This window comes from Ornithinicoccus hortensis (assembly GCF_006716185.1).
Taxonomy (GTDB): domain Bacteria; phylum Actinomycetota; class Actinomycetes; order Actinomycetales; family Dermatophilaceae; genus Ornithinicoccus; species Ornithinicoccus hortensis.
On the sequence record NZ_VFOP01000001.1, the window covers coordinates 2,110,551 to 2,165,624 of the forward strand.

56 protein-coding genes and 3 pseudogenes (2 of these 59 running past the window's edge) are annotated in these 55,074 nt (G+C 72.1%); 35 read left to right on the plus strand and 24 right to left on the minus strand.

Going from position 1 to position 55,074, the window contains the following annotated elements:
- A protein-coding gene (locus tag FB467_RS19315; protein ID WP_170230659.1) for a helix-turn-helix transcriptional regulator crosses the window boundary here: on the plus strand, nt 1-1,103 show its 3' end. Its footprint begins 1,900 nt before the window's first position; the window shows 1,103 of its 3,003 coding nt (coding positions 1,901-3,003); its start codon lies beyond the left edge, outside the window; it ends in the stop codon at nt 1,101-1,103.
- Nucleotides 1,104-1,119: 16 nt separating this feature from the next.
- Here FB467_RS19315 and FB467_RS09820 read toward each other — a convergent pair whose 3' ends face one another.
- The 6 genes from FB467_RS09820 to ppk2 form a co-directional block, all read right to left on the minus strand.
- A complete protein-coding gene (locus FB467_RS09820; protein WP_141784934.1) occupies nt 1,120-1,923 on the minus strand; it encodes an ABC transporter permease in 804 nt (267 codons plus the stop codon).
- Entirely contained in the window at nt 1,920-2,888 is a 969-nt protein-coding gene (locus tag FB467_RS09825) for an ABC transporter ATP-binding protein (RefSeq protein WP_141784935.1), read from the minus strand. Before FB467_RS09825 ends, FB467_RS09820 begins: the two co-directional genes overlap by 4 nt.
- Nucleotides 2,889-2,898: 10 nt before the next feature.
- Nucleotides 2,899-3,648, minus strand: coding sequence for a hypothetical protein (locus FB467_RS09830; protein ID WP_141784936.1), 750 nt, complete (start codon nt 3,646-3,648; stop codon nt 2,899-2,901).
- Complete coding sequence (locus FB467_RS09835; RefSeq protein ID WP_141784937.1) at nt 3,645-4,541, minus strand: ATP-binding cassette domain-containing protein; 897 nt, start codon at nt 4,539-4,541, stop codon at nt 3,645-3,647. The genes FB467_RS09830 and FB467_RS09835 overlap by 4 nt, the downstream gene beginning before the upstream one ends.
- Nucleotides 4,538-4,906 (minus strand): GntR family transcriptional regulator, encoded by a 369-nt coding sequence (locus FB467_RS09840; protein WP_141784938.1) that lies wholly within the window; start codon nt 4,904-4,906, stop codon nt 4,538-4,540. The genes FB467_RS09835 and FB467_RS09840 overlap by 4 nt, the downstream gene beginning before the upstream one ends.
- A 98-nt stretch (nt 4,907-5,004) precedes the next feature.
- Nucleotides 5,005-5,895: a polyphosphate kinase 2 gene (ppk2, locus tag FB467_RS09845; protein WP_141784939.1), complete on the minus strand. Its 891-nt coding sequence runs from the start codon at nt 5,893-5,895 to the stop codon at nt 5,005-5,007.
- Between the two features lie 101 nt (nt 5,896-5,996).
- On the opposite strand from ppk2, the gene hemW reads away from it, so the two are divergent.
- A complete protein-coding gene (gene hemW / locus FB467_RS09850; protein ID WP_141784940.1) occupies nt 5,997-7,232 on the plus strand; it encodes a radical SAM family heme chaperone HemW in 1,236 nt (411 codons plus the stop codon).
- Nucleotides 7,233-7,986: 754 nt separating this feature from the next.
- Here hemW and FB467_RS09855 read toward each other — a convergent pair.
- The gene (locus FB467_RS09855) at nt 7,987-8,421 is read right to left on the minus strand and encodes a DUF4870 domain-containing protein (RefSeq protein WP_228393234.1); all 435 of its coding nucleotides are present in this window, start codon (nt 8,419-8,421) and stop codon (nt 7,987-7,989) included.
- On the minus strand, nt 8,418-9,305 hold the full coding sequence (locus tag FB467_RS09860; protein WP_141784941.1) for a DUF3097 domain-containing protein: 888 nt from the start codon (nt 9,303-9,305) through the stop codon (nt 8,418-8,420). Before FB467_RS09860 ends, FB467_RS09855 begins: the two co-directional genes overlap by 4 nt.
- A 132-nt stretch (nt 9,306-9,437) precedes the next feature.
- On the opposite strand from FB467_RS09860, the gene hrcA reads away from it, so the two are divergent.
- The 15 genes and pseudogenes from hrcA (at nt 9,438) to ptsP (ending at nt 24,832) form a co-directional block, all read left to right on the plus strand.
- A complete protein-coding gene (gene hrcA / locus FB467_RS09865; RefSeq protein ID WP_141784942.1) occupies nt 9,438-10,463 on the plus strand; it encodes a heat-inducible transcriptional repressor HrcA in 1,026 nt (341 codons plus the stop codon).
- A 22-nt stretch (nt 10,464-10,485) separates the two neighbouring features.
- Nucleotides 10,486-11,607: a molecular chaperone DnaJ gene (gene dnaJ / locus FB467_RS09870; RefSeq protein ID WP_141784943.1), complete on the plus strand. Its 1,122-nt coding sequence runs from the start codon at nt 10,486-10,488 to the stop codon at nt 11,605-11,607.
- Nucleotides 11,604-12,347, plus strand: a complete 744-nt coding sequence (locus FB467_RS09875; RefSeq protein ID WP_141784944.1) for a 16S rRNA (uracil(1498)-N(3))-methyltransferase — start codon at nt 11,604-11,606, stop codon at nt 12,345-12,347. Before dnaJ ends, FB467_RS09875 begins: the two co-directional genes overlap by 4 nt.
- Entirely contained in the window at nt 12,344-13,723 is a 1,380-nt protein-coding gene (locus tag FB467_RS09880) for an MFS transporter (RefSeq protein WP_228393236.1), read from the plus strand. Before FB467_RS09875 ends, FB467_RS09880 begins: the two co-directional genes overlap by 4 nt.
- A 115-nt stretch (nt 13,724-13,838) precedes the next feature.
- Complete coding sequence (locus tag FB467_RS19010; protein ID WP_342354711.1) at nt 13,839-14,195, plus strand: histidine triad nucleotide-binding protein; 357 nt, start codon at nt 13,839-13,841, stop codon at nt 14,193-14,195.
- An 85-nt stretch (nt 14,196-14,280) separates the two neighbouring features.
- Nucleotides 14,281-15,060: pseudogene (locus FB467_RS18750) on the plus strand (PhoH family protein); the annotation flags it as partial.
- A 342-nt stretch (nt 15,061-15,402) separates the two neighbouring features.
- Nucleotides 15,403-15,828: pseudogene (locus FB467_RS19455) on the plus strand (LAGLIDADG family homing endonuclease); the annotation flags it as partial.
- A 261-nt stretch (nt 15,829-16,089) separates the two neighbouring features.
- Nucleotides 16,090-16,416: pseudogene (locus FB467_RS18755) on the plus strand (PhoH family protein); the annotation flags it as partial.
- Entirely contained in the window at nt 16,413-16,916 is a 504-nt protein-coding gene (gene ybeY / locus FB467_RS09895; protein WP_141784947.1) for an rRNA maturation RNase YbeY, read from the plus strand. The pseudogene FB467_RS18755 and the gene ybeY, both read left to right, overlap by 4 nt.
- Before the next feature lie 16 nt (nt 16,917-16,932).
- Complete coding sequence (locus FB467_RS09900; protein ID WP_141784948.1) at nt 16,933-18,330, plus strand: hemolysin family protein; 1,398 nt, start codon at nt 16,933-16,935, stop codon at nt 18,328-18,330.
- Nucleotides 18,327-19,280: a GTPase Era gene (era, locus tag FB467_RS09905; protein ID WP_141784949.1), complete on the plus strand. Its 954-nt coding sequence runs from the start codon at nt 18,327-18,329 to the stop codon at nt 19,278-19,280. Before FB467_RS09900 ends, era begins: the two co-directional genes overlap by 4 nt.
- A 54-nt stretch (nt 19,281-19,334) precedes the next feature.
- Entirely contained in the window at nt 19,335-20,552 is a 1,218-nt protein-coding gene (locus tag FB467_RS09910; RefSeq protein WP_141784950.1) for a cysteine desulfurase-like protein, read from the plus strand.
- A 51-nt stretch (nt 20,553-20,603) separates the two neighbouring features.
- On the plus strand, nt 20,604-21,608 hold the full coding sequence (dhaK, locus tag FB467_RS09915) for a dihydroxyacetone kinase subunit DhaK (RefSeq protein ID WP_141784951.1): 1,005 nt from the start codon (nt 20,604-20,606) through the stop codon (nt 21,606-21,608).
- Nucleotides 21,605-22,237 (plus strand): dihydroxyacetone kinase subunit DhaL, encoded by a 633-nt coding sequence (dhaL, locus tag FB467_RS09920; protein WP_425325832.1) that lies wholly within the window; start codon nt 21,605-21,607, stop codon nt 22,235-22,237. The genes dhaK and dhaL overlap by 4 nt, the downstream gene beginning before the upstream one ends.
- Before the next feature lie 81 nt (nt 22,238-22,318).
- Nucleotides 22,319-24,832: a phosphoenolpyruvate--protein phosphotransferase gene (gene ptsP / locus FB467_RS09925; RefSeq protein WP_141784952.1), complete on the plus strand. Its 2,514-nt coding sequence runs from the start codon at nt 22,319-22,321 to the stop codon at nt 24,830-24,832.
- A 6-nt stretch (nt 24,833-24,838) separates the two neighbouring features.
- Here ptsP and FB467_RS09930 read toward each other — a convergent pair whose 3' ends face one another.
- The gene (locus FB467_RS09930; RefSeq protein WP_141784953.1) at nt 24,839-25,486 is read right to left on the minus strand and encodes an alpha-ketoglutarate-dependent dioxygenase AlkB; all 648 of its coding nucleotides are present in this window, start codon (nt 25,484-25,486) and stop codon (nt 24,839-24,841) included.
- A gap of 63 nt (nt 25,487-25,549) precedes the next feature.
- Here FB467_RS09930 and FB467_RS09935 point away from each other — a divergent pair, with 63 nt between their 5' ends.
- The 4 genes from FB467_RS09935 to FB467_RS09950 all read left to right on the plus strand — a co-directional run bounded on the left by FB467_RS09935 (nt 25,550) and on the right by FB467_RS09950 (nt 28,513).
- Nucleotides 25,550-26,008, plus strand: coding sequence for a GNAT family N-acetyltransferase (locus tag FB467_RS09935; protein ID WP_141784954.1), 459 nt, complete (start codon nt 25,550-25,552; stop codon nt 26,006-26,008).
- Nucleotides 26,009-26,052: 44 nt separating this feature from the next.
- A complete protein-coding gene (locus FB467_RS09940) occupies nt 26,053-26,853 on the plus strand; it encodes a methyltransferase domain-containing protein (protein ID WP_141784955.1) in 801 nt (266 codons plus the stop codon).
- Between the two features lie 78 nt (nt 26,854-26,931).
- Complete coding sequence (gene recO / locus FB467_RS09945) at nt 26,932-27,660, plus strand: DNA repair protein RecO (RefSeq protein ID WP_141784956.1); 729 nt, start codon at nt 26,932-26,934, stop codon at nt 27,658-27,660.
- A 13-nt stretch (nt 27,661-27,673) separates the two neighbouring features.
- Nucleotides 27,674-28,513 (plus strand): isoprenyl transferase, encoded by an 840-nt coding sequence (locus tag FB467_RS09950; protein WP_141784957.1) that lies wholly within the window; start codon nt 27,674-27,676, stop codon nt 28,511-28,513.
- A 24-nt stretch (nt 28,514-28,537) separates the two neighbouring features.
- On the opposite strand, the gene fdhA is transcribed toward FB467_RS09950, so the two are convergent.
- A complete protein-coding gene (gene fdhA / locus FB467_RS09955) occupies nt 28,538-29,752 on the minus strand; it encodes a formaldehyde dehydrogenase, glutathione-independent (protein ID WP_141784958.1) in 1,215 nt (404 codons plus the stop codon).
- A 179-nt stretch (nt 29,753-29,931) separates the two neighbouring features.
- Between fdhA and FB467_RS09960 the strand changes: the two genes are divergently transcribed.
- Nucleotides 29,932-30,756, plus strand: a complete 825-nt coding sequence (locus tag FB467_RS09960; protein ID WP_194288323.1) for a siderophore-interacting protein — start codon at nt 29,932-29,934, stop codon at nt 30,754-30,756.
- A 48-nt stretch (nt 30,757-30,804) separates the two neighbouring features.
- Here FB467_RS09960 and FB467_RS09965 read toward each other — a convergent pair whose 3' ends face one another.
- From FB467_RS09965 to FB467_RS09985, 5 genes are all read right to left on the minus strand, one after another.
- Nucleotides 30,805-31,200 (minus strand): Fur family transcriptional regulator, encoded by a 396-nt coding sequence (locus FB467_RS09965; RefSeq protein WP_141784959.1) that lies wholly within the window; start codon nt 31,198-31,200, stop codon nt 30,805-30,807.
- Complete coding sequence (locus tag FB467_RS09970; RefSeq protein ID WP_141784960.1) at nt 31,197-32,228, minus strand: metal ABC transporter permease; 1,032 nt, start codon at nt 32,226-32,228, stop codon at nt 31,197-31,199. The genes FB467_RS09965 and FB467_RS09970 overlap by 4 nt, the downstream gene beginning before the upstream one ends.
- Complete coding sequence (locus FB467_RS09975; protein ID WP_141784961.1) at nt 32,228-33,085, minus strand: metal ABC transporter ATP-binding protein; 858 nt, start codon at nt 33,083-33,085, stop codon at nt 32,228-32,230. Before FB467_RS09975 ends, FB467_RS09970 begins: the two co-directional genes overlap by 1 nt.
- Entirely contained in the window at nt 33,082-34,080 is a 999-nt protein-coding gene (locus tag FB467_RS09980; RefSeq protein ID WP_141784962.1) for a metal ABC transporter substrate-binding protein, read from the minus strand. Before FB467_RS09980 ends, FB467_RS09975 begins: the two co-directional genes overlap by 4 nt.
- 63 nt (nt 34,081-34,143) lie before the next feature.
- Nucleotides 34,144-34,467 carry a DUF6703 family protein gene (locus FB467_RS09985; RefSeq protein WP_141784963.1) on the minus strand — a complete coding sequence of 108 codons (324 nt, stop codon included), beginning with the start codon at nt 34,465-34,467 and terminating at the stop codon, nt 34,144-34,146.
- 39 nt (nt 34,468-34,506) lie between these two features.
- Between FB467_RS09985 and FB467_RS09990 the strand changes: the two genes are divergently transcribed.
- Together FB467_RS09990 and map are read left to right on the plus strand one after the other, a co-directional pair.
- The gene (locus FB467_RS09990; protein ID WP_141784964.1) at nt 34,507-35,910 is read left to right on the plus strand and encodes a glycine--tRNA ligase; all 1,404 of its coding nucleotides are present in this window, start codon (nt 34,507-34,509) and stop codon (nt 35,908-35,910) included.
- 25 nt (nt 35,911-35,935) lie between these two features.
- Nucleotides 35,936-36,715 carry a type I methionyl aminopeptidase gene (gene map, locus FB467_RS09995; RefSeq protein WP_141784965.1) on the plus strand — a complete coding sequence of 260 codons (780 nt, stop codon included), beginning with the start codon at nt 35,936-35,938 and terminating at the stop codon, nt 36,713-36,715.
- 129 nt (nt 36,716-36,844) lie between these two features.
- On the opposite strand, the gene FB467_RS10000 is transcribed toward map, so the two are convergent.
- The 4 genes from FB467_RS10000 to FB467_RS10015 form a co-directional block, all read right to left on the minus strand.
- Complete coding sequence (locus FB467_RS10000) at nt 36,845-37,816, minus strand: AEC family transporter (RefSeq protein ID WP_141784966.1); 972 nt, start codon at nt 37,814-37,816, stop codon at nt 36,845-36,847.
- A 138-nt stretch (nt 37,817-37,954) separates the two neighbouring features.
- The gene (locus FB467_RS10005) at nt 37,955-39,520 is read right to left on the minus strand and encodes a GMC family oxidoreductase (RefSeq protein WP_141784967.1); all 1,566 of its coding nucleotides are present in this window, start codon (nt 39,518-39,520) and stop codon (nt 37,955-37,957) included.
- A gap of 1 nt (nt 39,521) precedes the next feature.
- Nucleotides 39,522-40,049 (minus strand): hypothetical protein, encoded by a 528-nt coding sequence (locus tag FB467_RS10010; protein WP_228393238.1) that lies wholly within the window; start codon nt 40,047-40,049, stop codon nt 39,522-39,524.
- A 145-nt stretch (nt 40,050-40,194) separates the two neighbouring features.
- The gene (locus FB467_RS10015) at nt 40,195-40,974 is read right to left on the minus strand and encodes an IclR family transcriptional regulator (RefSeq protein WP_141784968.1); all 780 of its coding nucleotides are present in this window, start codon (nt 40,972-40,974) and stop codon (nt 40,195-40,197) included.
- A gap of 121 nt (nt 40,975-41,095) precedes the next feature.
- Between FB467_RS10015 and FB467_RS10020 the strand changes: the two genes are divergently transcribed.
- The 8 genes from FB467_RS10020 to FB467_RS10055 all read left to right on the plus strand — a co-directional run bounded on the left by FB467_RS10020 (nt 41,096) and on the right by FB467_RS10055 (nt 48,033).
- Nucleotides 41,096-41,416: a putative quinol monooxygenase gene (locus tag FB467_RS10020; protein ID WP_141784969.1), complete on the plus strand. Its 321-nt coding sequence runs from the start codon at nt 41,096-41,098 to the stop codon at nt 41,414-41,416.
- A gap of 33 nt (nt 41,417-41,449) precedes the next feature.
- Nucleotides 41,450-42,673: an alpha-hydroxy acid oxidase gene (locus FB467_RS10025; protein WP_141784970.1), complete on the plus strand. Its 1,224-nt coding sequence runs from the start codon at nt 41,450-41,452 to the stop codon at nt 42,671-42,673.
- A gap of 120 nt (nt 42,674-42,793) precedes the next feature.
- Nucleotides 42,794-43,339, plus strand: a complete 546-nt coding sequence (locus tag FB467_RS10030; RefSeq protein ID WP_141784971.1) for a SigE family RNA polymerase sigma factor — start codon at nt 42,794-42,796, stop codon at nt 43,337-43,339.
- On the plus strand, nt 43,336-44,958 hold the full coding sequence (locus FB467_RS10035; RefSeq protein WP_141784972.1) for a hypothetical protein: 1,623 nt from the start codon (nt 43,336-43,338) through the stop codon (nt 44,956-44,958). Before FB467_RS10030 ends, FB467_RS10035 begins: the two co-directional genes overlap by 4 nt.
- A gap of 18 nt (nt 44,959-44,976) precedes the next feature.
- Nucleotides 44,977-45,474 carry a DUF1648 domain-containing protein gene (locus FB467_RS10040; RefSeq protein ID WP_141784973.1) on the plus strand — a complete coding sequence of 166 codons (498 nt, stop codon included), beginning with the start codon at nt 44,977-44,979 and terminating at the stop codon, nt 45,472-45,474.
- Between the two features lie 81 nt (nt 45,475-45,555).
- Nucleotides 45,556-46,689: an LLM class flavin-dependent oxidoreductase gene (locus tag FB467_RS10045; protein WP_141784974.1), complete on the plus strand. Its 1,134-nt coding sequence runs from the start codon at nt 45,556-45,558 to the stop codon at nt 46,687-46,689.
- Nucleotides 46,686-47,354 (plus strand): FMN reductase, encoded by a 669-nt coding sequence (locus FB467_RS10050; RefSeq protein WP_141784975.1) that lies wholly within the window; start codon nt 46,686-46,688, stop codon nt 47,352-47,354. Before FB467_RS10045 ends, FB467_RS10050 begins: the two co-directional genes overlap by 4 nt.
- A 157-nt stretch (nt 47,355-47,511) precedes the next feature.
- On the plus strand, nt 47,512-48,033 hold the full coding sequence (locus tag FB467_RS10055; protein WP_244932739.1) for a GNAT family acetyltransferase: 522 nt from the start codon (nt 47,512-47,514) through the stop codon (nt 48,031-48,033).
- Here FB467_RS10055 and FB467_RS10060 read toward each other — a convergent pair.
- Genes FB467_RS10060 through FB467_RS10070 form a run of 3 tightly spaced genes read right to left on the minus strand, consistent with a single transcriptional unit; the run spans nt 47,923 to nt 51,166 of the window.
- Nucleotides 47,923-49,581, minus strand: a complete 1,659-nt coding sequence (locus FB467_RS10060) for an ABC transporter permease (protein WP_228393240.1) — start codon at nt 49,579-49,581, stop codon at nt 47,923-47,925. The two genes, FB467_RS10055 and FB467_RS10060, sit on opposite strands and share 111 nt — an antisense overlap.
- Nucleotides 49,578-50,498: an ABC transporter ATP-binding protein gene (locus FB467_RS10065; protein WP_141784977.1), complete on the minus strand. Its 921-nt coding sequence runs from the start codon at nt 50,496-50,498 to the stop codon at nt 49,578-49,580. Before FB467_RS10065 ends, FB467_RS10060 begins: the two co-directional genes overlap by 4 nt.
- Nucleotides 50,495-51,166, minus strand: coding sequence for a TetR/AcrR family transcriptional regulator (locus tag FB467_RS10070; RefSeq protein WP_141784978.1), 672 nt, complete (start codon nt 51,164-51,166; stop codon nt 50,495-50,497). Before FB467_RS10070 ends, FB467_RS10065 begins: the two co-directional genes overlap by 4 nt.
- A 203-nt stretch (nt 51,167-51,369) precedes the next feature.
- Here FB467_RS10070 and dusB point away from each other — a divergent pair, with 203 nt between their 5' ends.
- Nucleotides 51,370-52,596, plus strand: a complete 1,227-nt coding sequence (gene dusB / locus FB467_RS10075; protein WP_141784979.1) for a tRNA dihydrouridine synthase DusB — start codon at nt 51,370-51,372, stop codon at nt 52,594-52,596.
- A gap of 36 nt (nt 52,597-52,632) precedes the next feature.
- Here dusB and FB467_RS10080 read toward each other — a convergent pair whose 3' ends face one another.
- A complete protein-coding gene (locus FB467_RS10080; RefSeq protein WP_211350590.1) occupies nt 52,633-53,496 on the minus strand; it encodes a sulfurtransferase in 864 nt (287 codons plus the stop codon).
- A gap of 100 nt (nt 53,497-53,596) precedes the next feature.
- Between FB467_RS10080 and FB467_RS10085 the strand changes: the two genes are divergently transcribed.
- Together FB467_RS10085 and FB467_RS10090 are read left to right on the plus strand one after the other, a co-directional pair.
- The gene (locus tag FB467_RS10085) at nt 53,597-53,866 is read left to right on the plus strand and encodes a DUF2277 domain-containing protein (protein WP_141784980.1); all 270 of its coding nucleotides are present in this window, start codon (nt 53,597-53,599) and stop codon (nt 53,864-53,866) included.
- Entirely contained in the window at nt 53,866-54,441 is a 576-nt protein-coding gene (locus tag FB467_RS10090) for a hypothetical protein (RefSeq protein WP_194288325.1), read from the plus strand. The genes FB467_RS10085 and FB467_RS10090 overlap by 1 nt, the downstream gene beginning before the upstream one ends.
- 14 nt (nt 54,442-54,455) lie before the next feature.
- Here FB467_RS10090 and FB467_RS10095 read toward each other — a convergent pair whose 3' ends face one another.
- Nucleotides 54,456-55,074: the 3' portion of an alpha/beta-hydrolase family protein gene (locus FB467_RS10095; protein ID WP_141784981.1), read on the minus strand. It continues 1,340 nt past the right edge of the window; the window shows 619 of its 1,959 coding nt (coding positions 1,341-1,959); its start codon lies off the right edge, out of view — the gene reads right to left on this strand; it ends in the stop codon at nt 54,456-54,458.

A 55,074-nucleotide genomic window follows, 5' to 3' on the forward strand; every position in this document is an offset into this window, starting at 1 on the left:
TCACCCAGGCACGTGGCTACTACCGGCAGTCGATGGACCTCTCGGAGCGCCGGAGCCGCCCCTGGGCGCCCTACGGGGCCGACGCGCGCATCCTCAGCGGCGTCGCGGCCTACATGGTCGGGGACTGGGACGAGGTGGACCTGGTCACGGACACGTCGCACGAGGTCCCGCCCCCGCTGATGGCGTCCCTGCTCGCGTCGATCCGGTTGCAGGTCGCCGCCGGGCGGGGCGACCCGTCCGGTCTGGCCACCCTCGAGGCCACCCGGACAGAGTGGCTCGCGGACGGCTGGCTGGCGATCAACGTCGGGGGCGCGGCGATCGATCTCTATGGCGACGCCGATCGGCTGGAGGAGGCGGAGCGGGCCTACCAGGACGTCGTCTCGACCGTCACGGCCGCCTGGCAGGTCCCGGCGTTCCAGGCGCAGGTCCGCCTGTCGACCCTGTTGCTGGGACAGCTCGCGTCGGCGGCCTCCCGGCTCGGGGCGGGGGGGCGCGCAGACCTGCTCCGCCGCGGCGACGAGCTGCTGACCGTGGGCGAGAAGACCGCCCAGCGCCGGTCGGTGGTGGGCCGGGACGTTGGGCCGGAGGGTCGGGCCTGGGGGCAGCGAATGGGCGCCGAACACTTGCGCCTGCGCTGGTTGGCGGGGCAGGACGTACCGCAGCAGGACCTGCGCCGTGCCTGGGAGGAGACGGTGCAGGCCTTCGAGGTGCTCGAGCATCCCTTCGAGGTGGCCCGCTCGCAGTCCCGGCTGGCCGCGGTGCTGCGGGCTCAGGGCGAGCAGGCCGCCGCCCACGAGCTGACCGCGGCGGCGCGGGAGACCGCGGAGCGACTCGGGGCGCTGCCGCTGCTTGCCGAGCTGGCGACGGTCGACCGCGGGGCCACCCCGTCCTCGGACGACCAGGCGGGCCCCGTGCTCACCCCTCGGGAGCGGGAGGTGCTCGCCCTGGTGGCCGAGGGTCGCACCAACGGTCAGATCGCCCGGCAGCTGTTCATCAGCACCAAGACGGTGAGCGTGCACGTGTCCAACATCCTGGCCAAGCTCGGCGCCTCGGGGCGCACCGAGGCGGCGGCGCTCGCCCGTCGCCAGGGGCTGCTGGACTGACCGGTCCCCGGCCGGCTCACTCCCAGCGGAACGTGCGGGCGGCGACCAGGAACAGCAGCACCGACCAGACCACCATCACGACCAGCTGGGTCAGCGGGAAGTCCCCGTCACCGAACCAGGCGACGTTCATCGCCTGGGAGCCGGCGCCGAGCGGGGTGTAGGTGGCGACCCTGGCGACCGCATCCGGCATGGCCGGACCGGGCGTCCACAGCCCGGCCATGAACAGCATCGGGAAGTAGACCAACATGCCGATCCCCGAGGCCGTGGTGCCCTTGTTGGCCACCCCGCCGATCAGCAACCCGATGCCGAACATCGCGGTGACGGCCAGCAGGAAGGTGACCACGGCCAGCACGGGCCGTTCCGGCATCGGGCTGCCGAAGACGAGCCGTCCGGCCAGCAGCGCCAGCAGGGCACCGACGGTGACCGCGACCAGCTGGACCACCAGCTGGGCCAGGAGTACTCCCTGCGGTCGCATCGGGGTGGTCGACAGGCGGCGCAGCACCCCCGTCTCGCGGTAGCTGGCCAGGTAGGCGGGCAGGGCGGTGAGACCGGCCGTGGCGGCCGCCACACACAGCATGACGGGCAGGAACAGGTCGACGACCGTGAACTGTCCCCACAGCGGGCCGGCATCGGTGATCGGCTCGCGCATCCCGGGGATCGCCAGGCCCATCCCGATGAGCAGGACGGAGGGAAAGATGAGGACGAAGAACAGGCTGCCGAAGTCGCGGAGGAACAGTCGTCCCTCCGTGCGGGTCAGCGCGCCCAGGCCGCGCATCCCGGTGCGGGTGCTGCCGGCATACGGCTTGGTGGTGGCGGTCATGGTGCGGTCTCCTCGGTCTCTCGGGTGACCAGCTCGACGAAGGCGTCCTCCAGCGAGCGGGTGCGGGTGCGGACCTCGTCCGGGATGATGCCGCACCCGGAGAGCGCGGCGATGGCGTCGGGCAGCACCGTGTCAGTGCCGCTGATCTCCAGCTCGCGACCGACGTCGCGGACCGAGGTCACCGACGGCAGGCCGGTGAGCAGGCCCTCGGGTGGAGCCACGGGCAGAACCACCCGGAAGGTGCGGCTCCCGCGGGACCCGCCGGACAGGTCGCCCGGTGTCCCCTCCGCCACGACCCGGCCCCGGTCGATGACCACCAGACGGTCACAGAGGCGCTCAGCCTCGTCCATGAAGTGGGTGACCAGGACGATCGTCACACCGCTGTCGCGGACCTTCTCCACCAGGTCCCACGCCTCCCGGCGGGCCTGCGGGTCCAGCCCGGTCGTGAGCTCGTCGAGGATCGCGACCTGGGGCCGGCCCACGAGCGCCAACGCGATGGACAACCGCTGCTGCTGTCCGCCGGACAGGTTCTGGTATGGCGTGTCCCGCCTCTCGCCCAGGCCGAGCAAGGAGATCAGGGCCTCGGGGTCCTCCGGATCGGGATAGAAGGATGCATACAACTCGAGGGCCTCGCGGACCCGCAGTTTGGCCGGGAGCTTGGACTCCTGCAGCTGCACACCCAGGACCTCCCGGACCGGTGTCGGGTCGTGTTGCGGGTCCAGGCCCAGCAGCTCGATGCTGCCGCTGTCGGCCTGCCGCAGCCCGGCCAGGCACTCCACCGTCGTGGTCTTGCCGGCCCCGTTGGGGCCGAGGATCCCGAAGATCTCGCCGCGGTCCACGGTGAAGGACACGCCGTCCACGGCCACCTTCGTGCCGTAGGACTTGCGCAGGTCGCTCACGCGGACCACGGGTCCGGCGTGTGCCGCGTCGTGCCCGGTGGTGGTTGGGGTGGACGAGGTGGTCATGTCAGGCCTTTCAGGTGTCGATCGGGATGCGGCGGACCAGGAGCGCGAACACCGCGGCGGCGGCGATGAGCACGGCACCGGTGAAGAGCTCGCTGGCCGGCCACGAGGCGGCGAAACTGACGTCCCACGGTGACCACTGGGAGTCGTCCACGAGGCCGATCAGCGAGGTCACCGCGATCGGGAGCAGGGTGAGGGGGAGGGTGAGCGTGCCCCACCACCCACCGGCGCGGTAGTAGGCGACGCCGACCAGGAGTCCGCTGAGCATCCCGGAAACGAACAGCAACGTCAGCCCGATCCCGTAGGTGAGCGCGCCGCCGTCGAGTACCTCGACGCCCTTGGCGTTGGTCGACCCGTGGAACCAGCCCAGTCGGTGGTAGATCTCGCGCTCGATGAGCAGGCCGACCATCGTGAACGCCGCGTTGAGGACGCCGATCAGGACGTTGCCCAGGAGCGCGGCCTTGATGAAGGAACTCCGCGTCATGCCGCTGCCCACGTGGAGCGGCAGGTAGGTGACGGTCACCATGATCGCGATGCTGAACGGGAACCAGAGGAGTCCGTGGTGGGAGATGGCGAATCCGGACACCACGACGTGCACCGACTGGCCCACGATCGCCAGGACGGCTACCACGAGCACCGTGATCAGGCCCCAGGCCCAAAGCATCAGGAAGACGCCGGTCTCCAGCTGCCAGCGGGCGACACGTAGCCATTGCGCGGGACGGCGGGTGGTTCTGGTCGACTGGTCGAGAGTGCCGGTCGTCATGTCGACTCCTTCGCGGTGTCGTGGGCATGGTTGCTCAGGTGGATGAAGAGGTCCTGGAGAGGCACGGGACCGACCTGCAGGCCTTCTGCCCGGGCCCGGGTGAGCATGGCCTCGTCGAGGGAGCCGAAGACGGTCGCCTGCCGGGTCGGTCCCAGGTCGCGGGTCCCGATCACCGGCTGGGTGCTGGTGAACCGGTCGACGACCTCGGCAGGCCCAGTGAGGGTCGCCCCCTGAGCATGGAGGTCGTCGGACTCCTCGCTGAGCAGCAGTGCCCCGGCGTGCAGGATGGTCACGGTCTCCACCAGGTGCTCGATCTCGCTGATCAGATGGCTGGACAGCACGATCGTCCGCGGCCGCTCGGCGAACTCTGCGAGCAGCTCGTCGTAGAACATCTGGCGGGCCTGGGCATCCATCCCGAGGTGGACCTCGTCGAACATCGTCACCGGAGCCCGGGCGGCGAGCCCGATGATGGCGCCGAAGGCCGAAGCCTGGCCACGCGAGAGCGCCTGCGGCTTCTTGCGCAGGTCGAGGCCGAACTGCTCGATCAGTCGTTCGGCATACTCGCGGTCGAACCGGGGGCGGGCGAGTTCACACCAGTCCAGGTTCGTGCGCAACTTCTCGTCGGCGAGAACGTCGCCGCTCTCGCGGATAAGACAGACCTGTTCCATCAGCCGTTCGTCCTCGAACGGGTCGGCCCCGTCGATCAAGATCCGGCCGGCCGACGGCGCCCGCAGCGAGGCCAGTGCCGACAGCAGCGTGGTCTTGCCGGCGCCGTTGCGCCCCAGCAGGCCATGGATCCGGTTCGGTTCGAGCTCGAGCGTGATCCCGCTGAGCGCCGGGTCGGCTCCGTAGCTAACGCCGAGGTCCTCGGCGCGGACGGTGAGGCCAGTCATCGGTGGGCTCCCTTCGGAGTGCGCGTGAGGTAGGAGGTGAGTTCCGCAGTGGTGATCCCCAGGACGTCGGCCTCGTGCAGCACCGGATCAAGGCGTTCGGTAAAGAACACCTCGCGACGCCGCGTGCGCAGCATCTCGGGTGCTCCGTCGGAGACGAACATCCCCAGGCCCCGCTGCTTGTGCAGGATCCCCTCGTCGACGAGCTGGGCGAAGGCCTTGGCCGCCGTCGCGGGGTTGATCCGGTAGGTGGTGGCGTACTGGGTGGTCGACATGACCTGGTCCCCCTCGCGGAGCGCGCCGGAGAGGATCTCGCCGCGGATGGCCTCCGCGATCTGCTGGTAGATCGGCTCTCGACCGTCGAACACCCGGCGCCTCCCTTCATTGGTTCATTACTCGACTAATGAACCATAGCACTGAGGGCGGGGTCAACCGGTTTTACACCGGGAGGAGGTGGGGCAGGTCCCTAGTCGCCGGTCGTGTACCGGCCGCGCCGGACCAGATTGGGGTCCGGCGGCAACACGATGGTGGTGTCCTTGTCCGGGTAGTCGAAGCGGCCCAGGAAGTAGCGCATGGCGTTGAGCCGGGCCCGCTTCTTGTCGTTGCTCTTGATCGTGGTCCAGGGCGCCTCGTCGGTGTCGGTGAGGCGGAACATCTCCTCCTTGGCCTCGGTGTAGTCCTCCCACCGGTCCAGCGACTCCAGGTCCATCGGGGACAGCTTCCAGCGGCGCACCGGGTCGAGCTGCCGGATGGCGAACCGGGTCCGCTGCTCGGACCGGGTGACCGAGAACCAGAACTTGGTCAGGTGCACGCCGTCCTCCACGAGCATCCGCTCGAAGGTCGGTGCCTGACGGACGAAGCGGTCGTACTGGTCGTCGGTGCAGAACCCCATCACCCGCTCGACGCCGGCCCGGTTGTACCAGGAGCGGTCGAAGAGCACGATCTCGCCGGCCGTTGGCAGGTGGGTGACATAGCGCTGGAAATACCACTGGCCCTCCTCGACCCGGGACGGCTTGGTCAGGGCCACGACACGCGCACCACGGGGGTTCAGGTGCTCGATGAACCGCTTGATGGCGCCGCCCTTCCCGGCGGCGTCGCGGCCCTCGAAGATGATGACGATCCGCTGACCTGTGTCCTTGGCCCAGTACTGCAGCTTGAGCAGCTCGACCTGCAACAGCCACTTCTCCACGTCGTAGTAGGCGCGGGACAGCCGGTTGTCGTAGGGGTAGTCCTCACGCCAGGTATCCACCGCCCGGCCGTCAGGGGTGATCAGGTCCGGGTCCGAGCCCTGGTCGTCACGGACGGTGTAACCCTCGACCCTGAGCCGGTCGATGTACTCGCGGAGTTCCTGCTGCACGGAGGCAATCTAAGCAGCACGGGTGAACGCCAGGCGACGGGAATGTGGCGCGACAGGGCCGCGGCCACCCTGAGGGTGGGCAGTGGGGGACAATGGGCCGTATGCCGTCCGCGCTTCCCCTGGGTGAACCCGCGCCCGCGGACGGGGCCCTCCCCGGGTGGGCGCTGAGCGGGCTCGGGGAACGGCCGTTCGGGGTCTATCTGCACGTCCCGTTCTGCCGGGTGCGGTGCGGCTACTGCGACTTCAACACCTACACGGTGCCCGAGCTCGGGGGCCACGGGGCGACCCTGGATAGCTATGCCGACGCCGCCCTCGCCGAGATCGAGCTGGCCACCCGGGCCCTCGGCTCAGGTCCGGACCCGGTCCCGGCCGTGCAGACCGTCTTCGTCGGCGGCGGCACGCCGACCATGCTGCCGCCGGGCGACCTGGTCCGGATGCTCCGGGGGATCGACCGGGCCTGGGGGCTGGCCCCGGATGCCGAGATCACCACCGAGGCCAACCCCGACACGATCACGCCGGAGGTGGCGCAGCAGCTCGCCGCCGGGGGCTTCACCCGGGTCAGCCTCGGGATGCAGTCGGCCGTGCCGCACGTGCTCCGCACGCTCGACCGCACCCACGACCCGGCCAACGTGGCGACGGCCGTGGCCGCGGTCCGGGCGGCCGGGATGCAGGTGAGCCTGGACCTCATCTACGGCACGCCCGGGGAGTCCCTGGCGGACTGGGAGGCGAGCCTGCGGGCGGTGACCGACCTCGCGCCGGACCACGTGTCGGCATACGCCCTCGTGGTGGAACAGGGCACCAAGCTGGCCGCGCAGGTGCGCCGGGGTGAGGTCCCGGCCCCGGACGATGACGACGAGGCCGACAAGTACGAGCTGGCCGACGAGGTGCTCTCGGGCGCCGGGTACGGCTGGTACGAGATCAGCAACTGGGCCACCGGGCCGGATGCGCGCTGCCGTCACAACGTCGGCTACTGGGCGGGTGGCAACTGGTGGGGGATCGGCCCGGGCGCGCACAGCCACATCGGCGGCGTGCGCTTCTGGAACGTCAAGCACCCGGCTCCGTATGCGGACCGGCTGGCTTCCGGTGCCTCGCCCGCCGCGGGCCGGGAGCGGCTGAGCCCGGCGCAGCGGCACGACGAGCGCGTGCTGCTCGAGTCGCGCCTGGTCGAGGGCCTGGACCTGGCCGTCCTCCCCGCGCAGGGGCGAGCCGAGGTCGCGGGGCTGATCGCCGGTGGCCTGCTCGACGGCGCCGCTGCCCTGCGTGGTCGTGGCGTCCTGACGCTCCGTGGCCGGTTGCTCGCGGACACCGTCGTCCACCGGCTCCTGGCCGGCTCCTGACCGGCTCCGCCCCCGACCCGCCCCCCGGTCCGCACCGCCCCCGGTCCGCACTGAGCCTCCGCCCGGACGTGAGCGGCATTCGTCCCTGCATGCGGCGAATCTCCCGAGAGGCGGCAAATGCTCCTGCGTGCGGCAAATGTCGCGACTTTTGCCGCTGCTCGTGCAGGAAGGCGCTTGCGGGGACGAAAGGCGCTCGCGTCGGGGGCTGCCAGGACCTCGAGGTGGGGGACGCGGCGCCGACCGACCGCGCGTTCGGTCACAGGTTGGTGCAGACCGACCGCGCGTTCGGTCACACGGTGGCGTCGACCGACCACGCGTTCGGTCGCGCGGAGCGTGCGGGGGCGGGCGCGCGGAGCAACCTCCCCGAAGCAACCTCCCCGAGGTCCGCGGTTTGGGCCGTGCCCGGCGTGGTTCCCACGGATCGGACCCGTGAGCGGTTAGAACGGTGGTGGCCCCCTGCCCGGTATGAGCGGGCAGGGCCCCGCTCTGAGGTCCCGGCGCAGTCCGGGACAGACGAAGGCCCCGCGAAGTATGGGTTCGCGGGGCCTTCTGGGTGATCGCCGGTGATGCCGCGATCGACCGGCGAGTGGTCGGGTGGCTCGCCCTACCGCATCACCGGTAGGTGTCGCCAGGACAGGTCCTGGTTGGCGAATCCGCGACCGAGGCTCGTGGTCGGCGTCCCGTCTCCGGGATGCGTAGCAGCATGTCTAGCCGGTTCCGGTCCGGCGCGCAAGGGGTGGACCGGGCGGCTCGGTCAGTGCAGGACCGGCAGCTGGAACGGGTAGTGGTAGGTCTCGCCGCGGGCCGCCCGGAGCGCGCCCTTGATGTGCACGAAGGCCGCGACCAGGAAGATCACGATCCAGAACGGGATCACCACGATGAAGCCGAGCGTCAGCGTGACGATGCCGACGACCCACCCCAGCAGGTAGAGGATCCAGAACGAGAGGTTGAAGTTGAACGCGCCGGCCGCGGACGCGCGGACGGCCGGGCTCTGGTCCTTCTGGATCAGCCAGATGACGAGGGGTCCGAGGAAGCTCAGGCTGCCCGCACTGATCAGGAACGCGATCGGTGCGGACAGGTGCGCCATGATCATCCAGGTGCGCTCACCCGAGCTGATGCCCTGTCGCTGGTATGCCTGATACGCCTGGTGGGGCGGCTGCGGCGGGTTGTTGGCTGGGTCCTGGGTCATGGGTGTCTCACTCCCTGTGGGACGGTGACGAAGTCGATCAGTTCCTCGACGCTGGCCAGGAGCGTGGGCTCCAGGTCACTGTAGGAACGCACGGAGCCCAGGATCTGTTTCCACCCCCGCGCCACATCGGCCTGGGTGGTGTGCGGCCAGCCGAGCTCGGCGAGGACCCCGTGCTTCCAGGACCTGCCACGGTCGATGACCGGCCAGGCCTCCAGCCCGAGCCGGGCGGGCCGCACCGACTGCCACACGTCGACGTAGGGGTGACCCAGGATCTTCACGTGGCGCGACTGCGGCAGCGCCCGTGCGGCCTGCACGATCCGGTCCTCCTTGGTGCCGGCCACCAGGTGGTCGACCAGGACGCCCATCCGCCGGTCCGCGCTGGGGGCGAAGTCGCGGATCACCGCGGTCAGGTCGTCGACTCCCTCGAGTAGTTCGACCACGACCCCCTCGACCCGCAGGTCGTCGCCCCAGATCTTCTCGACCAGCTCGGCGTCGTGCCGGCCCTCGACGAAGATGCGGGAGCCGCTCGCGACGCGGGCCGGGGCGTGCTCCACCGCGCGGGAGCCGCTGGCGGTGCGTGAGGCCTCCTTGCGGGCGGCGGCCAACGCAGCCCGTTCGGCCTGCTTCGGCGGGGTCAGCACCACCGGCCGGCCCTCGAGGAGGAAGCCCGGCCCGAGCGGGAAGCCCTTGCGGCGACCCCGGCGGTCCTCCAGGTGCACGACGTGCATCCCGCCGGCCTTCTCGACCCGGCAGATCGCGCCGCACCAGCCGGTCTCGACGTCCTCGACGACCATGCCGAGCTCGGCCTCGACGGACTGGGCCCGACCACGGGCGGGGGCCCGCCAGTCGCCGGAGAGGACATCGGTGCCGTATCGGTCGTTCACCCCGTCAGGCTACGTGCGGGGCCGCCCGCGCCCGGCCAGCGAAACGCGGCGAGCGACGGAGTGAGGTCCCGGTCGGCGTAGACTGGCACTCGCGATTCACGAGTGCCAGGATGCGGTGGAGGTGACCGAGGGATGAACGACGACCGGCGGCTGGCCGTCCTCCGCGCGATCGTCCAGGACTATGTGCGCACCTCCGAGCCGGTGGGGTCCAAGAGCCTGCTCGACCGGCACCAGCTGGGGGTGTCCGCCGCGACGGTGCGCAACGACATGGCCGTCCTGGAGGAGGAGGGCCTGATCACGGCCCCCCACACCAGCGCCGGGCGGATCCCGACCGACGCCGGCTACCGGATGTTCGTGGACCGGCTGCACTCCATCAAGCCGTTGAGCCGTGCCGAGAAGACCGCCATCCACCGCTTCCTGGAGGGCGCGGTCGACCTGGACGACATCGTCGGGCGCACCGTCCGCCTGCTCTCCGGGCTGACCCGGCAGGCCGCGGTGATGCAGTACCCCTCGCTGACCCGCTCGACGGTCCGGCACGTGGAGCTCGTCCTCGTGGGGACCAACCGGCTGATGGTGGTGCTGATCGTGAACACCGGCCGGGTCGAGCAGCGCATTGTCGAACTGGACCGGGAACTCGTCGGCGCCGAGGGCGAGCAGCTCGTCCACGACCTGCGCAACCTGATCAACCGGCACGCGTGCGGGCACGCCCTGGCCGAGGCCACCCCGCTGCTCGAGGAGGCCTTCGAGGGCGTCGACCTGCCGGACCGCCCGGTGGGCCGGGCCGTGGTCGAGGCGCTCGCCGACGTCCTCATGGAGCGCAACGAGGAGCGGGTGGTGCTGGCTGGCACGGCCAACCTGGCCCGGGTCGGCACCGATTTCCCGCTGTCCATCGGCCCCGTCCTGGAAGCCTTGGAAGAACATGTGGTGCTCCTGAAGTTGATGGGGAGTATGGCGACCCTCGACGCGGAGGACGCCGTGACCGTGAGCATCGGTGCCGAGAACCCCTACGAGGGGTTGCAGAGCACCTCGGTGGTCACCACGACCTACGGGCCCGCCGGCGGGCTGGGCGTCGTGGGGCCGACCCGCATGGACTACCCGTCCGCGATGGCGTCGGTGCGTGCGGTCGCGCACTACGTGTCGCAGATCCTGGACACCTGACCAGCTACGAGTAAGGACTTTGGTGAACGACTACTACGCCGACCTCGGCGTGTCCCGTGAGGCCACGGCGGCCGAGATCAAGACCGCCTACCGCCGCAAGGCCCGTCAACTGCACCCCGACGTGAACCCCGGCCCCGAGGCCGAGGAGCAGTTCAAGAAGGTCAGCCAGGCCTTCGACGTGCTCGGGGACGACGCCAAACGCGCCGCGTACGACCGGGGCCAGGACCCCTACGGCGGGCAGGGTGGCGGCTTCGGCCAGGGGTTCAGCTTCAGCGACATCATGGACGCCTTCTTCGGCGGTGCCGCCGCGGGCTCCCGGGCCCCGCGCTCCCGCACGCAGCGTGGCCAGGACGCCCTGGTGCGGCTGGACATCGACCTGCGCACGGCGGTCTTCGGCGGGGAGGAGACCCTGACCGTGGACACGGCCGTGCGGTGCGAGACCTGTTCCGGCGCCGGTGCCCAGCCCGGCACCGGCACCCGCACCTGTGGCGTCTGCGCCGGGCGCGGGGAGGTCCAGCAGGTCCAGCGCTCCTTCCTCGGCCAGGTCATGACGTCCCGGCCGTGCACCTCCTGCCAGGGCTTCGGCGAGATCATCGAGCACCCGTGCTCCAACTGCTCCGGCGAGGGCCGGGTGCGCACCCGTCGGGACCTGTCGCTGCGGGTGCCGGCCGGGGTCGATTCCGGCACCCGGATCCACCTCTCGGGCGAGGGCGAGGCGGGTCGCTCCGGCGGACCCTCCGGCGACCTGTATGTCGAGGTGGCGGTCGCCCCGCACGAGACCTTCCGGCGTCGCGGGGACGACCTGCACTGCTCGGTGCAGGTCCCGATGACCGCGGCCGCGCTGGGTGCGACGCTCACGGTCGACACCTTCGACGGTCCGACCGAGGTGGACCTCAAGGCCGGCACCCAGCCGCGGGACACCGTGACCCTGTCCCAGCAGGGGGTCACCCACCTGCGGGGCACCGGCCGGGGCGACCTCATCGTGCACCTGGACGTGCGGGTGCCCACCAAGCTCGACGGGACCCAGCGCGACCTGTTGGCCCAGCTGGCCGAGGCGCGGGGGGAGACCCGGCCGGACGGCCGGCTGTCCCCGGCGCAGTCCGGCTTCCTCGGCAAGCTCAAGGAAGCGTTCAACGGTCGGTGAGCGCGCCGCTGTTCTTCACCGGGCAGGGGCGGTTGTCCACGGTCGCCGTGGATGACCGGTTCGTGCTGGACGGCCCGGAGGGGCGGCACGCCGCCGACGTGAGCCGGCTCGGCCCCGGCGAGACCGTGCTGCTGGCCGACGGGAGCGGCCTGCTGGCACGCAGCGAGGTGGTGGAGCGCCGCAAGGGAGAGCTGGAGCTGCGGGTCCAGGAGGTGGTCTCCGTCGCGGAGCCGGACCCCCGGTTCACCCTCGTGCAGGCGTTGGCCAAGGGGGACCGGGACCTGTTGGCGATCGAGGTGGGCACCGAACTCGGGGTCGACGACGTCGTCCCGTGGCAGGCCGACCGCAGCATCGTGCGGTGGCGGGGCGAGCGGGCCGCCAAGGCGCACCGCAAGTGGGAACAGACCGTGCTCGCCGCGACCAAGCAGGCACGGCGGGCGCGGGTGCCCGGCGTCGCGCCCCTGGCCGACCGGCAGGCGGTCATCCAGCGGATCGCGGCGGCCGACCTGGCCCTGGTGCTCCACGAGGAGGCCACCGAGCCGCTGGCCGGGGTCGACCTGCCCGGCGCGGGTGAGGTGCTGCTCGTGGTCGGCCCCGAGGGCGGGATCAGCCCCGAGGAGACGCAGGCCTTCGTGGACGCCGGGGCGCGCACCGTGCGGCTCGGGTCCACCGTGCTGCGCACCTCCACGGCCGGGTCGGCCGCGATCGCCCTGCTCAGCGCCCGGGCCCGCTGGCGGTGACCGCGGAGTCGCAGGCGACCGTGGGGCCGGGGACCGGCTCCGGGCTGTGGGACCCGGAGATCCGGAGCGTCAGCGGGGGCGCCACCGCGCTCATCGCACTCTTCGCCACCGAGTACATCGCCGTGGGCACGGCCATGCCCACCGTGGCACGGGCGCTCGACGGTCTCGGGCTGTATGCCCTGGCCTTCGGGGCGACCATCGCCACCGGGGTGATCGGGATGATCCTCGGGGGCTGGTGGTCCGACCGCGCCGGTCCGGGGCAGGTGGTCGCGGCCGGCTGCGCCGTCTTCGCCGGGGGACTGCTGGTCGCCGGCCTCGCCCCGACGATGGAGGTCTTCGTCGCCGGGCGGGCCGTCCAGGGGCTCGGCAGCGGGCTGGCGTCGGTCGCGGTGTATGTGCTGATCGCGCAACGGGTGCCCGACGTGCTCCGGCCCAAGGTGTTCTCCCTCCTCGCGGCGGCCTGGGTGCTGCCCGGTCTCATCGGACCGGTCGCGACCGGTCTGGTGGTGGAGTTCCTCACCTGGCGCTGGGTCTTCCTCGGGGTGGTCCCGCTGGTGCTGGCGGCGCTGCTGGTGCTGCGACCCGCGCTGCTGGGCACGTCGCGCAGCCACGACGCCTCCTACCTGGGCCCGGCGACGATCGGTTGGGCGGTGCTCGCCGCGTTGTCGGTGGGGGTGCTGAACCTGGCCGGCGAGTCGATCCAGCCCCGCGAGGTGCTGGTCGGCGCACCGGTCGTGCTGCTCCTGGTGCTGGCCGCCTGGCGGCTGCTGCCGCCCGGCACGCTGGGCCTGGGCCGTGGCCTGCCCTCGGTGATCGCCGCCCGTGGCGCGATCGGTGCCTCGTTCATGGCGGCCGAGGCCTACCTCCCGCTGCTGCTGCAGGACCGGCACGACTACGCGCCGGCCGCGGCCGGGGCCGTGCTCGCCGTCGGGTCGGTGACCTGGGCCCTGGGCTCCTGGGTGCAGGGTCGGCTGGCCGACCAGGTCGACCGCTACCGGCTGCTGGTGCGGGGCTGCCTGCCGATCGCGGCGGGGCTGGTCGTGCTGGTCGTCTCCGTCGCCGCGGACTGGCCCGGGTGGACCGTGCTCGTGGTCTGGGCGGTGGTCTCCCTCGGGGTGGGGCTGTCCTACCCGACCACCTCGTTGCTGACGCTGCGCCTCTCACCGCCCGCCGAGGTAGGACGCAACAGCTCGTCCCTGCAGGTCAGTGAGGCGCTGGCCAGCGCCGTCGCGCTCGCCGTCGCCGGGGCCGCCTTCACCGCGCTGTATGCCGGCTCGCACCTGCACGCCTTCCTGTCCGTCACCTGCGTCGGCCTCGTCGCCGGCTTCCTCGCGGTGCTCACCTCCTCCCGCGCCCGCCCCCACCCCCACCCCTGACCGAACGCGCCACCGGGCGGCCTCCGACCCCCACCAGACGCATGGGCTGGCGGCGTTCCACCGCCACCAGACGCATGACCGGGCGGCGGGGAGCCATGGGCTAGTGTCGGTGACCGTGACTGACTGCCTCTTCTGCCGCATCGTCGCGGGGGAGATCCCCGCCGACAAGGTCCACGAGACCGACACCGTCGTCGCCTTCCGCGACATCACGCCCCGGGCCAAGGTGCACTCCCTCGTGATCCCCAAGGAGCACCACGAGTCGCTGGCCGAGCTGGCGACGGCAGCTCCCGGACTGGTCGCCGACGTCTTCGCCGCGGCGGGCGAGGTCGCCGCGAAGGAGGGCGTCGCGCAGACCGGGTACCGCCTGGTCAGCAACGTCGGGGAGGACGGTGGCCAGGAGGTCGCGCACGTCCACGTCCACGTGCTGGGCGCCCAGTCGATGGGCCCGGTCGGGGTGCGGGAGCAGGACTGAGCGCGCACCCCGCACCTGCCGCGCGCCGGCCCGGTCCACAACGGAGGCGACCCGGACGGTCCCGGCCGGTAGACTCGGGCGCACGATGACAGACCCTGCCAATCCGCCCGAGAGCGGACCTGCCACCGAGCCGCCCGCGCCGGCGGACGACACACCCGAGACGGAGGCCGACCCGGCGCATCCGGCCGGGGGCGACGCCAGCCACACGATCGTCATCCCCGCCGAGGTCAACATGGTTGCCCTCCTCGGCACGCGCGATGAGTTGCTGCGGACCGTCGAGCGGGCCTTCCCGCGGGTGGACCTGCACGTGCGGGGGAACGAGTTCCGGCTGATCGGCCCGCCCGACGAACTCGCCCTGGTGGAGCGGCTGGTGGACGAGCTGCTGGTGGTCGTGGCCGCCGGTCAGCCGCTCAACCGCGACGCCGTGGAGCGGTCCATCCAGATGTTGCGCTCCCGGTCCGAGGAGCGGCCCGCCGACGTCCTGACGATGAACATCGTCTCCAGCCGCGGCCGCACCATCCGGCCCAAGACGCTGAACCAGAAGCACTACGTCGACGCCATCGACAAGCACACGATCGTGTTCGGCATCGGCCCGGCCGGCACCGGCAAGACCTACCTGGCGATGGCCAAGGCGGTCGCCGCGCTGCAGGCCAAGCAGGTCAACCGGATCATCCTGACCCGCCCCGCGGTCGAGGCGGGTGAGCGCCTCGGCTTCCTGCCCGGCACCCTCAACGACAAGATCGACCCCTACCTGCGCCCGCTCTACGACGCCCTGCACGACATGGTGGACCCGGACTCGATCCCGCGACTGATGGCCTCGGGCACCGTCGAGGTGGCGCCCCTGGCATACATGCGCGGACGGGCGCAGCCGTTGGACGCCCAGGTCCTGACGCCGGAGGGGTTCCGGGACATCGGCTCTCTGCGCGTCGGTGACCTCGTCATCGGCTCCGACGGGGGGCCCACCCCCGTCCTGGGGGTCTACCCCCAGGGCCCCCGTGCGGTCTTTCGGGTCAGCACCCAGGACGGAGCCTCGACCCTTGCCTGCGGTGAGCACCTCTGGCAGGTGCAGACCGCCTGGGACAGGCGGCGCGGCCGGACCCGCGTGCTGCAGACCGATGAGATGATCGGTCGTCTGGGCGCGGCCCACGCCAGGCGCTTCGAACTGCCGATGATGGCTCCGCCCGAGCTGGCCCCGCGACCGGTGCCGATGGATCCCTACGCCCTGGGCCGGCTCCTCGGGGACGAATCCACCACGACGACTCCCGAACGGGTCGAAGCGCCGGAGGACCCGATCGACGGGACGACGGTGCGCCACAACGGCGGGACGGACTCTGCGCTCAACGCTGAGGGGAGTGGACGAGGCGGCGTGATCGTCGCCGATCCCGCCACAGAGGTGCTGCGGGACCTGGACCTTGCGGGCACGCGACGCCAGGCACAGCTCGTGCCTGGCGAGTACCTCGTGAACTCCTTTGCGGTGCGACTTGCCGTCCTCCAGGGGCTCTTGGACGCCGGTGGAGAGCCGGTCACCCGGGCCGGTCGCGCGTGTCGCGTGCGCTACGCGACGACCTCTCCCAGGCTCCGCGATGATGTGGTGTTCCTCGTGCGCTCGCTCGGCGGGACGGCATACTGCCGAACGCGTCCAGCGCAGGGGCTCGCCAAGGGCAGGCCCGTGCCGGATCGGCACGACGCGTTCGTGGTCGACATCCGCCTGCCTGCTGGGGTCCCGCCGTTCCGACTGACGCACAAGCGCGAGACCTACGGGGCCAGGACCGGCGCTCGGCCGGTGCGCTTCATCGATCGCATCGAACCGGTGGGCGTCCAGGAGACGGTCTGCATCCGGGTAGCGGCCGAGGACTCGCTCTACGTCACGGACGACTTCCTGGTCACGCACAACACGTTGAACGACGCCTTCATCATCCTCGACGAGGCGCAGAACACCTCCGCGGAGCAGATGAAGATGTTCCTGACCCGGCTCGGCTTCGGCTCCCGGATGGTGGTGACCGGCGACGTCACGCAGGTCGACCTGCCGGGGGGCACCACCTCCGGCCTGCGGGTCGTCCAGCAGATCCTGGACGGGGTGGAGGACGTGTACTTCTGCAACCTCACCAGCCAGGACGTCGTGCGGCACCGGCTGGTCAGCGCGATCGTGGACGCCTACGGCAAGTGGGACGCCCGCAAGGGGCCGGCGCGCCGGAGCGGCCAGGACGGCCAGGCGCGATGAGCATCGAGATCCTCAACGAGTCCGGGGTCGTCCCGTCGCCGGTGCCGGAGCAGGAACTGCACGACCTGGCCCGCTGGGTGCTGGACCAGCTGCGGGTGCACCCGCGCGCCGAGCTCGCCGTGACGCTCGTGGACGAGGAGGCGATGACCGCCCTGCACCAGCAGTGGATGGACCTGCCCGGGCCCACCGACGTGATGAGTTTCCCGATGGACGAGCTGCGGCCCGGCAGCGACGGCACCGAGCCGGATGCCGGCATGCTCGGGGACGTCGTGCTGTGCCCGTCGGTCGCGGCCGCCCAGGCGAAGCGGGCCGGCCACTCCGTCGAGGACGAGCTCCTCCTGCTGACGACCCACGGCATACTCCACCTGCTCGGTTTCGACCACGCCGAGCCCGAGGAGGAGCGCGAGATGTTCGACCTCCAGCGCACCCTCCTGCTGACCTTCCTGGCCCACCGGGGCCGGACCACCACCGCAGCGCCGTCGGCCCGGCTCGACGGCTGAGCACCCCAGGACCCCCATGTTCACCCTCATCCTCGTCGCCATCGCGGCGACCCTGATCGCCTTCCTGCTCTCCGCGGCGGACACCGCGCTGAGCCGTATGTCGCGCCACCGCGCCGACCAGCTCGCCGACGAGGAGCGTCGTGGCTCCGGCTCGCTGCTGAAGGTGATGGCCGACACCGCGCCCTACCTGTCGGTCGCGACCTTCGTCCGGGTCGTCGCGGAGGCCACCACGGCCGTCGCCGTCACGGTCGCGGTCGACACCGTGATGGACAGCCACTGGCAGACCGCGCTGGTGGCCATCGCGATCATGAGCGTGGTGTCCTTCGTGGTGGTCGGGGTCTCGCCGCGCACGCTGGGCCGTCAGCACGGCGAGAAGGTGGCGCTGATGGCCGCCCCGGTCGTGCACGCGCTGCGGCTGGTGCTCGGCCCGGTCGCCAAGCTGCTGGTCCTGTTCGGCAATGCGCTCACGCCGGGACGGGGGTATGCCGAGGGCCCGTTCGCCTCGGAGTCGGAGCTGCGCGACCTGGTCGACCTGGCGGGGGAGTCGGCGGTCATCGAGGCCGAGGAGCGGGAGATGATCCACTCCATCTTCGAGCTCGGCGACACCGTGGCGCGTGAGCTGATGGTGCCGCGTCCGGACATGGTGACGATCCAGGGCGAGCGGGTGCTGCGCCAGGCCATGTCGCTCTTCCTGCGCTCGGGGTTCTCCCGGGTGCCGGTGATCGGGGAGGGCAGCGACGACGTGCTCGGCCTGCTCTACTTCAAGGACGTGGCCCGCCAGGTCAACGCGCACCCCGACGGGGTGAACACCGTCCCGGTCACCGACGTGATGCGCCCGGTCCACCGGATCCCGGAGAGCAAGTCGGTGGACGGGTTGCTGCGCGAGATGCAGGAGCAGCGGCAGCACTTCGCGATCGTGATCGACGAGTACGGCGGCACCGCGGGCCTGATCACCATCGAGGACATCCTGGAGGAGATCGTCGGGGAGATCACCGACGAGTACGACCGCTCGGTCGATGAGGTGGAGACCCTCGAGGACGGCACGCTGCGGGTGCCCGCCGGTATGTCGGTGGACGACCTGGCCGAGCTGTTCGACGTCGAGATCGAGAACGAGGACGCCGACACCGTGGGTGGCCTGCTCTCGGCGATCATCGGCATGGTCCCCCTCGTGGGGTCCAGCGGGCAGGTCGCGGGCCTGGAGCTGACCGCCGAGCGGATGGCGGGTCGGCGCCGCCGGGTCGCGACCGTCCTGGTCCGCGAGGTGGAGGAGGAGACTGCCCCCGAGGAGGGGGAGGCGGTCCCGGAGACGGATACCCCGGTCTCCGGTGACGCCGGGGGCAAGGGCGACACCACGTCCCCCGGTGAGACCCCGGAGCAGGGCGATACCCCGGAACGGGCGGAGGCACGGTCGTGAGCGAGCACCCGCACCGCACGGACGACGAGCAGTCCGGCGGCGCCGACCACCGGTCCGGCTTCGCCTGCCTCGTGGGACGCCCCAACGCAGGCAAGTCCACGCTCACCAACGCCCTGGTCGGCTCCAAGGTGGCGATCACCTCCAACAAGCCGCAGACCACCCGCCACGCCATCCGGGGCATCCGGACGCAGCCGGGCTACCAGCTCATCCTGGTGGACACCCCCGGGCTGCACCGGCCCCGGACGCTGCTGGGACAGCGGCTGAACGACCTCGTCCGGGAGACCCTGCTGTCGGTCGACGTGATCGGCTTCTGCCTGCCCGCCGACCAGCGGCCCGGCCCCGGCGACGCCTTCATCGCCGCCGAGCTGACCGAGCTGCAACGGGCCAAGCGGGTGCCCGTCGTGGCGCTCGCCACCAAGTCCGACGCCGTGGACCGGGAGCGCCTGGCCGAGCACCTGATGGCGATCGACCAGCTGGGGGACTGGGCGGCGATCGTGCCGTGCTCGGCCGTCAACGGCGACCAGGTCGAGGAGGTCGCCGACGTGCTGGCGGGCTACCTGCCCCGGTCGGTGCCGCTCTACCCCGCCGACGTCCTCACCGACGAGCCGGTTGTCGTGCGGATCGCCGAGTTCGTCCGGGAGGCGGCGCTGGAGGGGGTGCGGGACGAGCTGCCGCACTCGCTGGCCGTGGTCGTCGACGAGATCGTGCCCCGGGAGGACCGACCGGCCGACCGGCCGCTGACCGATGTGCGGGTCAACATCTTCGTGGAGCGGCCCAGCCAGAAGGCGATCATCATCGGGCGGGGCGGCTCGCGGCTGCGCGAGGTCGGTGCCCGCGCCCGCGCCGGGATCGAGGAGTTGATCGGTCACAAGGTCTTCCTCGACCTGCACGTCAAGGTGGCCAAGGACTGGCAGCGCGACCCCAAGCAGCTGGGACGCCTCGGGTTCTGACGCGGGCGGACCGCCCACCTGACCGGGCCGGTGACCGGGTAGGGACAATGCGGTATGACCCTCGACGTGTCCGCAGTCCGTGACCTCTTCCCCTCGCTGTCCTCCGGCATCGCCCACTTCGACGGGCCGGGCGGCACGCAGACCCCGCGGGCGGTCGGCGAGGCGATCGCCGCGACGCTGACCGGGCCGTTGTCCAACCGCGGGGAGTCGGTCGCCAGCGAGCGCAACGCCACCGGTGCGGTGCAGGAGTTCCGGACCGCGATGGCGGACCTGCTGGGGGCCGACCCGCGCGGCATCGTGCACGGCCGCAGCGCCACCCAGCTGACCTACGACTTCTCCCGGCACCTGGCCAAGGACTGGGGGCCCGGTGACGAGGTGGTGGTCAGCCGGCTGGACCACGACTGCAACGTCCGTCCCTGGGTGCAGGCCGCGGAGGCCAGGGGGGCCACGGTGCGGTGGATCGGCGTCGACCCCACGACCGCGGAGTTGGACCTGCACACCCTCGACGAGGCGCTGTCCGAGCGCACCCGGCTAGTCGCCGTCACGGCCGCCTCCAACCTGGTCGGCACGATGCCACCGCTCGCCCGGATCGCCGAGCGGGTGCACGCCGCGGGGGCGCTCCTCTGGGTCGACGGGGTGCACTACACCGCGCACGCCGCGGTCGACCTCGCCGGCCTCGGCGCCGACGCCTTCGTCTGCTCGCCCTACAAGTTCCTCGGGCCGCACTGCGGGGTGCTCGCCGCGGACCCCGCCTGGCTCGAGACGGTCCACCCGGACAAGCTGCTGCCCTCGCCCGACGAGGTCCCGGAGCGGTTCGAGCTCGGGACCCTGCCGTACGAGGTGCTGGCCGGGGTGACCGCCGCGGTGGAGGTCCTGGCCGACCTCGCGCCGGGCCCGGCCACCGGCCGACGGGCGCGGCTCCTGGCCTCCCACCACGCCCTCGCCGAGCGCGAGCTCGCGCTGCGGTCGCGGATTGAGGAGGGGCTGTCGGCCCTCGGCGGGGACGTGGTGCTGCACTCGCGCGCCGCGGAGCGCACCCCGACGCTCGCGCTCACCTTCCCCGGCCGCTCGGTCCGGGCGGCCGCCCGCTACCTGGCGGAACGGGACGTGCTGGCCCCCGCGGGGACGTTCTACGCCCACGAGCCGGCCCACGCGCTGGGGCTGCAGGGGGAGGGTGTCGTCCGGGCCGGCATCGCGCCCTACACCAGCGACGACGACGTCGACCGGCTGCTGGACGGTCTCTCGGGGTTCCTGGCGGACACGCCCCGCTGAGCCGCCCACGCCCCCTACCGGCGGACCGACATTGGTGGTTGGCTGGGCCCCATGAAGAAACTCATCAACGACCCTGCCGATGTCGTCGTCGAGGCACTCCAGGGGATGGCTGTCGCCCACCCCGACCGGCTCCGGGTCGACCTGGAGAACCGCATCGTCTATCGCAAGGACGCCCCCCGGCAGGGGAAGGTGGGTCTGATCTCCGGCGGCGGGTCCGGTCACGAGCCGATGCACGGTGGCTTCGTCGGCCTCGGGATGCTGGACGCCGCGTGCGCCGGTGAGGTGTTCACCTCCCCGGTCCCGGACCAGATGATGGCCGCCACGACCGCTGTGGACGGTGGCGCCGGGGTGCTGCACATCGTGAAGAACTACACCGGCGACGTGATGAACTTCGAGATGGCCGCGGAGTTGGCGGCCGCCGACAGCGGCACCGAGGTGCGCTCGGTGGTCGTCGACGACGACGTGGCCGTGCAGGACTCCCTCTACACCGCCGGTCGGCGCGGGGTCGGGGTCACCGTGCTGCTGGAGAAGCTGGTCGGGGCGGCCGCCGAGGAGGGCCGCGACCTGGCCGCCTGCGCCGACCTGGCCAGCAAGGTCAACGGCAACGGCCGGTCGATGGGGATGGCGCTGACCTCCTGCACCGTGCCGGCCGCGGGCAAACCCACCTTCGACCTGGCCGAGGACGAGATGGAGGTGGGCATCGGGATCCACGGCGAGCCGGGACGGGAGCGCAAGCAGATCGCGCCCGCCAAGGACGTGGCCGCGATGCTCGTCGAGCCGATCCTTTCGGACCTGGACTTCACGGGCGGCGACGGTGTGATCGCGATGGTCAACGGGATGGGCGGCACCCCGCTGATCGAGCTCTACCTGATGTACCACGAGGTCGCCCAGCTGCTGGAGAAGGCCGGCGTCACGGTGGCCCGCTCGCTGGTCGGCAACTACATCACCTCGCTGGAGATGGCCGGCTGCTCGGTCACCCTGGCCAAGGCCGACGACGACCTCGTCGGGCTGTGGGACGCCCCCGTCAATACTCCCGGCCTGCGCTGGGGGGTGTGAGCGTGGCGAACCTGGAGTCCTTCACCCGGTGGATCGCCGACTACGCCGCCGTCGTGGCGGAGCAGGCCGAGCACCTGACCGACCTGGACCGCGCGATCGGCGACGGCGACCACGGCTCCAACATGGCCCGCGGGACCGTCAAGGCCGCGGCGCTAGCCGACAGCGAGGAGTTCGCCGGGCTCGACGCCTACGTCAAGAAGGTCGGGATGACCCTGGTCAGCACCGTCGGCGGAGCCAGCGGGCCGCTGTACGGCACGTTCTTCCTGCGGATGGCCGGTCCGTTGGCCGGGGTCGAGGACGCCGGGCCCGCGGAGGTGGGGGCGGCGCTGCGCGCCGGGGTCGAGGGGGTCCTGGCGCGGGGCAAGGCCGAGGTCGAGGACAAGACGATGTATGACGCGTGGGCCCCGGCGCTGGAGGCGTTCGACGCGGCCGCGGCGGACGGAGCCGACCTCGCGACGGCGTTGGGTGCCGCGGCGGAGGCTGCGGCCAAGGGCCGCGACGGCACCAAGGACCTGATCGCCCGGAAGGGGCGGGCCAGCTACCTCGGGGAGCGCAGCCGGGGGCACATCGACCCGGGGGCGGCCAGCACCACGCTCCTGCTGGAGTCCGCGGCGCGCACCCTGGGCTGACCCCGGTCCGTGCCGGGTCCCGCCGATCCGGTATGCCGTGTGCCCCGTGAACCTGTCGGCCCGTCACCCAGGAGGACACCGTTGATCGGCATCGTCGTGGTCAGTCACAGCCACCCCCTGGCCAGCGCCGCCGTGGCGCTGGCCGCGGAGATGGTCCAGGAGGCCGACCGCCCGCGGATCGAGGTGGCGGCCGGGCTGGACGAGACGACCTTCGGCACCGACGCCGCGGCCGTCGCCGAGGCCATCGGACGCGCCGACTCCGGGGACGGGGTCCTGGTCCTGCTCGACCTCGGCAGCGCCGTGCTGTCCGCGGAGATGGCCCTGGAGTTCGTCGACCCCGAGGTCGCCGACCGGGTCGTGGTCTCCAGCGCCCCGCTCGTGGAAGGTTTGGTGGCCGCCGCCGTGACGGCCGGGACCGGTGCCCCACTGGACCAGGTGGCCGCCGAGGCCGGGCGGGGGCTGGCCGCCAAGGTCGACCACCTGGGCACCGACACAGATGCCGGGTCCGCGGGGCCGACTGACGGCATACCCGAGGAGGCGCAGCCACTACCGGACGACGCGGTGCGCGCCCGGGTGGAGGTGACCGCACCGCACGGTCTCCACGCCCGGCCGGCCGCGCGGTTCGTGCAGTGCGTCAACCTGTTCGCCGGGACCCGGGTGCAGGTGAGCAACCCGGACTCCGGGCGCGGGCCGGTCGACGGGCGGAGCCTGACCGCCATCGCCACCCTCGACGCCCGCCAGGGTCACCGGCTCGACCTCGCGGCCACGGGGGACCACGCGCAGGAGGCACTCGACGCCCTGGTGACGCTGGCCGCGACCGGCTTCGGCGACCAGCCGGACCGGGCAGCGCCGGCCGAGTCCGCCGGGCCCGACGCGGCCCCGTTCTCAGGACTCCGCGCCGCGGTGGGGCCCGTCCACCGGCCGGAGGGCGCCGTGGACCTCTCCGGGTATGCCGTGGGAGACGCCGCGCAGGAAGGGCACCGGTTGGACGCCGCCCTGGCCCGCGCCGCCGAGGAGCTGACCGCGCTCGCCGACCGCACCGCCGAGCAGGTGGGACGGGAGGAGGGGGCGGTCTTCGAGGCGCACCTGGGACTGCTGGGTGACCCGTCGCTGCTGGACCCGGTGCGGGCCGCCATCGGGGCCGGCACCGGTGCCCCGGCCGCCTGGCAGGAGCGGGTGGAGGCGCTGCGGGCCGAGTTCGCCGGTCTGCCGGACGCCTACCAGCGCGAGCGGGCCCAGGACGTGAGCAGCGTCGGCGACCGGGTGCTGCGGGCGCTGGCCGGGGGAGATCCTGCGGGGCAGGACCAGGGGCAGGAGCAGGGGGGCACGGAGGGCGGCCAGCGGCCGGTAGTCCTGGTGGTGGAGGAGTTGGACCCGGCGACCGCCGCCACCCTGGACCCGGCCACGACCGCCGGGGTGCTGACGACCGCTGGGGGAGCGACCGGTCACGGCGTGCTGGTGGCCCGGGCCCGCGGGGTGCCGTTGCTCACCGGCGTCGCCGCGGTCCGCGACGTGCCCGAGGGCACCGTGGTGGCCTTCGACGAGGACGCCCGGCGGTGCGAGGTCGACCCCGACGGGGCCACCCTGGCCGAGTTCGACGAGCTGATGAGGGAACGCGGCCAGGAGCGGGAGCGGCTGGGCCGACGCGCGCAGGAACCGGCCCTGACCACGGACGGTCACCGGATCGCGGTCAAGGCCAACCTCGCCTCGGTGGCCGAGGCGGCGCAGGCCGCGGCTGCGGGAGCGGAGGGTTCCGGCCTGGTCCGGACCGAGGTGCTGTTCGGGGACCGCACTCAGGCACCGTCGGTGGCCGACCAGGTGGCCGCCTTCGAGGCCATCGCCGAGGCGCTGCCGGGCCGCGGCATCACGATCCGCACCTGGGACGTCGGCGGCGACAAGCCGCTGCCGTTCCACCCCCAGCCGGAGGAGGCCAACCCGTTCCTGGGGGTGCGCGGCATCCGCTCCTTCCGGGAGGACCCGACGCTGCTGGTGGACCAGCTCGAGGCGGTCTGCCGGGTCGCCCGCCACCACCCGGTGCGGGTGATGTTCCCGATGGTGACCACGGTGGAGGAGGTCGATTGGGCGCTGGCCCGGCTGGACGAGGCCAGCCACCGGCTCGCCGACGGGCGACCCGACGCCCTGCAGGTCGGGATCATGGTCGAGGTCCCGGCGGCCGCGCTGCGCGCCGAGGCGCTGACCACGGTGCTGGACTTCGTGAGCATCGGCAGCAACGACCTCACCCAGTACACCCTGGCCGCCGAGCGGGGCAGCCCTTTCCTGGACGGCATCGCCGACGCGGCCGACCCGGCGGTGCTCCGGCTCGTCCGGGAGACCTGCGAGGAGGTCGCCGACGGGGTGCAGGTCTGCGTCTGCGGGGACGCCGCCGGCGACCCCGACCTGGCCCTGCTCCTGGTCGGGCTGGGCGTGCGGGAGCTGAGCGCCACCACCGCCTCGGTGCCGGCCGTCAAGGACGTGCTGCGGCGACACGGCCTCACCGACCTGGAGGACCTGGCCGACCGGGCGGTGCACGCCGACTCGGCGGCCGACGTGCGTGACCTGGTGCGGAGGTTCCGGGCCGGGGAGTCGCGCGACTGAGGCCGCTCAGCGCACCCCGCGCGGGCGGAACTGGATGCTGATCCGCGGCCCGACCGGCTTGGCCGTCTTGGGCACCGCATGCTCCCAGGTGCGCTGGCAGGATCCGCCCATCACCAGCAGGTCACCGTGTCCCAGCACCTGGCGCACCGTCTGGCCGGCGCCCCCGCCCCGCGGCCGCAGCAGCAGCGCGCGCGGTGCACCCAGCGAGACGATCGCCACCATCGTGTCGTGGCTGGCCCCGCGACCGAACCGGTCGCCGTGCCAGGCCACGCTGTCCCGGCCGTCGCGGTAGAGGCACATCCCCGCCGTCCGGAACGGCTCACCCAACTCGGTCGCGTAGTGGGCGCTCAGGTCCTCCCGGGCCCGGGTCAGTACCGGGTCGGGCAGCGTCTCCCGCTCGTCGTAGAACCTCAGCAGGCGGGGCGTGGCGACCTCCCGCTCCCACATCACGCGGCGCTCGCCGCGCCACTCCACCCCGGCCGGACCGCCCAGGACTAGCCGGGCGAACAGGTCGTCGGACCCGGTGACCCACCCGGGGCGGACGTCGATCCACGCTCCCCGGCTCAACGGCATACGGCGCACGGCGCCACCGAGCGGACGCAGGCCGACCTCCTCGACCTGGTCCAGCAACGAACCCTGCAGTGCAACGGACATGCGTTCGAGAATAGAACACCTGTCCGATCGTGTCCAGGGTTCGCGCGGAGTAGCGTGTCGGGGATGAACTGGCTGCCCGACGGGTTCGTCACCCCGCACCGTGTCGACCTGGCGACGGGCCACCACCTGCGCCCCATCCGCGGGAGCGACGTCGACATCGACTACCCGGCGGTGATGGGCTCCCGGGCCCGGCTCTGGGCACGGTACGGCGAGGCGTGGGGGTGGCCGCCGGAGACGATGACCCTCGAGGAGGACCGGGACGACCTGGTCCGGCACGAGCGGGAGATCGCGGCGCAGGAGACGTTCAACTTCGCCGTGCTCGACGAGGCCGAGGGGCGGCTGTGCGGCTGCGTCTACATCGATCCGCCCGAGGAGGACTCGCCCCCGGGGTGTGACGCCGTCTCGTCCTGGTGGGTGGTCGACGAGCACGCCGGCGGGCCGCTGGAGGAGGCGCTGGGGCAGTTCGTCCCCCGCTGGCTCGCGCAGACCTGGGGGTTCCGCGCCGTCTCCTTCGAGCCGTGAGGTCCACCGGCGCGGTCCGGGACGGCCCCGCGTAGGGTCTGGCCATGACCCAGACCCGCTACACCCACGGTCACCACGAGACCGTCCTGCGCTCCCACCGGTGGCGCACGGCGGAGAACTCGGCCGGCTACCTGCTCCCGCACCTGACCGGCGGTCAGCGGCTGCTCGACGTCGGGAGCGGCCCGGGGACGATCACCGTGGACCTGGCGGCGCGTGTCGCGCCGGGCCGGGTCACCGCGCTGGAGACCTCCGCGGAGGTGCTGGAACTGACCGCGCAGGCCGCCCGGGAGGCCGGGGTCAGCCTCGAGCTGACGGTCGGCGACGTCCATGACCTGCCGTTCGAGGACGACACCTTCGACGTCGTGCACGCGCACCAGGTGCTGCAGCACGTGGCTGACCCGGTGCAGGCGCTGCGCGAGATGCGCCGGGTGTGCCGCCCGGGTGGCCTGGTCGCGGTCCGGGATGCCGACTACGGCGCGTTCACCTGGTACCCCGCGGACGCCGTCCTGGACGGCTGGCTCGAGGTGTACCAGGCCGTCGCGCGTGGTAACGGCGGCGAGCCGGACGCGGGTCGGCGGCTGCTCGGCTGGGCGCTGGAGGCCGGCTTCACCGACGTCGAACCGGGGGCGAGTGCCTGGTGCTTCGCCACGCCGGAGGACCGGGCCTACTGGTGCGGGATGTGGGCCGACCGGGTCCGGGAGTCCGCGCTCGCCGACCAGGCGGTGGAAGGGGACCTGGCCAGCCCGGCCGACCTGCGGGAGATGGCGCAGGCCTTCCGCCGGCTCCAGGACGACCCGGCCGGCTGGTTCCTGGTGCCCAACGCGGAGATCCTGGCCCGCGCGTGAGACCCGTGGGGGAGGACCCGCCGGGTCCGCCCGGCGGGGTTGCCGCCCTCTGTCGGTCCCGCGGGGGACAATGGGGCCATGCCGCTCTACCGTGACGCCGCGATCGTGCTGCGGACCCACAAACTGGGTGAGGCCGACCGCATCGTCACCATGCTCGGACGCAACCGGGGCAAGGTGCGCGCCGTCGCCAAGGGCGTCCGGCGCACGCGCTCCCGGTTCGGGGCCCGGCTCGAGCCGGGCATGGTGGTGGACCTGCAGTGCTACGAGGGGCGCAACCTGGACACCGTCACCCAGACCGAGTCGATCGCCTCCTACGGCGAGGCGATCTCCCGGGACTACGAGGCGTGGACGGCGTGCAGCGCCATGCTCGAGACCTGCGACCGGCTCACCGAGGAGGGGGAGCCGGCGCTGCGCCAGTTCACCCTCCTGGCCGGCGCCCTGAGCTCGCTCGCCGGCGCCACCCACGCGCCCGGGCTGGTGCTCGACTCCTACCTGCTGCGCGCGATGGCGATCGGCGGGTGGGCGGCCAGCTTCCAGGACTGTGCCAAGTGTGGGGCCACCGGGCCGCACCGCGGGTTCAACGTCGCCTCCGGCGGCGCGGTCTGTCCGGTATGCCGTCCGCCCGGGTCCGCGGCCCCGGCACCGGAGACGATGGTGCTGCTCGCCTCGCTGCTCAGCGGCGACTGGGCCACCGCGGACGCCAGCGACCCCCGGCACCGGCGGGAGGGCAGCGGCCTGGTCGCCGCCTTCCTGCAGTGGCACCTGGAGCGCGGGGTGCGCTCGCTGCGCCTGGTGGAGCGGGTGTGATCGGGTGCCCTCGATGAGACGCTCCCGCCCGACCCCGGCGGACCGCCCCGCTCCCGTGCCGCCCTTCCCGCACCCCAGCGGTGCCCGGCCCCCGGCGATCCCCGCCGAGCTGGTGCCGCAGCACGTGGCGATCGTGATGGACGGCAACGGCCGGTGGGCCAACGCCCGCGGTCTGCCGCGCACCGTCGGGCACGAGGCGGGGGAGTCCTCGCTGCTGGACGTCATCGCCGGGGCGATCGAGATCGGCGTCCGGCACGTCTCGGCCTACGCCTTCTCCACCGAGAACTGGAAGCGCTCGGCCGAGGAGGTGCGCTTCCTGATGGGCTTCAACCGCGACGTGATCCGGCGGCGCCGCGACGAGATGTCCTCGTGGGGCGTCCGGGTCGTGTGGTCCGGCCGGGCGCCCCGGCTGTGGCGCTCGGTGATCAAGGAGCTGCAGACGGCCGAGGAGATGACCCGCGACAACGACGTCATCACGCTGAACTTCTGCGTCAACTACGGCGGGCGGGCCGAGATCGCCGACGCGGTCCGGGCGATCGGGCAGGACGTGGCGGCGGGGCGGCTGGACCCCTCCCGGATCGACGAGCGGACCGTGGCCCGGCACCTCTACCACCCGGACGTGCCGGACGTGGACCTGTTCCTGCGCTCCTCGGGGGAGCAGCGCACCTCCAACTTCCTGGTGTGGCAGTCCGCGTATGCCGAGATGGTGTTCCTGGACACGCTCTGGCCCGACTTCGACCGGCGCCACCTGTGGGAGGGCATCCAGATCTACGCCGAGCGCGACCGGCGCTACGGCGGGGCGGTGGACCGGTCCACCGACGGTGCGGCGGACCGGCCCACCGGTCGCGGCTGACGCCGCCGCGACCGGTGGCCCGGGTCAGCCGACCAGCCCGTGCGGGTCGATGACGTACTTCTTGGCCACGCCGGAGTCGAAATCGGCGTAGGCCTGGGGCGCCTCGTCGAGGGAGACCGTGGTGGCATTGACCGCCTTGGCGATCTGCACCCGGTCGTGCAGGATCGCCATCATCAGGCCGCGGTGGTACTTCATCACCGGGCACTGACCGGTCATGAACGAGTGCGACTTGGCCCAGCCGAGGCCGAGGCGCAGCGACAGCGAACCCTCCTGCGCCGCCTCGTCGACGCCGCCGGGGTCACCCGTGACGTACAACCCCGGGATGCCGAGCCCGCCGCCGGCCCGGGTGATGGTCATCAGCGAGTTGAGGACCGTGGCCGGTGCCTCCTGGCTGGACCCCTCGCCGTGGCCCCTGGCCTCGAACCCGACGGCATCGATGCCGCAGTCGACCTCGGGCACCCCCAGCAGCTGCTCGAGCTGGTCGCCCGGGTCGCCCTTCGAGACGTCGATCGTCTCGCAGCCGAAGCTGCGGGCCTGCTCCAAGCGGTCGGCGTTCAGGTCCCCGACGACCACCACGGCCGCGCCGAGCAGCTGCGCCGAGGCGGCCGCGGCCAGCCCGACCGGCCCCGCCCCGGCGACGTAGACGGTGGACCCCACACCGACGCCCGAGGTGACGGCCCCGTGGAACCCGGTGGGGAAGATGTCCGACAGCATCGTCAGGTCGAGGATCTTCTCCATCGCCTGGTCCTTGTCCGGGAACTTGAGCAGGTTCCAGTCGGCATACGGCACCAGCACGTACTCGGCCTGCCCGCCGACCCAGCCGCCCATGTCGACGTAGCCGTAGGCGCTACCCGGCCGGTCCGGGTTCACGTTGAGGCAGATGCCGGTCAGCCGCTCCTTGCAGTTGCGGCACCGGCCACAGGCGATGTTGAACGGCACCGAGCAGAGGTCACCCTCCTTGATGAACTCCACCCCCGGTCCCGTCTCGATCACCTCGCCGGTGATCTCGTGGCCCAGCACGAGGTTCTCCGGGGCGGTGGTGCGGCCGCGGACCATGTGCTGGTCCGATCCGCAGATGTTGGTGGTGACCACCTTCAGGATCGCCGCGTGGGGCAGCGCCCGACCGACGTTCGCCGGGTTCACCCCGGGACCGTCCTGCAGCTCGAACGTGGGGTACGGGATGTCCTGGACCTCGACGTGTCCCGGGCCCGTGTAGGCAATGGCTCTGTTGCTCGACATGGGTGCTCGCTCTCAGCGCCGCGAGCCGGGGGCCGGGGACGGACCACGCTCGCGGTCGCATCACTGGGGATCCAGCCACCGTATGTCGTCCCGCGGCTTTTGACCATGGGTGCCGCCGAACCTGAGCCTGTAGGAAGTAAGGTTAGGGAAACCTTAGAGATCGACGGAAGGCTGGGCACGTGGCCAAGACGAACATCGGGGCGAGCCGGATCAAGCCGGAGCAGACCGGCCTGCTCACCCTGGAGGTGCTCGGCCGGGAGCAGGTCACGCCGAGTTTCGCACGGGTCACGCTCGGCCGGGGCGACATCGAGAAGTTCACCCCGATGGGCTACGACCAGTGGTTCCGGCTGTTCATCCCGGTCGCCGAGGACTCGCTGTCCCGGCTGCCCGGGAAGCTGGACACGCTCTCCTATCTGAAGTTCCTGGCGATCAGCAAGACGCAGCGACCCGTGCTGCGCAACTACACGGTGCGCGCCCACCGGGTCACCGCGGACGGGCCCGAGATCGACGTCGACTTCGTGCTGCACGGCGAGGGGGACGGTGCCGGTCCCGCGGCGTCCTGGGCGCAGGCCTGCTCGCCCGGTGACGTCGTGGCCATCCTGGACGAGGGCATCACCTTCACCCCGCCGGCGGAGGTGCGCAGCACCGAGATCGTCGCCGACGAGACCGGGCTCCCTGCGGTAGCGGGGATCCTGGCCTCGCTGCCGGAGGACTTCACCGGGCGGGCCTGGGTCGAGGTGCCGACGGCGGCGGACCGGCAGGACCTGCCGGGGCCGGAGGGGGTGGAGCTGACCTGGGTGGTGCGCGAGGACCTGCACGCCCGTCCCGGCGCGGCGGTGCTCGCCGCGGCCCGGTCGGCCGCGCCGAGCACCGTCCCCGGCTACTGCTGGGCGGTGGGGGAGCAGCAGGTCCCGACCGGGATGCGGCGGCACTGGATCGCGGCGGGAGTCCCGAAGGACCGGATCACCTTCACCGGCTACTGGAAGGCACCCAAGGGGCACTGAGTCCCCGGGTGCGCGGCTGGGTGCGCCGAGGGCGGGGCGCCGCCGGCGTCAGCGGGCGGAGCAGTCCGCGCAGAGTCCGAAGATCTCCAGGGTGTGCGCGACCTCGGTGAACCCGTGCTCGGCGGCCACCCGCTCGGTCCATCGCTCGACGGTCGGTCCCTCCACCTCGACCGTGCGACCGCACCCACGGCATACCAGGTGGTGGTGGTGACCGGTGCTGCACATCCGGTAGACCGCCTCACCCTCGTCGGTCCGCAGCACGTCCACCTCGCCGTCCTCGGCGAGCACGGTGAGGGTGCGGTAGACGGTGGCCAGGCCGACCTTGTCGCCGGCCGCCCGCATCTTGGCGTGCAGCTCCTGGGCGGAGGTGAAGTCCTCCAGGGTCTCCAACTGGGCCGCGACGGCAGCCTGCTGCCGCGTGGGGCGGCGCCGCGTCGAAGTCATCGTGTCACCTGCTCCTGCTCGGAAGGGTCGTCGGTCGCACCGGTGTCCCCAGGGTAGGCCGTGTGCTCACCGTGCTCGTCGTAGTGGGCCCCGTGCGGTGCGTGGCGGTGCTCCCCGTGCAGGTAGTCGACGTGGTCACCGTGCGGGACCGCCCGGTGGCCGCAACCCGGTCCGTGCTCGTGCGGGTGGCGCTCGGCGACCCGGTGTGCCCGCTTGGTGGCCGCCCGGGCCAGGCCCGTCGCGCCGGCCACCGCCAGGAACACCGCGATCGCCAACAGCACGATGGTGCCGCCCGCCGCGGTGTCGGCGTAGAAGGAGGTCACCACGCCACCGACGGAGGACAGCACGCCGAAGGCCACGGCCCAGACCATCGTGGTGCGGAAGCTGCGGGCGACCTGCTGGGCGGCCGCATTCGGCACGATCATCAGGGCGCTGATCAGGAGCAGGCCGACGACCCGCATCGAGACCACGACGGTGACCGCGGTGAGGACGGACAGGGTGATGTTGAGCGCCATCACCGGCAGCCCGCTGGCCCGGGCGTACTCCTCGTCGCCGGCCACGGCGAACAGCCGCTGGTGCAGCACCAGCGTGACGCCCATGATCACGGCGCAGAGCACCCCGAAGACGACCAGGTCCTGGCCGGAGGTGGTGGTGATCGCCCCGAAGAGGTAACCGGTGAGGTTGGCGGTCTGGCTGCCGTCGACCCGGTTGATGATCACCACGCCGGCCGCGATCCCGCCGTAGAACATCACGGCCAGGGCGATGTCACCGCTGGTCCGCCCGCGGGCCCGGATCACCTCGATGGCCACCCCGGCGAAGACGGCGGCCGCCATCGCGGTGACCAGCGGTTGGGTGTCCAGGAAGACGCCGATCGCGACCCCGGCGAGGGCCACGTGACCCATCCCGTCCCCGATGAGGGACAGCCGGCGCTGCACCAGGAAGATCCCGACCAGAGGCGCCGCGGCGCCCACCAGGAGCGCGGCCAGCAGGGCGTTGCGCATGAAGTCCAGGCTGAGGATCTCGGCCATCAGCGGTCCTCTCCCGGATCGGCGGCGTCGAGGGGGCCGGAGCCCAGCCAGCTCAGGCCCTCCGGCTCGTCCTCGTCGTCGTGGTGATGGTGGTGCGCCTCGTGCGGGTGGGCGGCGGTGGCGGCGGTCACCCTGGCGCGGTGCACGGCATACTGCTGCGGCGTGCCGTCGAAGCTGATCGCGCCGAGCTCGAGCTCGACGATCCGGTCCACGATGCCGCGCAGCGCCGCGAGCTCGTGGGTGACCACGATCATCGTTACCCCCAACCCGGCCAGGCGCCGCAGCACGGCCGCGAGCACGTCCTGGCTGGCGGCGTCCACCCCGGCGGTGGGTTCGTCCATGATCAGCACGTCCGGCCGGGCGGCCATCGCCCGGGCGATCAGCACCCGGCGCTGCTGCCCGCCGGACAGCGTCGCGACGTCGTCCTTGGCCCGGTCGTCCAACCCGACGGTCCGGAGGGCCTGGGTCACCCGGTCCCGCTGCTCGCGGGTGGCCGGGCGCCACCAGGGGCGGGTGGCCAGCTGTCCGGTGGCGACGACCTCGCGCACCGTGGAGCGCACCGACCCGGAGAGGGTATGCCGTTGCGGCACGTAGCCGACCCGGCTGCGGTCCCGGATCCGGTTCAGCGGGACGCCGAACACCTCGCCGTGGCCGGACAGGTGGTCGTTCAGCCCCAGCAGCCCGCGGACCAGGGTCGACTTGCCGGACCCGTTGGGCCCGAGCAGGGCGACCACCTCACCGGGGCGGATCCGGAGGGTGACGTCCTCGAGGACGGGACGCCCGGCATACCCGAAGCCGGCGTGGCGCAAGTCCAGGACGGGGGTGTCCGGCGCGGCCTGCCCGGTCGCGCTGCTCACGAACAGTCCTGTCCCTGGCGCAGCGCCTCCAGGTTGGACCGCATGACCTCCAGGTAGTCGGACCCGGCGGAGGCGTCGGTGATCCCCTCGACCGGGTCGAGCACCAGCACCTCGGTGCCGGTCTCGTCCGCGATCACCTGGGCCAGGTCGCCGCCCAGGAGCACCTCGGAGTAGATCGTGTCCACCCCGGCATCCTGCACGACGTGGGTGATCTCGGCCATCCGCGCCGGGCTGGGCTCGGAGTCCGGGGAGACGCCGGTGATGCCGACCTGGTGCAGGCCGTACCGGTCCGTCAGGTAGCCGAAGGCGGTGTGCGTGGTGACCACCGTGTCGATCCGGCAGTCGGCCAGGCCGGCGGCCAGCTCCTCGTCCAGCGCCGCCAGCTCCTCCTGGAAGGCGGTGGCGTTGGCCCGGTAGTCCTCCGCGTGGTCCGGGTCGAGCCCGGCCAGCTCGTCGGCGATCGCCCCGACGGCGGCCGAGTAGCGGTCCGGGTCGAGCCAGAAGTGCGGGTCGACGCCGCCGTGGTCGTGGCCCTCGTGGTCGTCCTTCCCGGCGTGGTCGTCCTCGGCGTGGTCGCCGTGGTCCTCCCCGCCGTGCTCGACGTCCCCGGTGCTGGCCAGGTCGACGACGTCGTTGACGTCGAGGGTGTGCTCGGCCGCCTGGCTGGTCGCGGCGTCGTCGAGGGCCGCCTGCATCCCGCCGGAGAGCACCACCAGGTCCGCGCTCTGGACGGTGCCCACCTGGCGCGGCGTGAGCTCCAGGTCGTGCGGGTCGACGCCCGGGCTGGTGAGCCCGACGACCTCGACGGCACCGGTGTCCCCGGCGACCCGCTGCGTGGCGTACTCCAGCGGGTAGAACCCGGCGACGACCGTGAGGTCGGCGTCCCCGCCACCCGCTCCGCCGTCGTCCCCGCTGCCGCACCCGGTCGCCACCAGGGCGGTGCCCAGCAGGACGAGGGAGAGCGGGCGGAGGCGGGCGCGAGGGGTCAGCGGCATTGCTCCATGGTGCGGCGAATGAGAATGATTGTCAAAATGGCCCGAGGGTCCGGGCGCGCGGGCTCAGTTCGGGATGAACCGGGTCGCCAGCACCGCAAGCACGAGCGCCAGCACGGCCACCCGCATCAGGCGCATCGAGGGGGTCAGGTGCGGCCAGGACAGGTAGAGCAACCACAGCAGAGCGAGCAGTGCCAGGCCCACGAGCACCAGGCCGACCGGGCCGGCGACGAAACCACCGACCAGGATGAGCGCGATCATCACCAGCGAGGGCACCCACTGGGGCAGCCGGGCCAGGGCAGAGACGGCGGGCATGCTGGCCTTCTCGACGGCGGCGCGCACACCGGTCGGGTGTTGGTAGGGCTCGGGGGAGTGTGTCGGGTCGGGCACCCTCCGAGGGTATCTCCCGGCGCACGTAAACTCTGCGCCATGGCAGCCACTTCAACCGTTGATACCGTCGTCAGTCTCTGCAAGCGCCGCGGGTTCGTCTTCCCGTGCGGTGAGATCTACGGCGGGACGCGATCGGCCTGGGACTACGGGCCGCTCGGCGTGGCCCTCAAGGACAACATCAAGCGGCAGTGGTGGAAGGCGATGGTGCAGTCCCGCGACGACGTCGTCGGTCTGGACTCCTCGATCATCCTGCCGAAGCAGACCTGGGTCGCCTCCGGGCACGTGGGGACCTTCTCCGACCCGCTGACCGAGTGCCAGTCCTGCCACAAGCGGTTCCGCGCCGACCACCTGCAGGAGGCGGTGGCGGACAAGGCGGCCAAGAAGGGCAAGGAGATCAACCCCGACGACGTCGACCTGGCCGACGTCGCCTGCCCCAACTGCGGCACCAAGGGGGCCTGGACCGCGCCGCGCGAGTTCAACATGATGCTCAAGACCTACCTGGGCGTCATCGAGGACGAGACCGGGTTGCACTACCTGCGCCCGGAGACCGCGCAGGGCATCTTCATCAACTTCGCCAACGTGATGGGGGCCGCGCGCAAGAAGCCGCCGTTCGGGATCGCGCAGACCGGCAAGAGCTTCCGCAACGAGATCACGCCGGGCAACTTCATCTTCCGGACCCGTGAGTTCGAGCAGATGGAGATGGAGTTCTTCGTCGAGCCCTCCACCGCCAAGGAGTGGCACCAGTACTGGATCGACGAGCGCACCAACTGGTACGTCGACCTGGGCATCAACCGGGAAAACCTGCGCCACTACGAGCATCCGGCCGAGAAGCTGTCGCACTACTCCGACCGCACCGTCGACATCGAGTACCGGTTCAACTTCGCCGGCTCGGAGTGGGGCGAGCTCGAGGGCATCGCGAACCGCACCGACTTCGACCTGAAGTCGCACAGCGAGCACTCCGGGCAGGACCTCACCTACTTCGACCAGGCGTCCGGCGAGCGGTACACCCCCTACGTGATCGAGCCCGCAGCCGGCCTGTCCCGGTCGCTGATGACGTTCCTGGTGGATGCCTACACCGAGGACGAGGCGCCGAACACCAAGGGCGGGGTCGACAAGCGGGTCGTGCTGCGGCTGGACCCGCGGCTGGCCCCGACGAAGGTCGCCGTGCTGCCGCTGTCCCGCAACGCCGACCTCACGCCCAAGGCGAAGGACCTCGCGGCCGCGCTGCGCAAGCACTGGATGGTCGACTTCGATGACGCCGGTGCGATCGGGCGCCGCTACCGCCGCCAGGACGAGATCGGCACGCCGTTCTGCGTCACCGTGGACTTCGACACCCTGGAGGACCAGGCGGTCACCATCCGGGAGCGCGACACGATGGGCCAGGAGCGGGTCTCCCTGGACCAGGTCGAGGGCTACCTGGCGCAGCGGCTGATCGGGTGCTGAGCCGGGCCGCGGGGGAGACGACGCGATGATCGAGCACTTCACCCCCGCCGAGATCGAGGCGATGCGGCCCGCCGGCCGCTTCGTCGCCGAGACGCTGGCCACGCTCCGTGACGAGGCCAGCGTCGGGACCAACCTGTTGGAGATCGACGCCCGCGCCGCCGAACTCATCGCGCAGGCGGGTGCCACCAGCTGCTATGTCGACTACCACCCGAGCTTCGGGGCGATGCCGTTCGGCAAGGTCATCTGCACCTCGGTCAACGACGGCGCGCTGCACGGACTCCCGCACGACTACCGGCTGCGCGACGGGGACCTGCTCAGCCTCGACTTCGCGGTCTCGATCGACGGGTGGGTCGCCGACTCGGCGATCAGCTTCGTGGTGGGGGAGCCGCGCGAGGAGGACCTGCGCCTCATCGAGACCACGGAGCGCGCCCTCGAGGCGGGCATCGGTGCGTTGCGCGTCGGCGGCAGGCTGGGTGACGTGTCGGCGGCCATCGGGGCCGTGTGCCGCGGGGCTGGCTACGGGGTCAACCTCGAGTTCGGTGGCCACGGGGTGGGCCGGGAGATGCACGGCGACCCCCACGTGGTCAACGACGGCCGCCCCGGCCGCGGGCTGAAGCTGCTGCCCGGCCTGGTGATCGCGATCGAGCCGTGGCTGATGCTCGGCACGGACCGCATCTTCACCGACGCCGATGGCTGGACCCTGCGCAGCGCCGACGGCTCCCGCGCCGCGCACAGCGAGCACACCGTGGCACTCACCGAGGACGGCCCCGTCGTCCTCACCGCCCCCACCCTCCCGCTGGGTTGAGTTTTCGGCGGCAGGATTATCGGGTCACCCGGTAATCCTGCGCTTCGTAGGAGAAGCTTCCCGGGACGAAGCGCCAGGTTCCGGGGTGAAGCACGCGCCAGGACCGTCCTTCCGGCAGCCGGCGACCGCTCACACCAGCGAGGCGGCCAGGCTGAACGTCCCGAAGCCCAGCACCGTCGAGACCAGGATCACCGAGGCGATCCGGCCGTTGTCGGCGCCGAACCGCTCCGCCAGCATCGAGGTGTTGGCGGCCGAGGGGAGCGCGGCGGTCAGCACCAGGACACCCAGGGCCGCACCGCTCAGCGGCAGGCCGGCCCGGATCGCCAGCCACCCGAGCAGCCCGACGGCCGCCGGGTGGAGCAGGAGCTTCAAGGAGGTCAACCAGTAGACGTCCGGTGAGGTCCAGGTTGCCGGCCGTCGTCCCTGCTGGGCGGCGGTCATCCGCTCGCGGGCCAGCACGGTGCCGATGGTGAACAGCGCGACCGGTGTGGCGGAGGCCGCCAGCATCGTCACCACCTCCTCCAGCGGGCGCACCATGGTCAACCCGCTCGCACCCCAGGCGGCGCCGAGCACGATGGCCCAGGGCATCGGGTTGGTCGCGACCCGCCGCAGCGCCCGGCCACCCTGCCCGGCCCGGCCGTCCGGACCGGCGGCGGCCTGACCCCGGTGGGCCAGCGCGATCGCGATCGACTGCATTAGGACGACGTCGACCAGCAACGTGGTGATGATCGGCCCGGCCGCCCGGGTGCCGAGCAGGGCGGTGATCAGCGGCACGCCCATGAAGCCGGAGTTGGACATCACCGCGATGAGCCCGCCGAACGACGCGTCGAGCCACCCCAGCCGCTGACGGAGCCCGCTGGCCACGGCCAGGGAGAGCACCAGCAGCCCGGACAGCACCCAGAGCCCGATCAGCGTCGGGTCGAGCAGGTCGACCACGGGGGTGCGGGCGCCGAGCTGGAAGAGCATGGCGGACAGGGCGAAGTAGAGGACGTAGGTGTTCAGACCCGGCACCGCGGCCAGCGGCAGGGCGTGCCAGCGCGCCGCGAGGTAGCCGATCAGCACGAGCGCGAAGAACGGGATGATCACCGACAGGATGTCCACCGGGGAAGTCTCGCCGCACGCCCGCGCCCGCGGCCGACCGGGGTGCTGCACCTAGTCGACCGGGGTGCCCGCGGACGACGGGCACACCCGCGGACGGGGACGGCTCCGCCAGGTGGCCGCCCCCGACCGCGGGTCAGCTCAGAGGCTGCCGCCCTTGAGCTGGTCCACGATGTATTCCGCCTGCCGGATGGCCAACGCGACGATGGTCAGCGTCGGGTTCGCCGCAGCGCCGGTGGTGAAGAGCGAACCGTCGGAGACAAACAGGTTCGGCACATCGTGGGCCCTGCCCCACCTGTCCGTCACGCCGTCCTCGGGACGTTCGCTCATCCGCGAGGTCCCCAGGTTGTGGGTGGACGGGTAGGGGGGAGTGTGGTGGGTGCCGACCGCGCCGACCGCGGTGTACATCGCGTCGGCCCGGCCGTAGGCGTGCTCGCGCATCGCCACGTCGTTGGGGTGGTCGTCGAAGTGCACGTCCGGCACGGGCAGCCCGGACTTGTCCTGCACCGTGGAGTTCAGGGTGACCCGGTTGGACTCCTGCGGCATGTCCTCGCCGACGATCCACAACCCTGCGGTCCGGGCGTAGGCGTCCATCAGCTCGGTGAACTCCTTGCCCCACGACCCGGGCTCGACGAAGCTGGCCAGGAAGGCCGGCCCCAGGGACAGCGTCTCCATGTAGTAGCCGCCGACGAAGCCTCGGGACGGGTCGTGCCGCGACTCGTCGGCCACCAGGCCGGCCATGGTCTCGCCGCGGTACATCCGCACGTCCTTCTCGAACCGCGCGTAGACGGACCCGGTCGTATGCCGCATGTAGTTGCGTCCGACCTGCCCGGAGGAGTTGGCCAGGCCGTCCGGGAACAGCGAGGAGGCACTCATCAACAGCAGGCGGGGCGTCTCGATCGAGTTGCCCGCGACGCAGACCACCTTCGCCGCCTGGCGGTGCAGGTTGCCCTCGGAGTCCAGGTAGAGCACCGCGTCGACCTTGCCGTCGGAGCCGTGCGTGATCTGCACCGCCTGGCTCTCCGGGCGCAGGTCCAGCAGCCCGGTCTCCTGGGCCCTGGGCAGTTCGCGGACCATGGTCGACCACTTGGACTTGCCCTTGTCGCCCTGGAAGTTGAAGCCGTCCTGCACCGAGGCGGGCCGCCCGTCGTAGGGCTCGGCGTTGGTGGCATACGGCCCGGTCGCGTAGTGCCGGTACCCCACCTTCTCGGCACCGTTGGCCAGCACCTTGTAGTTGTTGTTGGCCGGCAGCGGCGGCCGTCCGTGACGGTGGGTGGAGCCCATCGCCTGCTCGGCGCGGTCGTAGTAGGGCTCCATCTCGGCCAGGGTCAGCGGCCAGTCGATCAGGTTCGCCCCCTCGACCCGGCCGTAGACCGAACGGGCCCGGAACTCGTGCTCCTTGAACCGGGGCGTGGCGCCGGCCCAGTGCGTGGTGGTCCCGCCTACGGCCTTGACGATCCAGGCCGGCAGGTTCGGGAAGTCGGTGGCCACCCGCCAGCTGCCGGAGGTGGTGCGCGGGTCCAACCACGCCATCTGGTTGAACGCCTCCCACTCCAGGTTCATGTAGTCCTCGTTGCGCAGGTAGGGCCCCGCCTCGAGGACCACGACCGGGATCCCGGCCTTGGTCAGCTCGTAGGCCATGGTGCCGCCGCCTGCGCCGGACCCGATGACGACGACGGTTGCCTCGTCCTTGGCGATCTCGGCCATGTCAGCTCTCCTCCGTCGTGTGCTGGGCGGTGGGAAGGTCGGAGACGATGTCGACGAAGTCCTCGCCGCTCTCCTCGATCCGGGGGTCGGGCAGCCAGTCCAGGTCGTTGAACCCGCGCTCGAGGTAGCCGCCCTTGTCGAACGAGGGGCCCTCGTAGCCCAGCGCCTCCCACACCTCCTCGTCCTCGTACATGTTTAGGATCGTGGTGCGCCGGATGAAGCCGAAGAAGTCGGTCTGCTCGACCCGCTTGAGCACCTTGGTGGCGCCGTCGTCGTCCAGCTCGAGGAAGGACCCGCCGGCGAGGTCGTTGAGCGTGGCGATGCCCTGGGTGAGCTTGATCCGGAACCAGGTCGACTCGTTGGCCAACTCGAAGATCTGGTCGGCCTGCCGCTCGTAGGGCCCGTCGGGGAAGCCCTCGTGCGGGAAGGCCACCTTGAGGATGCGGATCAGGATCTGCCGCGCGGTATCCGTGAACTCCATCTCGTTGAGCTGCGGATACTTCGCCGGGTACTTCTCGGGATAGCCCACGACTGCCTCCTTGCAGTTCGAACGGCATACGGGCCGGTCTGGGCTCACCGTAGGGACGCCCCCGCCGGTGCTGGTAGGGCTGGTTCTCGCGTCGTGAGAACGACTCCGGCGCGTCCCGTCGCCATCCCGTATGCCGCGGTCCCGCTCAGCGGGGTCGGTGGCCCAGCCGGTAGACCCGGCCGGCCCGGGAGGCGCAGGCCCGCAGCCGGTGCTCGATGTGTCGACGCTGCCCGGCGTACCAGGAGACGGGGGCGGACACCGCGACGGAGCCGATCAACAGGCCGTCGTCGGCCCGGATCGGCACCGCGGCGCACGCCGTGCCGACCTGGAACTCCTCGTGCTCCCAGGCGATCCCCTCCGCGGCGATCTCGCGCAGCGCCTCGTCGAGGCGGTCCGGGTCGGTGATGGTCGAGGGCGTCAGCCGGTGCGGTTGGTGCGGCTCCAGGTAGGAGCGGCGCTGCTCGGTGGTGTACTCGCTCAGCCCCAGCTTGCCGAAGGCCGTGGCGTGCGGCGTCTCGTGGAAGCCGAACTCCATCGGCTCCAGCCTGGGGCACTCCGGGGAGTCGGCGACGAAGACGACGACGAAGTCGGCACCCCGGTGGATGGCCAGGTAGGCGGCCATCTTCGTGTCGGCGTGCAGCCGGGCGATCTCCTGCTTCAGCTCGCGGGGCACCCCGAGGTCCTCGTGCAGCCGGGCGCCCAGCTTGTGCAGCTTGTAGCCCAGCGCGAAGCGCTTCTCCTCGCGCAGGTGGACCAGGTAGCCGACCTGCACCAGTTCCTGGGCGATCCGGTAGACCGTCGGCAGCGGCAGGTCGGTGGCGCTGGCGATGTCGCGGGCCGCGGAGCCCCCGGACTCCGCGACGTACTCCAGGACGGTGACCGCGCGCTGGATCAGGCTCGCTCGCTCCGTCTCGGTGGGCGTCATGCCGCCATCCTTGCAGTCCCGCCGGGCGTTCTCATCCTGTGAAAACCGGGACGACCCGGGCGTGCACCCGGGCCGGGCATCGGGTTGGATGCCTGGCAGGACCCGAGCGAAAGGACCCCCGATGTACTTCATCGTCGTCAAGTTCCCCGTCAAGCCCGAGTATGCCGACCAGTGGCCCGACCTGGTCGCCGAGTTCACCGACGCCACCCTGGCCGAGGACGGGAACAAGTGGTTCGAGTGGTCGCGCAGCGTCAAGGACCCGAACGAGTACGTGCTGGTCGAGGCGTTCACCGACGACGGGGCCGGCCCCCACGTGAACTCGGCGCACTTCGCCAAGATGCAGCAGGACTTCCCGCAGTACCTCGCGGCGACCCCGAAGATCATCTCCCGCCAGATCGACGGCGACGGATGGGACGAGATGGGTGAGCTCCAGGTCGGCTGAACGGCCGGCATACGGCTCATCTAGCATCGCCGGATGACCAAGCGTTCGCTGCCGAGGTGGTCCGAACTGCGTCCCCTGCTGCAGATGCAGCCGGTGCCGCTCGACCCGGTCGAACGCCGGCTGGCCCGGTGCCACACGGTCGCCGACCTCCGGGAGGCGGCCCGACGCCGGGTGCCCCGCGCGGTCTTCGACTTCGTCGACGGCGCCGCGGAGGGCGAGGTGAGCCTGGCCCGGTCCCGCGCCGCCTTCGACCGGGTCGAGTTCGCGCCGGCGGCGCTGGCCGGCTTCGACGAGGTCAGCACGTCGACCACGATCCTCGGCACCCCCTCGGCGCTGCCGCTGGTGCTCGCACCGACCGGTTTCACCCGGTTGAGCCACCACGACGGGGAGGCCGCGGTCGCCGCGGCGGCGGCCGAGGCCGGCATCCCCTACGCGCTCACCACCATGAGCACCGTCTCGATCGAGGACGTCGCGGCCGCCTCCGGTGACGGGACCCGGTGGTTCCAGCTCTACCTCATGCGGGACCGCGGCCTGACCCGCGAGCTCGTGCGTCGCGCCAAGGACGCCGGCTACCGGGCGCTGGTCGTGACGGTCGACACCCCGGTGGTGGGGCAGCGGGTCCGGGACCTGCACAACGGGCTGACGATCCCGCCGACCCTCACGCCGAGGACGTTGCTGGACATCTCCCGCCGGCCGCAGTGGTGGGCCAACCTGCTGACCACCGAGCCGCTGGAGTTCGCGACCCTCCAGGCGGGGGAGCCGGAGGCGCACAGCGCGCTCATCGACCGGCTGTTCGACCCCGCCGTCACCGTCGACGACTTCGCCCCGCTGCGGGAGTGGTGGGACGGGCCGATCGTGGTCAAGGGCATCCAGAGCGTCGCCGACGCGCGACGGGCCGTCGAGGAGCTCGGGGCCGAGGCGCTGGTCGTCTCCAACCACGGTGGGCGCCAGCTGGACCGGGCACCCACCCCGCTGGAGCTGCTCCCGCGGGTGGCCGAGGCCGTGGGGGACCGGACCGAGGTCCTGATCGACTCGGGGGTCCGCACCGGCGCCGACCTCGCGGCGGTGGTCGCCCTCGGCGCCCGCGCCGCCCTGGTCGGCCGGCCCTACCTCTACGGACTCATGGCCGGGGGCCGGCGGGGCGTCGCCAAGACGATCGCGGTCTACGAGGCCGAGTTGCGGCGCACGCTGCACCTGCTCGGGGTGCCGGGCGTCGATGCGTTGGACGGCTCGCACGCCCTGCTCCGCGCCGCCTGAGTCCGACACCGCTCCGCGGCCGGGCGATTTCGCCCCCGCCCCAACGGTTTGCCCGCCACACTGGGTTCACCAGGTAGGGACGGGCAACAGGTCCGCCCACGGTGACCGCGAGGAGGGGTGATGGCGCAGGTCGATCCCGACTTCGCGGCATACGTGCGCGGCCGCCAGGCCCACCTGCTGCGGATCGCCGTCCTGATGTGCGGCGACGTGCACCAGGCCGAGGACCTCCTCCAGGAGGCCCTGGTCAAGTTGGCGCGCCACTGGTCGCGGGTCGGGGGTGACCGGCCGGACGCCTACGTGCGGCGGATCCTCTACCACGACAACATCACCCGGTGGCGCCGGACGAGGCTGGAGACGGTCACCGAGGAGGTGCCCGAACCGCGCGGTATGCAGTTCGGCCCCGCCTGGGAGGACCGGGCCGACGTCCGGGCGGCCCTGCAGGAACTGACCCCGAAGCAGCGTGCGGTGCTGGTCCTGCGCTTCCTGGAGGACCTCACCCAGGAGCAGACGGCGGAGGTGCTCGGCGTCAGCGTCGGCACGGTGAAGAGCCAGACCAGCGTGGCGCTGGCCCGGATGCGGGACGTGCTGGGCACGGAGTGGGTCGAGGAGCGGGGCGCCCGTCAGGACGCGACCGGGCCGGACACACAGCGAGGAGCGGGACGATGAGCACCGACCGGGACGACAGCCTGGAACCCTCGGGCACCCCGCAGACCCGGATCGGGACCCTGCTCCAGGAGGCCTCGGACGTGCGGAGTCCGCGGGACTTCGCGTCCGCCGCGTGGGAGGCCGCCGAGGAGCGCCAGCGACGGGTGAGGTGGGGCCTGGCCAGCGGGCTGGCCGCCGTGGCCGCGGCCGCTGCCCTGGTGCTGGCGTTCGCCATCGGCCCGTTTGCCGGTGACGCGCCGTCGGATCCGGTTCCTGCGGGGCCGACGGACGGCCCCGCGGTGGGGGGCACCGCGGCGACGATGGTCTTCTACCAGGACGGCACCGGCGCACCCGACGTCGAGCAAGACTTCCGACCGGCGGAGGTGGACGACGTCGTGGACCGCAGCTGGGTGCTCGGTGGTGCGCTCGCGGGAGGTCTCGCGCCGGTCGAGACGGTGGTCGGAGCGTCGGCTGAGACCTCGCTGGAGTTCGCCGGCGCGGACGGCACGGGACTGACCCTCCGGATCGAGGACTGCGGCGGGCTCGCCGGACAGACCGCGCTCGTCGGGGGCGGCGGCGAGTTCACCATCGGTGAGGTCTTCACCAACGACATCGGGTGCCCGGCCCACGTGCAGCAGTCGGAGGACTTCTGGATGTCCGGCCTGGCGCAGGGCCGGGTCTCCCTGCAGGTCTCCGCGGACGCCCGGACCCTCCTGGTTGGGCTGCCGGCACGGCCCGACACCGATACTCCTTCGCCGGTGGAACCTCCCACCGCCGAGCGGGCTGCCGGCGTGGTGCCGCTGGGCGGTGGCGTGACGATCCCCGTCCCGGAGGGGTGGGTCGCGGTCTATCGGGGCTCACCGGCCGAAGGGTTGTTCGTCACCTGCCTGGTGCCCGACGGCGCGTCGACCGACCCGACCATGCCGTGCGAGGGACTGGAGGTCACCACCGGTCTGACCGAGGAGACCCGGCCGGCGGCGACCGACTTCTTCGAGCCCGCCGACGGGCAGGTGCCGTGCTACGCCGACCCCGACTGGCCCGGTCAGTCGCCGTCGGAGAACGCGGTCACCGTGCGGGAGGGAGCCCGCGAGGGCGGCTGGCAGGCCGGGGAGGGCGGATTCGTCGGGGAGTGGAGGTACTGGATCGCCACGTGTGCCGACGGCCAGGAGTTCTGGCCCACGTCCTACTGGATCGACACCCAGACGGAGGGCGGCCGGACGCTGGTGACCAGCCTGACCCTGGCGGACAGCACCGAGGAGCTGGACCGGCTCACCGATCGCATGTCGGAACTGGCCACGGAGACCGAGATCTTCGACGTGCAGACCCTGGACGCGCAGGTGGTCAGCGGTGCCGACACGCACTCCGAGTTGCTGTTGCGCGTCTACGGTCCCGATGACCCCCCGGTCGGCACGGAGGGGGCGCAGCCCTCGCAATTGGCGACCTACCACCTCACCGACAGCACCCAGTGCCTGCTGCACGACACTTCGCAGGAGCCGGGTGTCGGCCTGGAAGTCACCGACTGTGTGCAGCTGATGAAATGGCTCTACGACGAGACAGCTGCCGGCCGCGAGGCCTTGGTCACGATCATCACCGACCACCGCCAGCAGCTCGTGCAGATCCGGCCGCTCTACACCCCCTGACCTCCCTACACTCGTGGGGTGGCCCGCCTCGCGTTCTGGATCAGCGCCGGCGCGTGCCTGGTCCTGCTGGTGCTCGGCTGGTTCGTGCTCCCGGACCGGGTGCCGATCCACTTCGGGGTGGGCGGGGATCCCGACCGCTGGGTCGACCGCACCCGGGCGGTCCTGGAGATGGGGGCGGTCGTGGGCGGAGTGGCCCTGGTGTTCCTCCTCCTCGCGGCGGGGGTGCGTCGGGTCTCGCCAGCCCTGATCAACCTGCCACCGCGGCAGAAGGAGTGGTGGACGGCCGAGCCGGCCCGGCTGGAGCGATTGCGCGGGATGCTGGCCGAGGACGTCCTGGCGATGGGTGCCGCCACCCTCGCCCTGCTCGGGGGCACGTTGCTGCTCACCGGACTGACGGCATACCAGGAGGAGCCGGGGCTCGGGTGGGGCGTGTGGGCGCTGCTGTGCGCCTACCTCCTGGTCCTTAGCCTGCAGGTCTACCGCATGATGACGGTCCGCTACCGACCGCGGGAATGAACGCGCGAGCACCTCCGTTATGTGATTGAAAGTTTAATCAACCGATCGGTGCGCGAGCCGATCCGTGGGAAGGTAGCAACCATGCAGTTCGGCATCTTCAGCGTCAGCGACATCACGATGGACCCGACGACCGGCCGGACCCCGACCGAGGCCGAGCGGATCCAGGCGATGGTCGAGATCGCGCTCAAGACCGAGGAGGTCGGGCTCGACGTCTTCGCCACGGGCGAGCACCACAACCCGCCGTTCTTCGCGTCGTCGCCGACCACCTTCCTGGGCTACATCGCCGCCCAGACGACCACGCTGCAGCTCTCCACCGCGACGACGCTGATCACCACCAACGACCCGGTGAAGATCGCCGAGGACTACGCGATGCTGCAGCACCTCGCCGGCGGCCGCGTCGACCTGATGATGGGCCGCGGCAACACCGGCCCGGTCTACCCGTGGTTCGGCAAGGACATCCGGCAGGGCATCAACCTGGCGGTGGAGAACTACCACCTGCTGCGCCGGCTCTGGCGCGAAGACGTCGTGGACTGGCAGGGCAAGTTCCGCACCCCGCTGCAGGGCTTCACCTCCACGCCGCGGCCGCTCGACGGCGTGCCGCCGTTCGTGTGGCACGGCTCGATCCGCAGCCCCGAGATCGCCGAGCAGGCGGCCTACTACGGGGACGGCTTCTTCCACAACAACATCTTCTGGAACATGGAGCACACCGCCCGGATGGTCGGTCTCTACCGCCGCCGGTTCGAGCACTACGGTCACGGGTCCGCCGACCAGGCGATCGTGGGGCTGGGCGGCCAGGTGTTCATGCGCAAGAACAGCCAGGACGCGGTCCGCGAGTTCCGCCCCTACTTCGACGTCGCCCCGGTCTACGGGCACGGGCCCTCGCTGGAGGAGTTCACCCGGGACACGCCGCTGACCGTGGGGAGCCCGCAGCAGGTCATCGAGCGCACCCTCGGCTTCGCCGACGCCGTCGGGGACTACCAGCGCCAGATGTTCCTGATGGACCACGCCGGGTTGCCGTTGGAGACCGTCCTGGAGCAGATCGAGATCCTCGGCAGCGAGGTGGTCCCGGTGCTGCGTCGGGAGTTCGAGGCGCGCCGTCCCGCGCACGTGCCCTCCGACCCGCCCACGCACGCCTCGCTGGTGAAGGCCGGCATCGACCACCCGAACGCCGCGCTCGGCCCGGCCCGGGTCGAGGTGGAGGAGGGGTCCCGATGAGCCGTCGACTGGTCGTCATCTCCGGTGGCCTGAGCCAGCCGTCGTCCACGCGGTTGCTGGCCGACCGCATCGCAGGGGCGGTGTCCCGCGAGGTCACCGCCCGCGGCGAGGGCCTGGACGTCGAGGTGGTCGAGCTGCGTCCGTTGGCGCGGGACATCGCCGACCACCTGGTGACCGGTATGCCGTCCGCCCGGTTGCGCGACGCGCTCGCCGCCGTCTCGGGTGCCGCCGCGGTGGTCGCGGTGACGCCGGTCTTCACCGCCTCCTACTCGGGCCTGTTCAAGTCCTTCGTGGACCTGCTCGACCCGGGTGCGCTCACCGGCACACCGGTGCTGATCGCGGCCACGGCGGGCACCGCGCGCCACTCGCTGGTGCTGGACTACGCGATGCGACCGCTGTTCAGCTACCTGCGGGCGCAGGTCGTGCCGACCGGCGTGTTCGCCGCCACCGAGGACTTCGGGGGCGACGGCGCCGGCCGGGACGGCGTAGAGGGCCTGGACCGGCGGATCGCCCGGGCCGCTGCCGAGCTCGGCGAGCGCCTCGTCGCGACCGGGGGTGCGGTGGCCGGGTTCACCGCGCCCGCGGTCGACGAGGTCGGCCGGATCGACGAGCTGGACGACGCCGCGATCACCCCGTTCGCGAAGTTGCTGCGCGGGGAGAGCTGACCGCGGCGCCCACGGACCGCGGCGCTCACGGGTAGGCACTGCGGTCGTTGCTCGGCGGTCCCCGTCGGGCCATGCAGGTTGAGTGTCCTGCGACGCATACTGCATGACCCAACGTGCATGGCGCCGACTCCACCAGCGACCGCCTACAGTCGGGTCCATGCAGATCCGTGCCCTGGCATCCGCCGACCACGCGGCCGCCCTGGCCCTCTGGGAGGCTGCCGGACTGACCCGCCCGTGGAACGACGCCGGCGCTGACCTGCGGCGGGCCTTGCAGGGCCCGGAATCCACGGTGCTCGGCGGCTACCTGGACGGCGCCGGGTTGGTGGCCACCGCCATGGTCGGTCACGACGGCCACCGAGGGTGGGTGTACTACCTGGCGGTCGACCCGGCGCACCGACGCCGCGGGTTCGGACGGCACATGATGGCCGCGTGCGAGGACTGGGTGCACCGGCACGGCATACCGAAGATCCAGCTCATGGTGCGCCGGGACAACGTCGGGGCCCTCGGGTTCTACGAGGGCCTCGGCTACGAGGTGTCCGACGTCACGGTGCTGGGGCGCCGGCTCCGATTAGGCGAGCAGGTCCCGGCGACGGAATCCGGCCAGGGCCAGCACCCCGAGGACGACCGCGACGGCACCCAGCCCGACGAGCGGGGCCCAGGCGAGGGAGTCCGTCGGTAGGGACGGCGTGAGCTCGATGGGGGAGAGCTTCATCGCCCAGTCCGGGAGCCGCAGGATGGGGCCGAACCAGACGACGACCACGCTGTAGAGCACCACGAGCCAGCTGAGCCCGGCCCACCTCGGTGCGGCGCCGACCAGCAGCGCGGTCAGGGCCGAGACCGCCAGCATCCCCGGCAGGTAGGCCAGGGAGGCCCCGGTGACCGTCGCGACCCAGCCGGCGTCCGACTCGGCGACCGCTACCCCGGTGCCGACCCCGACGCCGACGGCGAGGGTCAGCAGGACCGTGTGGATGGCCACGACGCCGGCCCAGCCGAGGGACAGCCGGGTGCGGGACGCGCCCGCGGTGAGCAGCAGCGCGGCCCGGCCCGCGTCGTCCTCGGCCCGCAGCCGCAGCACCGCGCCGACGGTCTGGGCCATCACCCCGATCATCAGGAAGGACAGCATGACGGCGGCGAACGATCCGGTCATCGAGTCGGGATCGGCGGCCAGCATGACGGCGACCTCCTCCGGCAGGTCCGCCAGCGCGTCCTCCAGGGACGTCGCGAGGGAGCCCATCGCGATGCCGAACAGGAACAGGCCGGTGCCCCACCCGAGGGCGGAGCCGCGCAGCAGGTGCCGGGCCATGCCGGGCACCGAGGTGAGTCCGGGCCTCGCCGTGGCCGGCCCGGGGCGTGGGGCCCGGAGCCCGGCGCCCAGGTCACGGCGGCGGGTCAGGGCCACGGCGGCCAGCAGGAGGAGCAGGATCAGGGCGACCGGCAGGAGCAGAGGCCACCAGCGCAGGTCCACGTAGAGACGGGTCTGCTGCGCCCAGGCGATCGGGGAGAGCCAGGACAGCCACGACCCGGTCGGCTCGATGATGTCGCCGACCCCGCGGGCCAGGAAGGCCACCCCGAGGACAGCCATCGCCATCCCGCTGGCGGACCTGGCGTGCTCGGTGACCTGGGCGGTCACGGCGGCGACCGCGCCGAAGACCATCCCGGTGAGCGAGATCCCGAGCCCGAAGGCGACGGAGTCGGCAACGGCCAGACCGGTGGCGACCAGCACGGCTGCGGAGGCCGCGCCCACGACCAGTGTGGCGGTGGCGACCGTCAGCAGCGCCGCGGTCGGCGGGGCGACCGGGTGGACCGGCAGCGCCCGAAGGGTCTCCATCCGGCCCGACTCCTCCTCGGCGCGGCTGTGCCGCACCATGAGGAGGATCGCCATCAGGGCGGTGGCCACCAGCACGGTCAGGCTGATCTCGTTGGCGACCATCGCGCCGAAGGTGTAGTCGTCCAGGCCGAAAGCGGGTCCGGACATCATCACGGCCGACGGGTTGCTCATCAGGGCGGCGCGGGCCTGCCGAGCCGCCGCGTCGGGATAGGCCACCTCCAGGGACGCGACGGTCACCCACAGCGTGCCGGCGATCGCCAGCGCCCAGATCAGGATCCGGGTCCGGTCCAGCCGGAGGAAGAGTCGCAGCAGCCCGGCCGTGCCTGCCCAGCGGCCCGCAGGGGCGTCCGGGCGGTGTCGGGCGTTCGTCCGCTGCTGCGCGGGGGCGGTCGTCGTCATGCCGCTGGTGTCCCGTCGGTGAGGTCGTCGCCGTAGTGCCGCAGGAAGAGTTCCTCCAGGGACGGCGGGGTGATGGTCAGGTGCGCCGCCCCCAGCGCGCCGAGCCGGGGGAGCACGGCGGGGAGCGCGGCGTCGTCGACCTGGAAGCGCAGCGCCGACCCGTCGTGGGTCAGGTCGTGCACGCCCTCGACCGAGGCCAGGGACGTGGTGTCGGATTCGGTCGTGGCGGCGACGGTCGATCGGGTCAGGTGCCGCAGTTGGGCCAGCGTGCCGCTCTCGACGTCCCGTCCCGACCGGATGATGGTCACGGTGTCGCAGAGCTTCTCCACCTCGGCCAGGATGTGGCTGGAGAGCAGCACCGTCCGGCCATCGCCGCGCAGCCGCTGCACCTCCTCGGTGAACACCGCCTCCATCAGCGGGTCCAGCCCCGAGGTCGGCTCGTCCAGCAGGAACAGCTCGGCCTCGGTCGACAGGGCCGCCACCAGGGCAACCTTCTGCCGGTTGCCCTTGGAGTAGGTGCGGGCCTTCTTGGTCGGGTCGAGCTCGAACCGCTCGATCAGCTCGGCCCGTCGCTGGTCGGTCGCGCCCCGGGTGCCGCCCCGCAGCCGGGTGAGCACGTCGATGATCTCGCCGCCGGTCAGGCCCGGCCACAGGTTGGTGTCGCCGGGCACGTAGGCGATCCGCTGGTGCACCCGCACCGCGTCGCTCCACGGGTCCAGCCCGAGCACGGTGGCCCGGCCCGAGTCGGCGCGCAGCATGCCCAGCAGCACCCGGATGGCGGTCGACTTGCCGGCGCCGTTCGGGCCGAGGAAGCCGACCACCGTCCCGGTCGGCACGGCGAGGGTGAAACCGTCGAGGGCGCGGGTGGTGCCGAAGGACTTGGTGAGGTCGGTGACCTCGATGGCGAGGTCGCTCATGGTGTCTCCTCGGGTGTGCTGTCGTGGTAGGTCAGGTAGGTCTCGAGGAGGGAGGGATCGGTCAGCAGGGGCTCGGTGAAGATCTCCAGCCCCGGGCCCATGAGCTCCTCGATGTAGCGGCGCAGCGTGGCCGGTAGGGCGGCGAGGTCCAGGCGGCCCTTCGGGGTGGGCATCCGCAGCAGCAGGCTGCCCAGGGACCAGTTGACCAGCATTCGGGCCCGGTCCTCGGGGAACCGGCTCGCGCGCACCGTCCCGGCCCGCACGCCCTCCTCCAGGTAGGTCAGCGTGTCCCGGACCATCCCCTCGACGAGCTCCGCGGTGAAGTCGTCGCCCGCCTGCACGGCCCGCAGCACGTAGCCGACCAGCACCGCGTAGCCCTCCACGCCGGCGAGCTCGACCAGCAGGGCGCTCCCCGCCCCGGTCTGCTGGAGGACCGAGCTCTTGGCCCGCACGACCTCGCTGTGCACGTAGTCGTCACACGCCTGGCGCAGCCCCGCCCGGGACCCGAAGTGGTGCAGGATCAGCGCCGCGCTGACACCGGCGTCCGTGGCGATCGACCGGAGCGAGGCGCCCATGCCGTCCTCGGCGAACCGGCGGATCGCGGCGTCCCTGATCCTGGCCCGTGCCGTCAGGTCGCCCTGCACCGCCGTCGTGCTGGCTGAACTCATGTTCAATAGTCTAAACGTCTGTTCAGTCGCTGTCGATGGGTTTGCTTCCACCGCCTTCACCCCGGAAGCTGGCGCTATCGACCGGGAAGGTTCTGCTACGAAGCGCAGGATTACCGGGTCACCCGATAATCCTGCAGCCGGCCGTAGCCGGCTGGGCGAGGATTCCCGGCGAGGCGGGGGAGTTTGCGACAATCGGGGACGAGATGACGACGCTTACCGCCCCCGGGTCCAGCGAGACCGCAGCCGAACCCGTCCTTCCGCCGTTGCGGATCGGACGGCACACGATCGACTCCCCGGTCGTGCTGGCGCCGATGGCGGGCATCACGAACCGGGCTTTCCGCAGGCTGTGCCGGCAGTACGGCGCGGAGGGGCTGGCCGCCGGCGGCGCGACGGGCGCGACCTCGCTGTACGTGAGCGAGATGATCACCTCCCGGGCGCTGGTCGAGCGGACCCCGATCTCGATGCGTCTGATCGAGCACGACCCGGACGAGGCGCCGCGCTCCATCCAGCTCTACGGCGTCGACCCGCCGACCGTCGGCGCGGCCGTGCGGATGCTGGTCAGCGAGGACCGCGCCGACCACATCGACCTGAACTTCGGCTGCCCGGTGCCCAAGGTGACCCGCAAGGGCGGGGGAGCGGCGCTGCCGTGGAAGACCGAGCTGTTCCGCGGGATCGTCTCCGCCGCGGTGCGGGAGGCGAGCCCGTATGACGTGCCGGTGACGGTGAAGATGCGGGTCGGGATCGACTCCGACCACGTGACCTTCCTCGAGGCGGGACGGATCGCCGAGGGCGAGGGTGCGGCCGCCGTGGCGCTCCATGCCCGCACGGCCGCCCAGGCCTACTCGGGCCAGGCCGACTGGTCCCGGATTGCCGAGCTCAAGCGGGCCGTGACCTCGATCCCGGTGCTCGGCAACGGGGACATCTGGTCGGCCGAGGACGCGATCCGGATGGTCCGGGAGACTGGCTGCGACGGCGTGGTCGTCGGTCGCGGCTGCCTAGGCCGGCCCTGGCTGTTCACCGACCTCGCGGCCGCCTTCGCCGGGTCGCAGGCCCGGGTGCAGCCGTCGCTGGGCGAGGTGGCGGCGACCCTGCGGCGGCATGCGGAGTACCTCGTGGAGTTCCATGACGACGAGCACCACGGCTGCCGTGACATCCGCAAGCACATCGCATGGTACTTCAAGGGGTTCCCGGTGGGTGGCAACCTGCGTCACCAGTTGGGGCTGGTGGACTCCCTGACGGCCCTGGACGACCTGATCGGCGGGTTGGACCTGTCCCAGCCGTGGCCGGGTGAGGCTAGCGACGGGCCCCGCGGCCGGGCCGGTTCGTCCCGGGTCGTGGCGCTCCCGGACGGATGGCTGCGCACCCGCGACCTGGACGAGGCCCAGCAGGCCTCCGTCCTGCAGGCCGAGCTCTCGGTCGACGGGGGCTGAGGGAGCCGTCCCACGGACCCGTCCTGACGTGGGTCGTCAGGGGCCGGTCTCGACCGGGCGGTCCGGGTCGGTGATCCAGTCGCTCCAGGAGCCGATGTAGACGGCCGGGTCGTAGTGTCCGACCTCGGCGATCTCCATGGCCAGCGCCATGTGGCAGGCCTGGACCCCGGACCCGCAGTAGACGGCCGTGCGCTTGTCGCCCTGGATCCCCAGCGCGGTGAACCGCAGCTCCAGGTCGTCGGGCGGCAGGAAGCGTCCGTCGGCGTCCACGTTACGCAGCGCCGGGATGTTGATGGCCCCCGGGATGTGCCCGGCGACGGGGTCGACCGGCTCCTGCTCGCCCCGGAACCGCTCGGGCATCCGGGCGTCCACCACCTGGTGCCGGTCCAGGTAGTGCTCGACGCCGTCGGCGTCCAGCAACCGTCGGCCACCGGGCGTCAGCACGATGTCGCCGGGGGACACCTCGGGGACGTCGGTGGTGGTCTCGTGGCCGGTGCGCACCCACCCGGCGTAGCCACCGTTGAGCACCCGGACCTCGTCCTTGCCGAAGTAGGTGAGCAACCACCAGGCGCGGGCGGCGGCGACCGAGTCGGCCGCGTCGTAGACGACGATCTCGTGCTCGTCGCTGATGCCGGCGGCACGGAACGCCCGGGTGGCCTCGGCCAGCGTCGGCATCGGGTGGCGACCGCCCGCGCCGCCCTCCTTGACCTGCCCGGACAGGGCGCTGTCCAGGTCCAGGAAGACCGCGCCGGGGATGTGCCCGGCCAGGTACTCCGCCTCGTTGGCCGCGCGGTCCCGGCCCAGCGCCCACCGGACGTCCAGGACCAGGAGCGGGGTGTCCGGATCACCGTTCCGCAGGAGCTCGTTGAGCTCGGCCGGCTCGATTAGCAGGTCGGACACGGGGGGATCTCCTTCGGATGTGCGGGGCGCACCGGGCGCGTGCACTGCTGACGATACGGCAGGACTGGTGCCTGTCACCCAGGAATGCGAGGGTGGAGGCATGTGCAGGAACATCCGCCCACTGAACAACTTCGAGCCGCCCGCCACCTCCGACGAGGTGCAGGCCGCCGCGCTGCAGTACGTCCGCAAGGTCAGCGGCGCCACCAAGCCGTCCCAGGCGAACCAGGAGGCGTTCGACCACGCCGTGCACGTCATCGAGCACGCCACGCAGGACCTGATCGACTCGCTCGTGACCACGGCCCCGCCCAAGGACCGCGAGGTCGAGGCGGCCAAGGCCAAGGAACGCTCGGCCAAGCGGTTCGCCAGCTGATGACCGGGATCGCTGCCCTCCGTGCCACACCACCGGAGGAGGTCACCCGGGCCAGCCGGATCCGGCACCTGCTGAACTGGCTCAACCTGTCCACCCCGCTGGGTCTGGCCATCGCCCGCGCCGGCGGGGCGCAGGTGCGGACCGGCCCGGACCTGCTCTACCTGGCCGACCACTACCGGTGGGGGTTCCCGACGGGCAGCGCGTTCACCGTGGGGGACGTGGTGATCAGCCGGCACGACCTCGCCAAGCTCGTCTCGCGCAGGCCGCACCTGATCGAGCACGAGGCGGCCCACAGCCGACAGTGGATGGCCTGCCTGGGACTGCCCTTCCTGCCCCTGTATGCCGCGTCGATGGGCTGGTCCTGGCTGCGCACCGGGGACCGCGCGGCCCGCAGCTTCTTCGAGCGGCAGGCCGACCTGGCCAAGGGCGGCTACCGGGACGTCCCGGTCCGCCCGCTCGGACCCGTCGTCGGGGCGGCGGTCGGACGTGCCCTGGCCACCGTGACCGGGCGACGGAGCGCGGACACCGGGCGCGATCTCGGGCGCCCCGCCAACAGCGAGCAGGCCGCCGGCTGAGGTGACCGTCCCGGTCACCTCGCGTCGCAGGTGGGCAGCGTCCAGTCCTGCTCGGGGCCGTACCGGTGACCGTGGCCGGCCTCCGGCGCCAGCGAAGTGGCCAGGTCCAGCACGGTCGTGCCGTAACTGATGCCCGGCAGCCACACCTGTCCTCCCCAGTCCTCGGGACGGGAGGTCGCGGTCCCGGGGGTCAGGTGGACGACGGGGTCGTCCGCGTTGGCCAGCGACCGCTCACCGGCCAGCCCGAGCGAGCCGCCCCCGGGGACGCCGCTCCACAGGGCGCCGCACGTCCGGTCGGCCAGGGCGGGGTCGGCGAGCGCGGCCTGACCCGCCAGGGACCCGAGTGACTCCCCGGCGACGTAGAGCGCGGGCCGCTGGTCCTCGGGCACGGTCGAGAGCCGGTCCGCCACGGCGGCCACGACCGCGTGGGCGGAGCTCTCGCTGGTGGACCGGGCGGTGAGCATGCTCAGCCAGCTCGGGGACTCGTCGTACTGCACGGCCACGGTCGCCACGCCCGCCCCGAACTGGGCCTCGAAGGCGGCGACCGCGTGCTGGTTCACCCAGCCGCTCCCGGTCGGCACGATCACCACCACGGCCTCCCGCTCCAGCCCGCCGTCCGCGACGAGCCGGTCG

What these genes read in the sequence shown, in the direction of transcription:
- FB467_RS09825 (WP_141784935.1), bottom strand. Translation starts at nt 2,888, where the DNA reads ATGACCACCTCGTCCACCCCAACCACCACCGGGCACGACGCGGCACAC.
- FB467_RS09900 (WP_141784948.1), top strand. Translation starts at nt 16,933, where the DNA reads ATGTTCACCCTCATCCTCGTCGCCATCGCGGCGACCCTGATCGCCTTC.
- dusB (WP_141784979.1), top strand. Translation starts at nt 51,370, where the DNA reads ATGACGACGCTTACCGCCCCCGGGTCCAGCGAGACCGCAGCCGAACCC.
- FB467_RS09980 (WP_141784962.1), bottom strand. Translation starts at nt 34,080, where the DNA reads ATGCCGCTGACCCCTCGCGCCCGCCTCCGCCCGCTCTCCCTCGTCCTG.
- FB467_RS09940 (WP_141784955.1), top strand. Translation starts at nt 26,053, where the DNA reads ATGACCCAGACCCGCTACACCCACGGTCACCACGAGACCGTCCTGCGC.
- FB467_RS10050 (WP_141784975.1), top strand. Translation starts at nt 46,686, where the DNA reads ATGAGCCGTCGACTGGTCGTCATCTCCGGTGGCCTGAGCCAGCCGTCG.
- FB467_RS09965 (WP_141784959.1), bottom strand. Translation starts at nt 31,200, where the DNA reads ATGACTTCGACGCGGCGCCGCCCCACGCGGCAGCAGGCTGCCGTCGCG.
- FB467_RS10070 (WP_141784978.1), bottom strand. Translation starts at nt 51,166, where the DNA reads ATGAGTTCAGCCAGCACGACGGCGGTGCAGGGCGACCTGACGGCACGG.
- FB467_RS09820 (WP_141784934.1), bottom strand. Translation starts at nt 1,923, where the DNA reads ATGACCGCCACCACCAAGCCGTATGCCGGCAGCACCCGCACCGGGATG.
- FB467_RS10030 (WP_141784971.1), top strand. Translation starts at nt 42,794, where the DNA reads ATGGCGCAGGTCGATCCCGACTTCGCGGCATACGTGCGCGGCCGCCAG.
- FB467_RS09935 (WP_141784954.1), top strand. Translation starts at nt 25,550, where the DNA reads ATGAACTGGCTGCCCGACGGGTTCGTCACCCCGCACCGTGTCGACCTG.
- fdhA (WP_141784958.1), bottom strand. Translation starts at nt 29,752, where the DNA reads ATGTCGAGCAACAGAGCCATTGCCTACACGGGCCCGGGACACGTCGAG.
- FB467_RS10020 (WP_141784969.1), top strand. Translation starts at nt 41,096, where the DNA reads ATGTACTTCATCGTCGTCAAGTTCCCCGTCAAGCCCGAGTATGCCGAC.
- FB467_RS10090 (WP_194288325.1), top strand. Translation starts at nt 53,866, where the DNA reads ATGACCGGGATCGCTGCCCTCCGTGCCACACCACCGGAGGAGGTCACC.
- FB467_RS10025 (WP_141784970.1), top strand. Translation starts at nt 41,450, where the DNA reads ATGACCAAGCGTTCGCTGCCGAGGTGGTCCGAACTGCGTCCCCTGCTG.
- hrcA (WP_141784942.1), top strand. Translation starts at nt 9,438, where the DNA reads ATGAACGACGACCGGCGGCTGGCCGTCCTCCGCGCGATCGTCCAGGAC.
- dhaK (WP_141784951.1), top strand. Translation starts at nt 20,604, where the DNA reads ATGAAGAAACTCATCAACGACCCTGCCGATGTCGTCGTCGAGGCACTC.
- ybeY (WP_141784947.1), top strand. Translation starts at nt 16,413, where the DNA reads ATGAGCATCGAGATCCTCAACGAGTCCGGGGTCGTCCCGTCGCCGGTG.
- FB467_RS09910 (WP_141784950.1), top strand. Translation starts at nt 19,335, where the DNA reads ATGACCCTCGACGTGTCCGCAGTCCGTGACCTCTTCCCCTCGCTGTCC.
- FB467_RS10005 (WP_141784967.1), bottom strand. Translation starts at nt 39,520, where the DNA reads ATGGCCGAGATCGCCAAGGACGAGGCAACCGTCGTCGTCATCGGGTCC.
- recO (WP_141784956.1), top strand. Translation starts at nt 26,932, where the DNA reads ATGCCGCTCTACCGTGACGCCGCGATCGTGCTGCGGACCCACAAACTG.
- FB467_RS09855 (WP_228393234.1), bottom strand. Translation starts at nt 8,421, where the DNA reads ATGACCCAGGACCCAGCCAACAACCCGCCGCAGCCGCCCCACCAGGCG.
- FB467_RS10055 (WP_244932739.1), top strand. Translation starts at nt 47,512, where the DNA reads ATGCAGATCCGTGCCCTGGCATCCGCCGACCACGCGGCCGCCCTGGCC.
- FB467_RS10045 (WP_141784974.1), top strand. Translation starts at nt 45,556, where the DNA reads ATGCAGTTCGGCATCTTCAGCGTCAGCGACATCACGATGGACCCGACG.
- FB467_RS10015 (WP_141784968.1), bottom strand. Translation starts at nt 40,974, where the DNA reads ATGACGCCCACCGAGACGGAGCGAGCGAGCCTGATCCAGCGCGCGGTC.
- FB467_RS09830 (WP_141784936.1), bottom strand. Translation starts at nt 3,648, where the DNA reads ATGACGACCGGCACTCTCGACCAGTCGACCAGAACCACCCGCCGTCCC.
- FB467_RS10085 (WP_141784980.1), top strand. Translation starts at nt 53,597, where the DNA reads ATGTGCAGGAACATCCGCCCACTGAACAACTTCGAGCCGCCCGCCACC.
- hemW (WP_141784940.1), top strand. Translation starts at nt 5,997, where the DNA reads ATGCCGTCCGCGCTTCCCCTGGGTGAACCCGCGCCCGCGGACGGGGCC.
- FB467_RS10035 (WP_141784972.1), top strand. Translation starts at nt 43,336, where the DNA reads ATGAGCACCGACCGGGACGACAGCCTGGAACCCTCGGGCACCCCGCAG.
- FB467_RS09835 (WP_141784937.1), bottom strand. Translation starts at nt 4,541, where the DNA reads ATGACTGGCCTCACCGTCCGCGCCGAGGACCTCGGCGTTAGCTACGGA.
- FB467_RS09930 (WP_141784953.1), bottom strand. Translation starts at nt 25,486, where the DNA reads ATGTCCGTTGCACTGCAGGGTTCGTTGCTGGACCAGGTCGAGGAGGTC.
- FB467_RS10065 (WP_141784977.1), bottom strand. Translation starts at nt 50,498, where the DNA reads ATGAGCGACCTCGCCATCGAGGTCACCGACCTCACCAAGTCCTTCGGC.
- map (WP_141784965.1), top strand. Translation starts at nt 35,936, where the DNA reads ATGATCGAGCACTTCACCCCCGCCGAGATCGAGGCGATGCGGCCCGCC.
- FB467_RS09950 (WP_141784957.1), top strand. Translation starts at nt 27,674, where the DNA reads ATGAGACGCTCCCGCCCGACCCCGGCGGACCGCCCCGCTCCCGTGCCG.
- FB467_RS10060 (WP_228393240.1), bottom strand. Translation starts at nt 49,581, where the DNA reads ATGACGACGACCGCCCCCGCGCAGCAGCGGACGAACGCCCGACACCGC.
- FB467_RS09990 (WP_141784964.1), top strand. Translation starts at nt 34,507, where the DNA reads ATGGCAGCCACTTCAACCGTTGATACCGTCGTCAGTCTCTGCAAGCGC.
- FB467_RS09970 (WP_141784960.1), bottom strand. Translation starts at nt 32,228, where the DNA reads ATGGCCGAGATCCTCAGCCTGGACTTCATGCGCAACGCCCTGCTGGCC.